Annotated in this window: 57 protein-coding genes, 1 tRNA gene, 9 pseudogenes and 1 riboswitch; of the genes and pseudogenes, 38 read left to right on the top strand and 29 right to left on the bottom strand. The window is 70.0% G+C overall.

Annotated elements, in window-relative coordinates:
- Positions 1–371: 371 nt before the first annotated feature.
- The 9 genes and pseudogenes from ABZ078_RS26760 to ABZ078_RS26720 form a co-directional block, all read left to right on the top strand.
- Positions 372–587, top strand: a pseudogene (locus ABZ078_RS26760) (hypothetical protein); the annotation flags it as partial.
- A gap of 1 nt (position 588) precedes the next feature.
- Positions 589–732, top strand: a pseudogene (locus ABZ078_RS26755) (site-specific integrase); the annotation flags it as partial.
- A 17-nt stretch (positions 733–749) separates the two neighbouring features.
- A pseudogene (locus tag ABZ078_RS26750) lies at positions 750–1,093 on the top strand (helix-turn-helix transcriptional regulator).
- Complete coding sequence (locus ABZ078_RS26745) at positions 1,090–2,904, top strand: site-specific integrase (protein WP_356579201.1); 1,815 nt, start codon at positions 1,090–1,092, stop codon at positions 2,902–2,904. The pseudogene ABZ078_RS26750 and the gene ABZ078_RS26745 overlap by 4 nt, the downstream one beginning before the upstream one ends.
- A gap of 261 nt (positions 2,905–3,165) precedes the next feature.
- A complete protein-coding gene (locus ABZ078_RS26740) occupies positions 3,166–3,498 on the top strand; it encodes a hypothetical protein (protein WP_356579199.1) in 333 nt (110 codons plus the stop codon).
- Between the two features lie 86 nt (positions 3,499–3,584).
- Complete coding sequence (locus ABZ078_RS26735) at positions 3,585–4,493, top strand: hypothetical protein (RefSeq protein ID WP_356579197.1); 909 nt, start codon at positions 3,585–3,587, stop codon at positions 4,491–4,493.
- Between the two features lie 134 nt (positions 4,494–4,627).
- Positions 4,628–5,062, top strand: a complete 435-nt coding sequence (locus ABZ078_RS26730; protein WP_356579195.1) for an integrase — start codon at positions 4,628–4,630, stop codon at positions 5,060–5,062.
- Between the two features lie 141 nt (positions 5,063–5,203).
- Positions 5,204–5,485, top strand: coding sequence for a PadR family transcriptional regulator (locus ABZ078_RS26725; RefSeq protein ID WP_356579194.1), 282 nt, complete (start codon positions 5,204–5,206; stop codon positions 5,483–5,485).
- 47 nt (positions 5,486–5,532) lie between these two features.
- Positions 5,533–5,736: pseudogene (locus tag ABZ078_RS26720) on the top strand (hypothetical protein); the annotation flags it as partial.
- Between the two features lie 701 nt (positions 5,737–6,437).
- Here the strand turns inward: ABZ078_RS26720 and ABZ078_RS26715 are convergent.
- On the bottom strand, positions 6,438–6,734 hold the full coding sequence (locus tag ABZ078_RS26715) for a hypothetical protein (protein WP_356579192.1): 297 nt from the start codon (positions 6,732–6,734) through the stop codon (positions 6,438–6,440).
- Between the two features lie 385 nt (positions 6,735–7,119).
- On the opposite strand from ABZ078_RS26715, the gene ABZ078_RS26710 reads away from it, so the two are divergent.
- Both ABZ078_RS26710 and ABZ078_RS26705 read left to right on the top strand, forming a co-directional pair.
- Positions 7,120–7,815 carry a response regulator transcription factor gene (locus ABZ078_RS26710; protein WP_356579190.1) on the top strand — a complete coding sequence of 232 codons (696 nt, stop codon included), beginning with the start codon at positions 7,120–7,122 and terminating at the stop codon, positions 7,813–7,815.
- Positions 7,808–8,899, top strand: a complete 1,092-nt coding sequence (locus ABZ078_RS26705; RefSeq protein WP_356579188.1) for a HAMP domain-containing sensor histidine kinase — start codon at positions 7,808–7,810, stop codon at positions 8,897–8,899. The genes ABZ078_RS26710 and ABZ078_RS26705 overlap by 8 nt, the downstream gene beginning before the upstream one ends.
- 15 nt (positions 8,900–8,914) lie before the next feature.
- On the opposite strand, the gene ABZ078_RS26700 is transcribed toward ABZ078_RS26705, so the two are convergent.
- Both ABZ078_RS26700 and ABZ078_RS26695 read right to left on the bottom strand, forming a co-directional pair.
- Positions 8,915–9,187, bottom strand: coding sequence for a hypothetical protein (locus ABZ078_RS26700; RefSeq protein ID WP_356579187.1), 273 nt, complete (start codon positions 9,185–9,187; stop codon positions 8,915–8,917).
- A gap of 346 nt (positions 9,188–9,533) precedes the next feature.
- Positions 9,534–9,842 carry a hypothetical protein gene (locus ABZ078_RS26695; protein ID WP_356579185.1) on the bottom strand — a complete coding sequence of 103 codons (309 nt, stop codon included), beginning with the start codon at positions 9,840–9,842 and terminating at the stop codon, positions 9,534–9,536.
- A 117-nt stretch (positions 9,843–9,959) separates the two neighbouring features.
- Between ABZ078_RS26695 and ABZ078_RS26690 the strand changes: the two genes are divergently transcribed.
- From ABZ078_RS26690 to murF, 5 genes are all read left to right on the top strand, one after another.
- Positions 9,960–10,247, top strand: coding sequence for a hypothetical protein (locus tag ABZ078_RS26690; protein ID WP_356579183.1), 288 nt, complete (start codon positions 9,960–9,962; stop codon positions 10,245–10,247).
- An 8-nt stretch (positions 10,248–10,255) separates the two neighbouring features.
- Positions 10,256–11,242, top strand: a complete 987-nt coding sequence (locus tag ABZ078_RS26685; RefSeq protein ID WP_356579182.1) for a D-isomer specific 2-hydroxyacid dehydrogenase family protein — start codon at positions 10,256–10,258, stop codon at positions 11,240–11,242.
- Positions 11,235–12,302 (top strand): D-alanine--(R)-lactate ligase, encoded by a 1,068-nt coding sequence (vanA, locus tag ABZ078_RS26680; protein ID WP_356579180.1) that lies wholly within the window; start codon positions 11,235–11,237, stop codon positions 12,300–12,302. Before ABZ078_RS26685 ends, vanA begins: the two co-directional genes overlap by 8 nt.
- Positions 12,295–12,918 carry a D-Ala-D-Ala dipeptidase VanX gene (vanX, locus tag ABZ078_RS26675; RefSeq protein ID WP_356579179.1) on the top strand — a complete coding sequence of 208 codons (624 nt, stop codon included), beginning with the start codon at positions 12,295–12,297 and terminating at the stop codon, positions 12,916–12,918. The genes vanA and vanX overlap by 8 nt, the downstream gene beginning before the upstream one ends.
- A gap of 153 nt (positions 12,919–13,071) precedes the next feature.
- Complete coding sequence (gene murF, locus ABZ078_RS26670; protein WP_356579177.1) at positions 13,072–14,433, top strand: UDP-N-acetylmuramoyl-tripeptide--D-alanyl-D-alanine ligase; 1,362 nt, start codon at positions 13,072–13,074, stop codon at positions 14,431–14,433.
- 15 nt (positions 14,434–14,448) lie between these two features.
- Here murF and ABZ078_RS26665 read toward each other — a convergent pair whose 3' ends face one another.
- Positions 14,449–15,579: a peptidoglycan bridge formation glycyltransferase FemA/FemB family protein gene (locus ABZ078_RS26665; RefSeq protein ID WP_356579175.1), complete on the bottom strand. Its 1,131-nt coding sequence runs from the start codon at positions 15,577–15,579 to the stop codon at positions 14,449–14,451.
- Positions 15,580–15,673: 94 nt separating this feature from the next.
- Positions 15,674–16,342: an arylamine N-acetyltransferase gene (locus tag ABZ078_RS26660; protein ID WP_356579173.1), complete on the bottom strand. Its 669-nt coding sequence runs from the start codon at positions 16,340–16,342 to the stop codon at positions 15,674–15,676.
- Positions 16,343–16,863: 521 nt separating this feature from the next.
- Here ABZ078_RS26660 and ABZ078_RS26655 point away from each other — a divergent pair.
- The 9 genes and pseudogenes from ABZ078_RS26655 to ABZ078_RS26615 all read left to right on the top strand — a co-directional run bounded on the left by ABZ078_RS26655 (position 16,864) and on the right by ABZ078_RS26615 (position 22,656).
- A pseudogene (locus tag ABZ078_RS26655) lies at positions 16,864–17,288 on the top strand (hypothetical protein).
- Positions 17,285–18,130, top strand: coding sequence for a relaxase/mobilization nuclease (locus tag ABZ078_RS26650; protein ID WP_356579171.1), 846 nt, complete (start codon positions 17,285–17,287; stop codon positions 18,128–18,130). Before ABZ078_RS26655 ends, ABZ078_RS26650 begins: the two are co-directional and overlap by 4 nt.
- Positions 18,131–18,143: 13 nt before the next feature.
- Positions 18,144–18,839 (top strand): hypothetical protein, encoded by a 696-nt coding sequence (locus ABZ078_RS26645; RefSeq protein ID WP_356579169.1) that lies wholly within the window; start codon positions 18,144–18,146, stop codon positions 18,837–18,839.
- Between the two features lie 23 nt (positions 18,840–18,862).
- Positions 18,863–19,621 (top strand): hypothetical protein, encoded by a 759-nt coding sequence (locus ABZ078_RS26640; protein ID WP_356579167.1) that lies wholly within the window; start codon positions 18,863–18,865, stop codon positions 19,619–19,621.
- Complete coding sequence (locus ABZ078_RS26635; protein WP_356579165.1) at positions 19,618–19,998, top strand: hypothetical protein; 381 nt, start codon at positions 19,618–19,620, stop codon at positions 19,996–19,998. Before ABZ078_RS26640 ends, ABZ078_RS26635 begins: the two co-directional genes overlap by 4 nt.
- Before the next feature lie 279 nt (positions 19,999–20,277).
- Positions 20,278–20,661, top strand: coding sequence for a hypothetical protein (locus ABZ078_RS26630; RefSeq protein WP_356579163.1), 384 nt, complete (start codon positions 20,278–20,280; stop codon positions 20,659–20,661).
- The gene (locus ABZ078_RS26625; protein ID WP_356579161.1) at positions 20,658–21,461 is read left to right on the top strand and encodes a DUF317 domain-containing protein; all 804 of its coding nucleotides are present in this window, start codon (positions 20,658–20,660) and stop codon (positions 21,459–21,461) included. Before ABZ078_RS26630 ends, ABZ078_RS26625 begins: the two co-directional genes overlap by 4 nt.
- Positions 21,462–21,487: 26 nt before the next feature.
- A complete protein-coding gene (locus tag ABZ078_RS26620; protein WP_356579159.1) occupies positions 21,488–21,844 on the top strand; it encodes a hypothetical protein in 357 nt (118 codons plus the stop codon).
- Entirely contained in the window at positions 21,835–22,656 is an 822-nt protein-coding gene (locus ABZ078_RS26615) for a DUF317 domain-containing protein (RefSeq protein ID WP_356579157.1), read from the top strand. Before ABZ078_RS26620 ends, ABZ078_RS26615 begins: the two co-directional genes overlap by 10 nt.
- Positions 22,657–22,678: 22 nt before the next feature.
- Here the strand turns inward: ABZ078_RS26615 and ABZ078_RS26610 are convergent, their stop codons facing one another.
- Together ABZ078_RS26610 and ABZ078_RS26605 are read right to left on the bottom strand one after the other, a co-directional pair.
- Positions 22,679–22,894: a hypothetical protein gene (locus ABZ078_RS26610; RefSeq protein WP_356579155.1), complete on the bottom strand. Its 216-nt coding sequence runs from the start codon at positions 22,892–22,894 to the stop codon at positions 22,679–22,681.
- The gene (locus ABZ078_RS26605; RefSeq protein ID WP_356579153.1) at positions 22,891–23,097 is read right to left on the bottom strand and encodes a hypothetical protein; all 207 of its coding nucleotides are present in this window, start codon (positions 23,095–23,097) and stop codon (positions 22,891–22,893) included. The genes ABZ078_RS26610 and ABZ078_RS26605 overlap by 4 nt, the downstream gene beginning before the upstream one ends.
- Positions 23,098–23,322: 225 nt before the next feature.
- Between ABZ078_RS26605 and ABZ078_RS26600 the strand changes: the two genes are divergently transcribed.
- The 10 genes and pseudogenes from ABZ078_RS26600 to ABZ078_RS26555 all read left to right on the top strand — a co-directional run.
- Positions 23,323–24,081, top strand: a complete 759-nt coding sequence (locus ABZ078_RS26600; RefSeq protein ID WP_356579152.1) for a DUF317 domain-containing protein — start codon at positions 23,323–23,325, stop codon at positions 24,079–24,081.
- Positions 24,082–24,119: 38 nt separating this feature from the next.
- Entirely contained in the window at positions 24,120–25,913 is a 1,794-nt protein-coding gene (locus ABZ078_RS26595; RefSeq protein WP_356579150.1) for a TraM recognition domain-containing protein, read from the top strand.
- 59 nt (positions 25,914–25,972) lie between these two features.
- Entirely contained in the window at positions 25,973–26,398 is a 426-nt protein-coding gene (locus ABZ078_RS26590; protein WP_356579148.1) for a hypothetical protein, read from the top strand.
- A gap of 270 nt (positions 26,399–26,668) precedes the next feature.
- Complete coding sequence (locus ABZ078_RS26585) at positions 26,669–27,439, top strand: hypothetical protein (RefSeq protein WP_356579146.1); 771 nt, start codon at positions 26,669–26,671, stop codon at positions 27,437–27,439.
- Positions 27,436–27,912 carry a hypothetical protein gene (locus ABZ078_RS26580; RefSeq protein ID WP_356579144.1) on the top strand — a complete coding sequence of 159 codons (477 nt, stop codon included), beginning with the start codon at positions 27,436–27,438 and terminating at the stop codon, positions 27,910–27,912. The genes ABZ078_RS26585 and ABZ078_RS26580 overlap by 4 nt, the downstream gene beginning before the upstream one ends.
- Positions 27,913–28,414: 502 nt before the next feature.
- Entirely contained in the window at positions 28,415–28,729 is a 315-nt protein-coding gene (locus tag ABZ078_RS26575; protein WP_356579142.1) for a hypothetical protein, read from the top strand.
- 126 nt (positions 28,730–28,855) lie between these two features.
- Positions 28,856–29,248, top strand: coding sequence for a hypothetical protein (locus ABZ078_RS26570; protein WP_356579140.1), 393 nt, complete (start codon positions 28,856–28,858; stop codon positions 29,246–29,248).
- Between the two features lie 116 nt (positions 29,249–29,364).
- Positions 29,365–29,676 (top strand): annotated as a pseudogene (locus tag ABZ078_RS26565) (hypothetical protein); the annotation flags it as partial.
- Positions 29,650–29,895, top strand: a pseudogene (locus ABZ078_RS26560) (site-specific integrase); the annotation flags it as partial. The pseudogenes ABZ078_RS26565 and ABZ078_RS26560, both read left to right, overlap by 27 nt.
- 213 nt (positions 29,896–30,108) lie before the next feature.
- Positions 30,109–30,685: pseudogene (locus tag ABZ078_RS26555) on the top strand (site-specific integrase); the annotation flags it as partial.
- Between the two features lie 56 nt (positions 30,686–30,741).
- Here ABZ078_RS26555 and ABZ078_RS26550 read toward each other — a convergent pair.
- The 13 genes and pseudogenes from ABZ078_RS26550 to ABZ078_RS26490 all read right to left on the bottom strand — a co-directional run bounded on the left by ABZ078_RS26550 (position 30,742) and on the right by ABZ078_RS26490 (position 42,531).
- Positions 30,742–30,815: transfer RNA gene (locus tag ABZ078_RS26550), tRNA-Pro, on the bottom strand.
- A 97-nt stretch (positions 30,816–30,912) separates the two neighbouring features.
- Complete coding sequence (locus ABZ078_RS26545; protein ID WP_356579138.1) at positions 30,913–31,272, bottom strand: MmcQ/YjbR family DNA-binding protein; 360 nt, start codon at positions 31,270–31,272, stop codon at positions 30,913–30,915.
- A 30-nt stretch (positions 31,273–31,302) separates the two neighbouring features.
- Positions 31,303–31,836 carry a GNAT family N-acetyltransferase gene (locus tag ABZ078_RS26540; RefSeq protein WP_356579137.1) on the bottom strand — a complete coding sequence of 178 codons (534 nt, stop codon included), beginning with the start codon at positions 31,834–31,836 and terminating at the stop codon, positions 31,303–31,305.
- Positions 31,833–32,420 (bottom strand): XRE family transcriptional regulator, encoded by a 588-nt coding sequence (locus tag ABZ078_RS26535; protein WP_356579135.1) that lies wholly within the window; start codon positions 32,418–32,420, stop codon positions 31,833–31,835. Before ABZ078_RS26535 ends, ABZ078_RS26540 begins: the two co-directional genes overlap by 4 nt.
- A gap of 46 nt (positions 32,421–32,466) precedes the next feature.
- On the bottom strand, positions 32,467–33,366 hold the full coding sequence (locus tag ABZ078_RS26530) for a LysR family transcriptional regulator (protein ID WP_356579133.1): 900 nt from the start codon (positions 33,364–33,366) through the stop codon (positions 32,467–32,469).
- A gap of 41 nt (positions 33,367–33,407) precedes the next feature.
- A complete protein-coding gene (locus ABZ078_RS26525) occupies positions 33,408–34,601 on the bottom strand; it encodes a glycine C-acetyltransferase (RefSeq protein ID WP_356579131.1) in 1,194 nt (397 codons plus the stop codon).
- 53 nt (positions 34,602–34,654) lie between these two features.
- Positions 34,655–35,683 carry an L-threonine 3-dehydrogenase gene (gene tdh, locus ABZ078_RS26520; RefSeq protein WP_356579129.1) on the bottom strand — a complete coding sequence of 343 codons (1,029 nt, stop codon included), beginning with the start codon at positions 35,681–35,683 and terminating at the stop codon, positions 34,655–34,657.
- Between the two features lie 288 nt (positions 35,684–35,971).
- On the bottom strand, positions 35,972–36,547 hold the full coding sequence (locus ABZ078_RS26515) for a GAF domain-containing protein (protein WP_356579127.1): 576 nt from the start codon (positions 36,545–36,547) through the stop codon (positions 35,972–35,974).
- A gap of 61 nt (positions 36,548–36,608) precedes the next feature.
- A complete protein-coding gene (locus ABZ078_RS26510) occupies positions 36,609–37,208 on the bottom strand; it encodes an ATP/GTP-binding protein (RefSeq protein WP_356579125.1) in 600 nt (199 codons plus the stop codon).
- On the bottom strand, positions 37,186–37,557 hold the full coding sequence (locus ABZ078_RS26505; protein ID WP_356579247.1) for a DUF742 domain-containing protein: 372 nt from the start codon (positions 37,555–37,557) through the stop codon (positions 37,186–37,188). Before ABZ078_RS26505 ends, ABZ078_RS26510 begins: the two co-directional genes overlap by 23 nt.
- 2 nt (positions 37,558–37,559) lie before the next feature.
- Positions 37,560–37,994, bottom strand: coding sequence for a roadblock/LC7 domain-containing protein (locus ABZ078_RS26500; RefSeq protein ID WP_356579124.1), 435 nt, complete (start codon positions 37,992–37,994; stop codon positions 37,560–37,562).
- 902 nt (positions 37,995–38,896) lie between these two features.
- Positions 38,897–40,684, bottom strand: a pseudogene (locus ABZ078_RS26495) (ATP-binding protein); the annotation flags it as partial.
- A gap of 671 nt (positions 40,685–41,355) precedes the next feature.
- Positions 41,356–42,531: an MBL fold metallo-hydrolase gene (locus ABZ078_RS26490; protein WP_356579123.1), complete on the bottom strand. Its 1,176-nt coding sequence runs from the start codon at positions 42,529–42,531 to the stop codon at positions 41,356–41,358.
- Positions 42,532–42,838: 307 nt separating this feature from the next.
- Here ABZ078_RS26490 and ABZ078_RS26485 point away from each other — a divergent pair, with 307 nt between their 5' ends.
- On the top strand, positions 42,839–44,017 hold the full coding sequence (locus ABZ078_RS26485; RefSeq protein WP_356579121.1) for a Glu/Leu/Phe/Val dehydrogenase dimerization domain-containing protein: 1,179 nt from the start codon (positions 42,839–42,841) through the stop codon (positions 44,015–44,017).
- Positions 44,018–44,120: 103 nt separating this feature from the next.
- On the top strand, positions 44,121–44,741 hold the full coding sequence (locus ABZ078_RS26480) for a TetR family transcriptional regulator C-terminal domain-containing protein (RefSeq protein ID WP_356579119.1): 621 nt from the start codon (positions 44,121–44,123) through the stop codon (positions 44,739–44,741).
- Between the two features lie 370 nt (positions 44,742–45,111).
- On the opposite strand, the gene ABZ078_RS26475 is transcribed toward ABZ078_RS26480, so the two are convergent.
- The 4 genes from ABZ078_RS26475 to ABZ078_RS26460 form a co-directional block, all read right to left on the bottom strand.
- Positions 45,112–45,897: an SGNH/GDSL hydrolase family protein gene (locus tag ABZ078_RS26475; protein ID WP_356579245.1), complete on the bottom strand. Its 786-nt coding sequence runs from the start codon at positions 45,895–45,897 to the stop codon at positions 45,112–45,114.
- Between the two features lie 145 nt (positions 45,898–46,042).
- Positions 46,043–46,756, bottom strand: coding sequence for a DUF6250 domain-containing protein (locus ABZ078_RS26470; RefSeq protein ID WP_356579117.1), 714 nt, complete (start codon positions 46,754–46,756; stop codon positions 46,043–46,045).
- A 206-nt stretch (positions 46,757–46,962) separates the two neighbouring features.
- On the bottom strand, positions 46,963–47,904 hold the full coding sequence (locus ABZ078_RS26465) for a LysM peptidoglycan-binding domain-containing M23 family metallopeptidase (protein WP_356579115.1): 942 nt from the start codon (positions 47,902–47,904) through the stop codon (positions 46,963–46,965).
- A 4-nt stretch (positions 47,905–47,908) separates the two neighbouring features.
- A riboswitch (cyclic di-AMP (ydaO/yuaA leader) is annotated at positions 47,909–48,103 on the bottom strand.
- A gap of 270 nt (positions 48,104–48,373) precedes the next feature.
- The gene (locus ABZ078_RS26460) at positions 48,374–50,443 is read right to left on the bottom strand and encodes an alpha-galactosidase (RefSeq protein WP_356579113.1); all 2,070 of its coding nucleotides are present in this window, start codon (positions 50,441–50,443) and stop codon (positions 48,374–48,376) included.
- A 181-nt stretch (positions 50,444–50,624) separates the two neighbouring features.
- Between ABZ078_RS26460 and ABZ078_RS26455 the strand changes: the two genes are divergently transcribed.
- Positions 50,625–51,422: a tyrosine-protein phosphatase gene (locus ABZ078_RS26455; RefSeq protein ID WP_356579243.1), complete on the top strand. Its 798-nt coding sequence runs from the start codon at positions 50,625–50,627 to the stop codon at positions 51,420–51,422.
- 31 nt (positions 51,423–51,453) lie between these two features.
- Here ABZ078_RS26455 and ABZ078_RS26450 read toward each other — a convergent pair whose 3' ends face one another.
- The 5 genes from ABZ078_RS26450 to ABZ078_RS26430 form a co-directional block, all read right to left on the bottom strand.
- Positions 51,454–51,573, bottom strand: coding sequence for a DUF6126 family protein (locus ABZ078_RS26450; protein ID WP_356579111.1), 120 nt, complete (start codon positions 51,571–51,573; stop codon positions 51,454–51,456).
- Positions 51,570–52,205 (bottom strand): XRE family transcriptional regulator, encoded by a 636-nt coding sequence (locus tag ABZ078_RS26445; protein WP_356579109.1) that lies wholly within the window; start codon positions 52,203–52,205, stop codon positions 51,570–51,572. The genes ABZ078_RS26450 and ABZ078_RS26445 overlap by 4 nt, the downstream gene beginning before the upstream one ends.
- Positions 52,206–52,294: 89 nt before the next feature.
- Positions 52,295–53,680 (bottom strand): aspartate aminotransferase family protein, encoded by a 1,386-nt coding sequence (locus tag ABZ078_RS26440; protein WP_356579107.1) that lies wholly within the window; start codon positions 53,678–53,680, stop codon positions 52,295–52,297.
- Positions 53,677–55,635, bottom strand: coding sequence for a 1-deoxy-D-xylulose-5-phosphate synthase (gene dxs / locus ABZ078_RS26435; RefSeq protein WP_356579105.1), 1,959 nt, complete (start codon positions 55,633–55,635; stop codon positions 53,677–53,679). Before dxs ends, ABZ078_RS26440 begins: the two co-directional genes overlap by 4 nt.
- A gap of 31 nt (positions 55,636–55,666) precedes the next feature.
- Positions 55,667–56,333 (bottom strand): flavodoxin-dependent (E)-4-hydroxy-3-methylbut-2-enyl-diphosphate synthase (locus ABZ078_RS26430; RefSeq protein WP_356579103.1); only part of this gene is annotated, 667 nt, incomplete at its 5' end.

The raw sequence follows: 56,333 nt of genomic DNA, 5'->3' as shown, positions 1-56,333 counted from the left end.
AATCCGCCGACGACCAAGAAGTGCGTTGCCGAGGTGCCGGATTCCGATACCTCGCGCCGACTTTTTGGTCAACCGCCGATCTGCGCCTACTGTTTTTGAACCGCCCGGCGCACACCGCCGCTGGCTACTCCCCGCCTCGCCTCACGGAGGTACCCCCTGCCCCGGCACACCTAGCTCACGGCCCGGCCACGCGGAGCGAGCGGCAACTCGCCCGCACAGGCCCGCCCCTGATCGCCCACCCCGGCCGCCGCGCCCTTCCCCCACGCCTCGCGCACGCGGCACGCCGGACACCGCACCCCGAAGGGCACCCTCGTGACGTCTCGCTACCCACCCCTGCCCGAAAACGCTGACCGGCGAGCGGTCCGCTCCGGTTGAAGTGGCTCGCCGCCGGCGTCGGCGTCGTCTTCCTCTCCCCGATCCTGCTCGGCGGCGCCGGCATGATGCTGGCCTCCTCAGCCGACGCCGTGCAGAGCAGCGGTTCCTTCAGCAACTGCCTGACCGACCTCGACACCGACAAGGTCGCCGAACAGGTCACCAAGATCCTCGACGGCGCCTCCGGCAGAGGCGTCCACATCGAGGGCCTGGACCGAGGACGGCGTCGACCGTCGTTTCATCCAGCAGCAGGTCGGCCACGACTGCGACAGCTCCACCGCGATCTACACGCACGTCAGCGACGACTTCATGAACACTGCTCTGAGCAAGGCACTGGCCCCGGCGTTCGCTGGCGTCTGACGAGGAAGGACCCGATGATGGCCGCCAAGCTCGACTACCACTGGCACCTGCGCAAGATCATGGCGGACCGCGGGATGTTCTCCACCACCGATCTCATGGCGCCGTTGAAGGAACGCGGCATCACGCTGTCCAGCAGCCAGGTCTACCGCCTCGTCGTGGACGACCCGAGCGACTCAGTCTCAAGATCCTCATGGCCCTGCTCGACATCCTCGACTGCCCCATGGACGACCTCATCGAACCGATCGCCACGGCCGCGGCGGCGAAGAAGCCCAAGAAGGCCGCCGCAGGTGGGACCTCCGTCACCGAAGGTGTCGGCGAGCTGCGGCCAAGGCGAGCGCGGATCAGTGGAGTTGACCGGTGATTGAGAACTCTGAGGAGGTCCTCGCCGATCCGGTCGGGATGATCGTGCGGCTGGTCGGTAACGTCGAGAAGCACCTGGACGCCGACCGCGTCCGTGGCATCGTCTGCAACCTCGTACGCTCACGGGCCGGCCGCCGCAATCTCGCCCAGGCGCTCCACGACAACCCCTCGCTGCTGCGGACCGGCAAGCCACCCGCGCCGTTCCGCGTCGCCAAGCTGCTGATGGCCCTCCGTGAAGCAGGTGCTCGGGACACCGCCCTGCCCCATTGCGGTGAATGCGGTCGCCCCCGCCCCTACGTCGGCAGCCGCTCGGGCGGACGCTGGGGATGCTCACCCTGCTTCGACAAGCCCGCCGTCTGCGCGGGCTGCCGTCAGCAGCGGCGAGTCGTCAGGCGTGACCGCCATGGCCAGCCCCGATGCGCCAAATGCCCCGACATCGACGGCGATCCCGTCAAGGAACTCACCCAGCTGATCACCGGCCTCGACCCGGCGCTCGATGCTGACACCGTCCGGACCGCTCTCGAACGAGCCACGAAGCGGCCTGCCGGGCAGTACCGACTGGCCTGGGCCGTGATCGAGCGTCCCGAGCTGCTGACCAGCGCCGGGCACGAGGCTCCCACTCCGGCGGTGCTGCGGTTCATCAGCGAACTCGTCGCCGGCGGCGCCACCACCGTCGTCAAGCCGGCCTGTCCGCGCTGCCACGGGGTGAAGGCGCTGTCGAAGCTCCTGGAGGGCCAGCGGATCTGCCGGGCCTGTTTCGCCAAGCATGCGGCTGTCCCCTGCGCACGTTGCGGCGCCGTTCGTGAACCCGCTACACGGGATGCCGCCGGTCAGCCGCTGTGTCCCACCTGTCTGATCCGTGACCCGGTCAATCTAGAAGTCTGCGTCGGCTGCGGCCGCCGTCGGCCGGTCGCGGTCCGGCTCGCCGACGGTGTCCGCTGCCCCAGCTGCAGGCCGAAGGAGGTCCAGGAGTGCGGGCATTGCGGCCGCACCGCCCCTTGCGAGATGTCCCGGGCCACCGGACAGCCCTGGTGCGAACGCTGCCAGCAGCGATGGGTGACCTGCAACGGCTGCGGCAACGTCGCCCAAGCCCGCGGCGGCAGCTTCGAGGAGCCGTTGTGCGCGAAGTGCACCAATCCCGACCCCGGCTTCTGGGGACGCTGCCCGGTCTGCGAGACCACCTGGCAGCTCAGCCCCCGGGCCTGCCAGCGATGCGTCCTCGACCAGAGGATCCGCGGTCTACTCGGCAACAACACCGGCACCATCGGCCCTGAACTTGTGCCGTTCCACGAGGCATTGACGAGTGCCGAGCGCCCCGATGTCGCTCTGGCCTGGATCTCCCGGCCGAAGGTCCAGGACATGCTGGAACGCATCGGCCGCGACGAACGCCGCGTCACCCACGACATCCTCGACGACCTTCCTGCGGGCAAGGTGCTCGCGCACCTTCGCAGCGTCCTCGTTGCCACGGGAGCCCTGACGCCTCGCGACGAACGGCTCGTCGCCCTGGAGAAATGGATCACCGAAACGGTCCAGGCCCGCACGGACATCACCGCACGCCGGATCCTGCACGGCTACGCGGTCTGGCACCACCTGCGCCGACTCCGCCGGCGCATCGGCGACCAGCACACCACCCAGCTCCAGGACCTCAACGTTCGCTGCCACGTCACCGCCGCCGACAACTTTCTCACCTGGCTCGCCGCCCAGGGACTCGCCCTGGACGCCTGCACGCAAGCCGACCTGGAACGCTGGATGACCGATCCCGCCTTCACTTACCGCGACGAGACCGGCCACTTCGTCCGCTGGTCCGTATAGCACCGCCATGCGCATGGCCTCACCTTCGGCACTGTCCGCTGGACAGGCCCGCAGGGCACCATCGACAGCGAGAAACGCTGGGCCGACGCACGACGCCTCCTCAACGACGACACCCTGCCCACCGCGGACCGCGTCGCCGGGCTGCTGCTGATCCTCTACGCACAGAAGATCTCCACCATCAGCCAGCTCACCGTCGACGACGTCAATATCACCGGCGAGACCGTCGCGATCGCCTTCGGGACCTCGCCGGTCGTCCTCCCCATGCCGCTGGCCACCCTGGTCCGCGAACTCGTCGCGAACCGACGAGGCAAGGCCAAGATCGGCACCCGGGATGATGCTCCCTGGCTCTTCCCCGGAGGCCAGCCAGGTCGCCCGCTCAGCGACAGCCAGATCGGCCTGCGGCTCCACAAGATCGGCATTCAACCCCAACAGGACCGTTCCACTGCCCTGTTCACCCTCGCCGCAGAACTCCCCGCCGCGATCCTCGCCCGGATGCTCGGCGTCCACATCCAGGTCGCCGTCCAGTGGCAGAAGGCATCCGGCGGGGACTGGGCCGCCTATGCCGCCGACGTCAGCCAGCGAGGAAGATCATGACTGAGGTATTCCGATGCAGCCCGCTGACTGCTCGGGGGGGCGGGCGCACCCTTCTCATGGTTCACCTCACACCATCAGGGAGCAGTGTGAAGAAGCAACACTCCGAACAGTTCGCCTTCTGGGTCTGTCGGCGCCTCTTCGGTCAACTCACCCCCTACGACCGGTGCTTCATCTGCGGCGACATGCACATACCGCCCACACCCCAACACCCCCACAACGGCCGCTACGACTTCACCGGACCACGGGCCGCCGTCGAAGTCGTATCCATCGTCGACTCCGGCACGCTGCGGAACTTCTCCTCCTGGAACAAGCATCACGAGGGCAACTACATGGGCGACCTCGAGGGGCCGCCCTCCGACTTCGGTCTCACCCTCCCGTGGGTCATCGGCATTCCGGCAACAACGCTAGTCCGCGACTATGACCAGGTCCTTGAGGCCGTCCGCTCCATGGAGTACGCCAGCATCTACTCAACAACGCCTTACGACAGTAGAAACAAGAGCCACCGATCCCACCAACCAGGCCGCCTCCACTGCATCTTCTGCCAGGTAGCCTTCACCGCATCCTTCAGCGCCCACGTGGACCCCGAAGGGCTCATTGCTTCCCGGCCCGGCCTGGCCATCATCACCGTGTCCGAAAGCATCAGGCACGCACTCCCCGACATCTGGGAGTCCATCCGGAACCTTCTCAACCCCACCATCCAGCTGCGCAGCGATGTCATGGCCAAGCTGGACCTGGCCGAGCAGCACGGAAAACAGCGCCGCGTCGCTTGCTTTGTCCTTGACGATTTCATCTCCATGGGGCTGTGGAACGACGAGCTCAAAGACACCCAGCTCATGTCTTTCGACTGGGAAGCGATCCATCCCGTCACTGACGTCGTCGTAGCTTCCCCCTGGCAGAAACGCGCCCTGGTCTTTCACCACGACCAACCCGCACGCTCTGTATACGTGCGTGGCGCCGACAAGCCTCCGCACCCCCGCACTGTGGGCTGCCCCTAGTGCTTCGGCAGCACCTGCGGGGACGCTCCATCGCTCCAGTTCGGCACGTGGTCACCTATCGCGCCGAGACCAGCTGCGAGTGCCACCTGGACCCGGCATTCAGACAGTTCCAATACCCGACTCCACCGTTAGCCGTGTTCGACGAAGACGTCATCCGCCATTACCTCGCCCATCTCAACGAACGCCGCCAGCTCCGCCCCGACCACGAATACCGCGACGTCACCAGCGACGAGTGGGACGAGTTCGAGGAGCACGTCGACAAGCGCAAGGTCGAACTCGGCGCATGCGGGCGTCCCTACGGCACCCCCTGCCAGCATGAACACGCGTGCATCCGACGTCCCATGCTCCAGGTCAGCCCCAAGATGATCAGCCGGCTTGACGACCTGGAAGCCGACCTCATCACCCGCAGAGCCCGCGCTCAAGCCGAGGGCTGGGCCGGTGAGCTCGAAGGGCTCGACCTCACCCTCCAGCTCCTCCGCGCCAAGCGCGACGACACCCACCGCCGAACCCAACGCCCCACCGTCGACCTCGGCATTCCCACACCTCGCAGAACAAAGAAGGATCAGTGAAACCCGACTAGCGCCGGTCCGACCGCCGCGCCCTCGACTGCCATCTCGACCGCGGTACCGTCTGTCGTACTCGACATATGCTCCACGCGGTGCTTCACTCGTGATATGGCATCAATTCGACTTACACGCCCGACACTTGAGGTGATCAAGGTGTTGCTGGCGTCCACCCCCGACTCCCCCGCCTGGGGTCTGAAGATCTGCGAGGAGGCCGATCTCGGGTCCGGGACGGTGTACCCCATCCTCGAGCGCCTGGTCGACGCGGGCTGGGTCACCCGGTACGAGGAGACCGGGGAGCACCCAGGCAGGCCCAAGCGGTACTACTACGAGCTCACGGCAGTCGGCCAGCAGGCGGCGCGCGAGGCGAGGGAACGGAAGCCCCGGTTCTTCGGGCTGCGCGCCAGGGCCGAAGGGGGCGCGGCATGAGCACGGAGGGGCAGCGCGAAGAGGACGACCGCCCCGGGTGGCCGACCATTCTCGCCGTTCTGATCCCGATCCTGGCCGGAACGGCGACCGCGATCTTCTTGCTGGTGGGCTACGGGGTGAAGCTGCTCGACCCGGAGTCGGCGTTCGCCCAAGACCTGCTCAGCGGCGGCTGGCTCTTCGGCACGATCACGGCACTCGCCATCCTGCTCGCCGCCGCCAGCCTCTTGATCACCGCTCTACGCAATCGCCCGCCGGGCGCGGAGGAAGAGACCCCGGCCTCCTCCCACACTCGTACGCCCCCCACGCCGGGCAGAGCCGCCCGCCGGACCGTGGACCTCGCCTCCTTCGTAGCCGGCCGACACAGGGCACACCTCCGGCAGGAGTGGGCAGCGGTCCTAGCCGGCGATCCGGGAAACGGCATCGTCCTCTCCCCCAGCCGCAGGGCGCGTTACGCCCTCGGCTTCCTCTGGGCGGCATTGCGCATGCGCCTACGGGACTTGGTCGCCCCCCTATGGCTGCCGGTCGACTGGCTGCTCTCGAAGGAATCACGAACGAACGGACTGATCACCGCGGCCGTCGGCACCCAGGTCGTCTACATCCAGCACGCGGACGGCCTGCACACCCTGCTCACCGATGGCTGGGGCTGGTGCGCCGGATGCGGCATCGCCCTGCGCCTTCTCGTCGGGTGGCTGCGCCGGATCAGGGGCATCGAACTCGCCTCGGCGCGCGAGAACGCCGAGGGCGGCTAGGCCAGCGCATCTTCGCCCATCGAACGAGTTCAGCGACCTCCTCACGGGTCAGCTCGTGGTCGTCCTAGTTCGGGAAGATGCCCTCGCATCCGGAGGCATGGCTGATCACCCGCTGATTGTTGGTGCAGCTGGCCATCCAGGACCCTGTCCTGGCCACAACCGGCCGTCCGGCGCCCCATGCCAGCAACCGATCAGCTGTCCCCTCAGGAAAGGAACATCCTCCTGCGTCTCATAGCCCGCCCCACCCATTCGAGTGAAGTGCAGATAAGCACCGACTGCTGGAAGGCGGCGCGCGATGCCGACACGGAGTCGAAGGGTTCGAGCGGCGCCTTCGTGCTCTGCAGGAGGCCGGAGAGGTCGTCGACCCGCGGATCTCGCAGATCGAACGGCTCAAGGCCCAGGTCGCCGAGCTCAAGGAACGCCTGGCTCAGCGGGACGAGACCGTTGCCGAGCTCACCACGTTCAAGGAACTCGCCGTCTCGCGCCTGGCCGCACAGCACGACGAGATCGTACGTCTACGGGAACAGGCCGCAGCCCTCGGCAGCGTCCGCCGCCCGCCCGCCGCCCGCCCCGGAACGGCCCCGTACGGATCGTGCAGCTGAGCCTGACGCTACCGACGGGTCCGGACACGGCGAGGGAGGCCGTCGGTATGACCTGCCGTGTTCCCTCGCCGTCCGCACCAATGACCCCCTCGGGGGTGACGCTGATCGAGGGCTCGTCGATGGGCAGATCGTGGTGTTCATACAGGTCACGGCCCCCGAATGCCTTCCCGGGATGCTCGTTGAAGGCGGTCACGATGCACTGATAGACGGTGGCGCGGTGTCGTCGGCGCGTATGCGGTTTTTGATACGCGGACGATATATGCCCGCTCGTAACATCGAGAGTATGCGTGTGTTGATCGTCGAGGACGAACCCTATATGGCGGAAGCCATCCGCGATGGCCTGCGCCTGGAAGCAATCGCGGCCGACCTCGCGGGCGACGGCGACATCGCCTTGGAAATGCTGAGCATCAACAGCTACGACATTGCCGTCCTCGACCGCGACATCCCCGGCCCTTCCGGTGACGAGATCGCCAAACGCATCGTCGCCTCGGGCAGCGGCATGCCGATCCTCATGCTGACCGCGGCCGACCGCCTCGACGACAAGGCATCCGGCTTCGAACTCGGCGCCGACGACTATCTCACGAAACCGTTCGAACTGCAGGAACTCGTCCTCAGGCTCCGGGCGCTCGACCGCAGGCGTGCCCACAGCCGGCCTCCGGTCCGTGAGATCGCGGGGCTGCGGCTGGATCCGTTCCGACGCGAGGTCTACCGGGACGGCCGCTACGTCGCGCTGACGCGCAAGCAGTTCGCCGTACTCGAGGTCCTCATCGCCGCCGAGGGTGGTGTCGTCAGCGCCGAGGAACTTCTGGAGCGCGCGTGGGATGAGAACGCCGATCCGTTCACCAATGCTGTGCGCATCACCGTCTCAGCACTGCGCAAGCGTCTCGGTGAGCCGTGGATCATCGCCACGGTCTCCGGCGTCGGCTACCGAATCGATGCACAGCCGCAGGCCGGAGAGAGGGGAGAGAACCGTGGATAGAGCGCCTGGATTGAGTGTCCGCCTCAAGCTCACCCTCAGCTACGCCGGATTCCTCATGCTCGCCGGTGCCTTGGCGCTCGCCGCCGCAGGAGTGTTCCTCCTGCGACAGGGGTGGTTGCAAACCAACGAAGAGGGGGCATGGAAAAGAAACCCGGTCACCGACTTCGTGCAGGGTTTCGCGCCAACGGCAGCCGCAGTAATGGTGTTCCTCCTCGTGTTCGGCCTCCTGGGAGGATGGATCCTCGCCGGTCGTATGCTCGCCCCCCTGGCTCGCATCACCAACGCCACCCGCACGGCCGCTACGGGATCGCTCTCGCACCGTATCCAGATGCCGGGCCGCCAGGACGAGTTCCGCGAACTTGCCGACGCCTTCGACGCGATGCTCGCACGGCTTGAAGCACACGTCGCCGAGCAGCAGAGATTCGCGGCAAACGCCTCGCACGAACTACGCACCCCGCTGGCAATCTCGAAGTCACTTCTCGACGTGGCCCGCACCGATCCATCACACGACACCGGCGAAGTCCTAAACCGCCTCCAAGCTGTCAATACCCGAGCGATCGACCTCACTGAAGCATTGCTCTTGCTCAGCCGAGCCGACCAGCGATCCTTCACCCGAGAACAGGTCGACCTGTCCCTCATGGCGGAAGAAGCCACCGAAACACTGCTCCCCCTCGCAGAAAAGAACGGCGTCACCATCGAGACCCGCGGCGACATCACCCCCGCGAGCGGATCGCCAGCGCTCCTGCTGCAACTGACCATGAACCTCGTGCACAACGCGATCGTCCACAATCTGTCCGAACAGGGCAGGGTGTGGGTCACTACCAGCGCCCACCCCGGCACCGTGATGCTCACGGTCGAAAACACCGGCGAGAATCTGCCTCCACACCTGGTCTCGACGCTCACTGAACCATTCCAGAGGGGCACTGAGCGCATCCACGCCAACCAGACGGGCGTCGGCCTCGGCTTGGCAATCGTCACAACCATCACTCGCGCACACGACGGCACCCTCACCCTCACCCCGCGCGACACCGGCGGCCTGCGCATCACGGTGGAACTGCCCGCGCGCACGTCCCCGCGGTCGTGATAGGCGCCCCGCCGACTACGCGGGTGGTGCGGCCATGTCGACGTACGGCCAGGACCTGCCGGATGTCCCAGCGTGCTGCGCGGCATCGTGGGCATTGTTGTGCGCCACGTCCTCGGCGCGCTGGATGCCGCGTTCGGTGTGCTCGAGCACCACGTGGGCCTCAAGGGCGGCGGACACCGAGTCCACCCAGGCATCGGCCGCCCGTTCCAGCGACCACAGGCCGCCGGCCAGGGCCACGTCGTTGTAGAAGCGGGCCCGGCCCAGCAGACCCTGGTCGTAGCCGGGCAACGAGCGCGATCCCGAGAGGCGTGCTCCGGCCAGCCGCTCGGACCAGTTGCGCAGGCTGTCCGTGGCGTGGCTGACGTATACCGCAATGTTCCAGCCGAGTTCCGGATGCCGCTCGTCGCCCCGGCGTCCCTCGACCAGTGCCGCCTACCGCGCGGGCAGTCCCTCGACCTGGTCCATGGCGTCGTCCGGCGTCAGCGACCAGTCGAAACCGCAGCCGCTGGTCGGCGTCCCGGCGGCCTCACGCGGTCCGAGCGGCGGTCTCCGAAGAAACCGCCCTCCCCACCCGGCGTGAGCGCGCAGGCGCGCGCCTCCGGCTGAAGGACGCACTCAGCGACGCGTGGCAGGGTCACGAGATCGGCGTCGGCGGGGGTGAAGCCAGCGGCGCGAACTTGTCGGGTTCGTGCCGATACACCGCGCGCCTATTTTCCGGCACCGGGTCGACCCCGGTGAGCGGGGCGCGGCGCTCCACCTGTTCCCAGAGGTCCAGCACGGCGACGTTGAGCGCCAGCTCGGTGCGTACGGCGAGGTTGCGTGCCGTCTGGCTCGCATCGCCGAGACCGAGGACCACGTTCTGGCCCAGGACCCAAGCGGAGGAGATCGGGGCGAGGTTGGCGGTTCCGTCGTCGTGCTCGGTGGTCAACAGGACCACGGGCATGCCGAAATACAGAATGCTCGGGCGGATCGCACGGGGGGTTTCGTCCGTCATAGGCCAGGACACTGCGGTCAAGGCCCTTCGGCCGGCGTCGAAGCGTCGCCCGCCGACTATGGCCGGGTGACCAGCACCGACACCTTCGCGGAAGAGCCCGACCTAGCGTCCTTGGGTGCGCTGCTGACGGATCGCACCAGCGCCGCCATGTGCCTAACCCTGCTCGACGGCCGCGCCTGGACGGCCGCCGACCTGGACCGGCTCGCCGGGGGTGGCGCCGTTCACCGCGAACAGCCACCGCGACCGGCTGGTGGCCTGCTGGGCGAACACCGCGCGGGTCGGCAAAGCGGGCCGACAACGTATCGGCGGCGTATCGAAAACTGCATACGCGCCGGCAACACCCTGTTTCCTTGAATGGAGGCATGACCTACAGCGAACCAGTGGGAATCACCGCTTTCGGATGCGGGCGGGACGAAGCCGCACGGTTCCGGGAGCTGGCGCCCCGATTCGGAGTGACGCCGACGATCACAGAATCCGCGGTGTCGGAGGAGACCGCCCATCTGGCATCCGGAAACCGGTGCATCAGCGTCGGGCACAAGACCCGGATCACCCCGGCGACACTTCGTGCGCTGAGCCGAGTCGGCGTCTCCTACATCTCCACAAGAAGCATCGGGTACGACCACATCGACGTGGATCATGCGGGCCGCGTCGGCATTTCCGTCGGGAACGTCTGCTATTCCCCCGACAGCGTCGCCGACTACACGGTGATGATGCTGCTGATGGCGGTGCGCCACGCCAAGTCAACCGTCCGCCGCGCGGATGTGCACGACTACCGGCTGCACGACGTACGGGGGAAAGAGCTGCGCGACCTGACCGTCGGCGTGGTCGGAACGGGGCGCATCGGCACGGCCGTCACGGAAAGGCTCCGCGCCTTCGGATGCCGGATATTGGCGTACGGAAATCGTGCCGGTGAATCCGGTGGCCCCGGCGACGAGGTGTCGCTCGATGAATTGCTGAGGTCGAGCGACGTCGTCACGCTCCATGCGCCGCTCAACGCCGAGACGCACCACCTTCTCGACCGTGAGCGCATCCAGCGGATGAAACCCGGCGCGTTCGTGGTCAACACCGGGCGCGGTGCCCTCATCGACACCACTGCGCTGGTCACGGCGCTGGAGGACGGGCGCCTGGCCGGTGTCGCCCTCGACGTCGTCGAGGGCGAGGAAGGCGTGTTCTACGCCGACCGGCGGAACGCGCCCATCGACAGCAAGCCACTGCTGCGGCTGCAGGAAATGCCGAACGCGTTCATCAGTCCGCACACCGCGTATTACACGGACCGTGTCCTGAGCGACATGGTCGAGAACTCGATCACCAACTGCCTGGAATTCGAAAGCAGGAATCAGCATGCCTAAGGCCAAGCTTCAGGTCGGAATCCTCTTCGGAGGCTGCTCGGAGGAACACCCCATCTCCATCAAGTCCGCACAGGAGATCGCTCGGAACCTCGACCCGGACAAGTACGAGCCGTACTTCATCGGGATCACGCGCAACGGCGCCTGGAAACTCTGCGAGGGCCCCGCCGCAGACTGGGAGAGCGGCGCATACCGGCCCGTCGTGCTGTCCCCGGACCGCGGCGTGCGCGGACTTCTCGTCCTCGATCAGGGGAAGTACGAGACGATCGGCCTGGATGTCGTGGTGCCCGTCCTGCACGGCAAGCTCGGGGAGGACGGCGCGATCCAGGGCCTGCTCGAGCTGTCCGGAATCCCGTACGTGGGGTGTGACGTCCAGAGTTCCGCGCTGGGCATGGACAAGTCCCTCGCCTATGTCGTCGCCGCCGGCGCCGGAATCGCCACGCCGAATTTCTGGACGGTCGCGGCGGGCGAGGACATCAACGCCGACCGGCTCACCTATCCCGTCTTCGTGAAGCCGGCCCGCTCGGGATCGTCCTTCGGGGTCAGCAAGGTGGCGAATGCGGAAGAACTGCCGGCCGCGCTGGACGTCGCCCGGCGGTACGACACGAAAGTCCTGGTCGAGGAGGCGGTTGTCGGCAGCGAGGTCGGCTGCGCCATCCTGGGCGGCGGAACGGACCTGACCGCGGGAGAAGTCGACCGCATCGCCCTGTCCCACGGATTCTTCCGGATCCACCAGGAGGACGAACCCGAGACCGGCTCCGACAATTCGACGCCGATCGTCCCCGCCGACATTCCGGCTGAATCCCGGGCACGCGTCCAGGAAGTGGCGAAGGCCGTCTACCGCGCCCTGGGCTGCAGCGGACTCGCCCGAGTGGACCTGTTCCTCAAGGACGACGGACAGGTCGTCCTCAACGAGGTCAACACATTCCCCGGCATGACCTCGTACAGCCGCTATCCGAGGATGATGGCCGCCGCCGGCGTTCCGCTGTCCGAAGTGATCGACCGCCTGGTGACCGGGACGCTCGCCCGGCCCCTGGCTCCGCCGGAGCAGGCCGATGCGTAACGACTTCGTCTTCATAGACGAGTACATGCCCGGGGTCCGCTGGGACGCCAAGTACGCCACCTGGGACAACTTCACCGGAAAGCCGGTCGCCGGATACCTGGCCAATCGCATCGTCGGCACCAGGGCCCTGTGTGCGGCATTGCAGAGCGCGCAAGAAGAGGCGGCCTCGCACGGATTCGGCCTCCTTCTCTGGGACGGCTACCGCCCGCAACGCGCCGTGGACTCTTTTCTGCGCTGGGCGGAGCAGCCGGAGGACGGCCGCACCAAGCACCGCCACTACCCCAATATCGACCGGCCCGAGATGTTCGAGAACGGATATGTGGCCGTCAAGTCGGGCCACAGCCGCGGCAGTACGGTCGACCTGACGCTGTACCACCTGGAAAGCGGCGACCTCGCCGCCATGGGCGGCGACCACGACCTGATGGACTCGATCTCGCACCACGGAGCGGAAGGAATCTCGCGCGCCGCGGCGGACAACCGCAGGCGTCTTCGCTCCATCATGGAGACCAGCGGATTCAGCTCCTACGCCCGCGAATGGTGGCATTACACGCTCAAGGACGAGCCCTACCCGGACACCTATTTCGACTTTCCCATCACACAGGTGAGTCTGGGATGAATACGCCGAGGCTCCGGCGGTCCGGCCGGAGCCTCGGCCCATCCCCGGACGCCGAACGGCGAGGGCGAGCACCCCACCAGAGCCCACCACGTATCGCCGGCGTATCGAAAACCGCATACGCGCCGGCAACACCCCGCCGCCTTCACTAAAGCCATGACTCAGAGCCAGCCATCCCTCGCCCCGCTCCCCCTCTCCCTCGCCGAGATCGCCACGCTCGTCGGCGGCCGGGTCACGGGTGACGCGACCGTCACAGTGAGTGCGCCGGCCGTACTCGACAGCCGGCACGGCGAACCGGGCGGCCTCTTCGTCGCCATGGCCGGTGAGCGCGTCGACGGCCATGACTACGCCGACCGCACCCGTGCGACCGCCGTGCTCGGCTCGCGGCCGACACCGCTCCCCACCGTCGTCGTCGACGACGTACCGGCCGCACTGCAGACACTCGCCGCCCACGCCGTGGCCCGGCTGCGCGAGCGGCTGACCGTCGTCGCGGTGACGGGCTCGCAGGGCAAGACCAGCACCAAGGACCTGCTGTCCGTGGTCCTTTCGGGCGCCGGGCCGACCGTCGCCACACACGGTTCGTACAACAACGAACTCGGCGTGCCCCTGACCATGCTGCGCGCCGACGCGCACACCCGCTTCCTCGCCCTCGAAATGGGCGCCCGCCACCTCGGCGACATAGCCCGCCTCACCGGCCTGGTCGCACCCGACATCGCGGTCGTACTCAACGTCGGCCAGGCCCACATCGGGGAGTTCGGCTCGCGCGCGGCCATCGCACGGACCAAGGGCGAACTCGTGCGCGGCCTCGCACCCGACGGCACCGCCGTCCTCAACGCCGACGACCCCCGCGTCGTCGCGATGCGCGCGCTGACCGACGGGCCGGTCCTGACCTTCGGCCGCGCCGAACACGCCGACATGCGTGTCCAGGACCTGGTCCTCGACCGCCTGGGCCGGGCGACCTTCACGCTGCGCACCTCCGGCGCCTCGGCCCGTGTCGCGCTGCCGCTCGTGGGCGCCCACCAGGCACTCAACGCGGCGGCCGCCGCCGCGGCGGGACTCGCGGCCGGCATCCCCCTGGTCACCTCGGCAGTGGCCCTCAGCACCGCCTCACTGTCCAGGTGGCGCCTGGAGCTCCGCACCCTGGCCAGCGGCGCGACCCTGCTCAACGACTCCTACAACGCCAACCCCGACTCCACCCGAGCCGCCCTGGACACGCTCGCAGCCATCGCAGGCCGCCGCCGTATCGCCGTACTCGGCGCGATGCTCGAACTCGGCGCCGACAGCGAGGCCGAACACCGAGCAGTGGGCGAATACGCGGCCGCGCGCGCCGACCTGGTGGCCGTCGTCGGCGGAACCGCCCGTCCCATCGCCGACGCCGCGGGAAAGCGGGCGATCGCACTCACCGACAACCAAGCGGCCGTCGACTGGCTGCGCGAGCACCTCACCGACGGCGACATCGTCCTCGTCAAAGCATCGCGCGGCGCCCGCCTCGACGAGGTGGCCGCCGCACTCGGGTAACCGCGCAGCGCGGGCTCAGCGCCCACGCCGCCGCATGTACAGGTCGAACGCGCGGTAAACCAGCGGTCGCAGCGGCAGATCCCACTCCCCGACGTACCGCACCGCCCGCCCCCCGGTGCCGACCTTGAACCGGATCAGGCCCACATGCGGATCAGCGGCATCGAGCGTCGGCGTGACGCCCCGCAGGTCGTACACGTCGCAGCCCGCCGCCAAGGCGTCACGGATCATCGCCCACTGGCACGCGTTGGAACCCCTCACCTCACGCTTGGCCGTCGACGAGGCGCCGTACACATACCAGGCGTGCGCGCCGACCCGCACCAGGATCGTGGCGGCCACCAACTCGCCCTCGTGGCGCGCAAGATAGAGCGCGATCCGCCCGGGATCCTCGGCACTCAACTCCGCGAACATTGTCTCGAAGTACGCCGGCGGCCGCGGCCTGAATCCGTCGCGCGCGGCGGTGTGCACGTAGAGCTCGTGGAACGCCGCGAGGTCCGACGCGCCACCGACCGTGACCTCGACCCCCGCCTTCGCGGCCTTCTTGATGTTGCGGCGCCACTGCTGGTTCATGCCCTTCAGGACGTCGTCCTCGGACCGTCCCGCCAGCGGCAACTCGTACGTGAACTGCGGCTGCCCGGCACCGAACCCGTCCTCCGGGCTCTGCGGCAGCCAGCCGGCCGCCCGGAGCCGTCGGCTCACCTCGGCACCGACCGGATCGGCATACCCGTCGGGAAGTCCGGTGAGCCGCCGCACCCCCGGATCGGCCACGCCCTCCTTGACCTGCGCCGCATCCCAGGTGTGCGTCCGCACCGGCGGGCACAGCCGGATCGCGAACGCGCCGCGGGCCTTGAGATATGCCGCCAGCGGGTCGAGCCACGCACCGATGTCCCCGGACCAGTCGATGTCAGGACCCCACGGCAGATACGCAAGCGTGAACCGCGACAGCCCCGGCACCGGCCGGTGAAGGACAAGCCCCGCCCCCACAAGCCGCCCCCCGTCGAACCATCCGAGCGACTCACTGCGCCACTCCGTCTTCACCCGCCCCCACGCCGGGGTCTGCACAAAGTTCACCGACCGCCGCGCCCGCACGCAGGCCAGGTGCTCGGCGTCGCTGATCGGCGCGACGGTCAGCGTCACAGGGAGGGACATGGGTGCTGGTTCGCGGTATGACATGACGCCAGTCAAGTCGGCCCTGCGTTGCCGGCGCGTATCCGCTTTTCGATACGCCGACGATATGCGCCTCTCAGGCGCTCCGCGCCTGCCACAGATCGTGCTGCTCACCGGCCCGGCGCGACAGCCGCGCGCCCCCGTCAGGAGTGAGGTCGTCCAGCGGTACGGGGAATCGGTTCGCGAGGACGTCGGCGAACCTCCCGATGTCGCGGATCGGCTCGGGCGCCGCGCTACCGGCGCCGAGTTCGCGCAGGGTGCGCAACGCGAGCATAAAGTTACGCCCGTCGACGCGCCGGGCAGCGATCAGCTTGGCCACGTACGTCGAATCGGGCACGGTGGACAGCTCGTGCGAGCGCGCGGTGAAGTCGGCGATGTCGCGCGGCCGCAGCCGGAAGTCGTAGAAGGCGATCGAACCGCCGGGCGCGTCGTGGAAGCGCCAGGTGCCGGGACCGAGGCGTTCGAGGCGGTAGGTCAGGCCGTCCTGGACGTGGCCACCCGCGCGCAGCTGCAGCGGTTCGAGGAAGCCGTCTCCGATACCCGCGTCGGCGAGGAAGCGGGCACCGCCGACGTCGACGAGCAGCGCGGTGTGGTTGCCCCACATCGCCTCGCCCGCGCCACGCGCAGCACGCCGGCCTTCACCGTCGTCACCGCGAACCCAGCGAGCCCCAGCAGTAGGGCCAGGACGCACGTCCAGCACCTCCTGACCGCACTCACGGTCCAGATCGAGGGGCTGAGCCTTCAAGAACCCGCCGCCACTCCTATCGGCCTCGCCCACCGACGGCGTTCCAGCAGTACCTCGACGCACGCGGCCTGCCCCGGCCCCTGTGGTGGCGCAAAGGAAAATGATCCCAGATCTCAAGATCCCCGGCAGAGTCGCCTCACGGAAGCCCCCTGCGCCTGACCCCACACCGTCACCTATCGTTCCAGCTGACGTAGCCCCCCCCGCCGACGTGATCTCAGTCACGCAGCCGTGCAGGACAAAGGGACAACATGCCTCGCTGCAACGCGACACAACGGGAACTCTCGACCCTCACGTAAGGCGACATGACCTGCGTGGGACACGGCATCTGCCGACACAAGCGATGCAGAGGGCAGCGACGTGCTCGAACTCCTCGACGCAGCGACCGAGGCGGACCGCGGGACGGAGAACCCGTTCCGCTGACGGAGGCGGAACATAGCCGGGAAACGCCGGTTAGCCAAACCGGCGTTCCTCCGGACCATTGTTCCTCCCACCCCGCCCACCGATTGCGTGGAAGGAACAGCATGTCCCAGCCCTCGCCCACGTCGGCCTTCGCGCCCACGCCCGACCCGCTCACCCCCGGGCGGGACATCACCCACGCCCACTTCCAGGCCGGTGACACCGTCGTCGTCCTGAAGGGGGTGGCCGGCGGTGAACTGTGGGGAGACGCGATGCGTGTCGTCGCCCCGTCCTGGCACACCCCGACCGACGAGGACGGATGGCGGCTGCGGGATGCGACCGGCGGAGCCCAGTCCTACGTCACCGCCCACCCCCGCTACCTCGTGCACCTCTCACGCCGCTGCCCGGACTGCCTGATCTACCTGCGAGCCATGGAGGATGCTCTCCTGCCGCGGTACGCCGACCGCAACGAGCTGATCGACTGGGCTGGTACACCACCACCGCCCTGGGCCAGCTCGTGCACATCGCCGACGTCCGGGGCGGCCGGTGATCCCCCGCCTCCTTGAGCGGACCCACACCCCGCACGACCCGCTCACCGAGGCGCTGGGGCGGCCCCTCTCGCCGAACGAGGGCCTGACGGAGTACACGGTCGTCGCCCACTGGCCGGGCCTGGATTACTTCACCCTCGACGACGAGCAGAGGACCTGGACGTCCATCCAGTGGGCCGAGCACCTCGAAGATGCTCGCCTGGAGCATCCGTTCGCCGTCAGCCCGGACGATCGCCGGCGGCCGATCCTCCATCTCGACGTCCGGCTTCACCCCGACGACCGGGAACTGACCGGCCCCGAGTGGGCTGAAATCGCCCACCGGCTCGCGCGGGCCGCCGGTGTCGAGATTCCCAGCAAGGAGCACGGCTGCCGTTGGATCGCCGTTCAGGCCCAGCCCGGACGCCTCGACCTGATCGCCAACCTGATCCACCTCGACGGCGCGTGGACGGCCCCGCCCGCAGACGCCCTGCGGCGCCTTGTGGACGAGGCACGCCGCATCGAGCGGGACCTCCACCTGATCCCCGTACGCACCGGACCCGCTGCGCGGCCCGCCATCCGTACGGCGCCCACGGCATCGGCCCAGCTTGCGAGAGTCCTCACGCAGCTCGCCGACGAGCAGGCCGGCCCGCTGGCCACGGTCCGCGGACTCATAGAGCACGCCGCGCACCGGATCGCCCGCCAACCGGGAGCCGCCGGCACCGGCACGGCGCACGGCCTGGAGCTGATCGCCCGCCGCCTCCACGCCATCCAGCAGGACCTGGACAGCACCGCCGCTCACCTGGTCCAGCCCCGGGGCGCCGCAGTACCGCCCGCCTCCCGGCATACCGCCCACCGATCGCCGTAGGAGAAACGTCTCTTTGCCCCGTACCGACCGCTTCCTGGACATCCGCCGCGACCCGGACTCCGACGAACTCCTCGCCCGCGGCGGCGACTCCGAAGCCCACAGCGTCCTGCAGCGCGCGGGTTTCATCGCCGTCGTCCGCGTCCACGAGACCTACCACCGCGCCCCCACCGGCCTCACCCAGGACAACGAGAACCGCCTCGCCGCCGACGCCGTCGCACGTCTTCGGGCCATCGGATACCACGTCGACTGCGACAAGGACTTCGACACCGACGCCCGTCCGGCCAGTTACCTGCCGCTGGGCTCCTCCGTCGCCCACCTCGCCGAGCGGATCCGCGAGGCCGCCACCACCGACGAGGCGGCCGACGCGCTGACCGAGCTGACCGCCGCCCACGACGGCATCCTCACCGCGCTGGAAGAAGTCCTCACCGCCACCGCCGACTTCCACGACGGACTCGGCCAGGCGCCCGACCCCTACACCGCCCGGCGGCTGCGCGACCTCGCCGACGAGCACCTCCGCGTCATCCGCACCGACCTCGCCCACACCCGCAACAGGCTCGCCGACCGGCACGCCCCGCACCCCGGCCGCAGCACCTGCACCGGGGAGGTGCCCGCCACCGAACGCGAGCGCTCCGCCGCGTGCGCCTGCCCGCCCCCACCAAGCACGCTCCCGGCCCCGCCGCCCCCGGTCGCCGCCGGACTGCGCCGCTGACCCCCACCTCACCCAAGGACACCATGCACGACCACGACACCTCCGAGCGCCTCGCCTCGTACGCCGACGTCCTCGCCGGCGAACTCCCCGACACCTGGACCAGCACTCACCTCCCGCCGGACGCCAAGGACGACCTCGCCGAACTCGCCGACCGCATCCGGGACCTGGACCTGGTCGCCGCCTCCCTCGCCGAGCACCCGCTCCAGCAGGCCGCCGTCCTCAGCCGCCCCGACGGCGCCCAGCTCGTCCTTGTGGACCGGCACGACGAACGCGACGGATTCCTCATCGCCGCCGTCGCCCCCCGCGCCCTGCCCGACGAGGCGTACCGCGCCGTCCCCGAGCCCAACGGCATCGCCCTGGCGGACGACCCGTTCCTCGGCGCCGAGGAAGTCGCCGGCGACCTGCTCGCCCGCTACGACAGCGCGCTCGCCCAGGTCCGGCACAATGCCCTGGGCGGCATCCAGCCCTCCCAGCCGGACCGGATCGTCCTGACCTGGCAGCAGGACGGCAGCGTCGCCACCGCACCCGTCGACGACCGTGCCGGCGCGATCCTCGTGGCCAACGGCTTCGTCCAGGACCCGCAGAGCGGCGTCTACCGCCTCATCGGCGACGACACCCAGGCTCAGGCGCGCGCCCTGCGCGAGATCGGCCCGCAGCTCGACGCGCTCGGCATCGGCACCGCCCTCCAGCACCCCGCAGGCCGCACCACGCCCGCCTCCGCCCCGGCCCCCATGCCGCCATCCCCGGCCGGCACCCGTACGCCAGCCACCAGGGCTCGATGAAGCAGCCGGAGCCCGACTTCTGGGCACGGGGCCGCCCGGACGCCGACATCCCCACCGGCGCCCCCGCCAAGCTCCACGGCCTGCCGGAACAGCTCGGCCTCGAACGCCACGAACACCCCACCGCCGCGCCGCTGTACATCTGGCACACCGTGCCCGAACACCTCGGTGCCGACGAGCAGAAGCGCCTGGCCACCCGCGCCATCCCCGACCTGCTCCTGGCCGGATACGAGGTCAACTGCACGCCCGACGTCTTCGACGAAGCCGCCTACCGGCAGGCCGTGCACGACATCCGCGCCCGCGCAGCCCGTCCCGCCGCGCCGCATCCGGCACCGACCGGCTCCCCCTCACGTCCCGCGCCTGCCCGCCGCACCCCGTAAGTCTGCCCGGGCGGCCCCGGCACCCCGCTGGGGCCGCCCACCGCAACGCTCGATCCCCGGAGAAACCCGTAGCACCACGCACACCCCCACCCATCGGCCACCGGCTCAAGCCCCGACTCGCGACCGCCCTGTTCCGCCGCTACCTGCGCGCCTGCATCCCGACCGGCCCCGACCGCGCGCCTCCCCGCTGGCCGGAGCCCGCCCGGAGGCTGTCCTCGCCGAGACGCAGTGCGTCGGGCACCGCCACCACCACTGACCGTCCCCCTGCCCTGGAGGAGCATGTCCCACCCCGCCCCTTACCCGGTGAGACTGGCCGACGAGATCACCCGCCAGCTCGGACAGCTCGCCGACCACCTCTCTCAGCTCCCCGCTCCCCAGGCCGCGCAGGTCATCGCCCGCGTCCTCGACCCGGACGCCGGAGTCATCGGTGGCGTCACCCACCTTGTCGCCACAGGCAGCGTGTTCGCCAAGGACCAGGCCGAACGAGGCGCCCTCCCGGCGGAGGTGTGGCTCGCCCTGGGCCGCGCCTCGAACCAACTGCACGACATCGCCCTCGACCTGGACGAACAGAAGGACACCCTGCAAGACGTCGGCACCCAGCCCGCCACCACCGTGGCGAGGCCCCCGGCGCCCGCACCGCTCGTCGTCCGGCGGCACCGGTGAAGAGGAAGCAATGGCAGGGCTGGGGATCAGGCGAGCAGGCCGAGCAGCACTATCTCGTCCAGCCCCGTGCCCTCGCCGGCGGCGGCGACATCCGGCACGTCTCAGAGTTCCTGCGCGTCTCGGGATGGCGGGACAAGTCCAAGACGGGCGGCCCGCTGCTCCTGGAGAGCGCCGACCGCACCGTCCGTGTCGCCTACGACCCCTACGTCCTGCCCGGCGGGTGGACCATCCACGGCAGAGCAGACGGCCTCAACGGCGAGTGGGCGGCGCACCTGGGCCGGCAGACCCCGGTGGAGATCGTCGCCGGTATGACCGACGCCCTCACCCAACCCCGCTCCGCCCACGCCCCCAACGTCTGGGCACCGTTGGAGGAGCAGAACTGGCACGCGCGTTTCGAGGGCGAGCACTACACCGCGACCAGCCCCGACCGCACCACGTGGATGCAGTACCACCACAGCCCCGACGGCACGGCGATGTGGTGGACCGGAGCGAGGGACAAGCAGGGAAACGGCTGGACGGCCAACTTCACGCCGAACACCCCGATGCACCTGGTGCAAGCCTTCTCGACCGAACTCGCCCACCCGGATCCCGTGATGCGCCCGCGTGGGCGCGTCCCGCACAGCGCACAGATCCGCACCTGGTCGGTCTCCGTCACGCCCTCCCAGCTCAGGGCGTGGCAACGGGCCCGGATCACGGCCGCCCGCGCCGCCACCTGGGCCCGCAACAGCGCCCGACGTCCACGGCCACACACCACCGCCCGTCCCCATACCCCCGCCGGCGCCGCCCGGACCCGCCGCTGACCCGCCGCCCCGACCCGAGGAGCCCGATGCCCGCACTCACCCCAGACACCATTCACACCGCGACCGAGACCTTGTCGGACCTGACCGACTACCTGCGCGAAAACCCCGACCCCGTGGAGGCCCTCGCCCTCGTCGAGCCCCTTCTCGACGAGTACACGGGCCTGCCCGTTCAGCTCGCCGACACCCTGCGCGCCCTCGCCCGTGCCCTGCAGGAGGCCCCGAACGTCCCGCGCACCGCGCAGGTCGACCTCCTGATCACCGAGTTGCGCACCGCGGCGTGGGAACAGGCCGACCAGCACGCCCTCCACTACGTCCTGGACGATCTCCGCGACCTGTACGGCAGTGCCGACGCGAACGGGCAGGGGGACGGCCGGTGCCGCTGAGCGAACGGCAGCTCGCCGCGTTCGCTGACAAGCATGCCTGGCAGATCCCCTTCGACACCATCCCCCGCCACCTCGCCGGCCCCGGAGACGCCCGCCACGTCACCCACGGCCTGGCCGCCGCCGGATGGAGCGCGCTCTCCGACCCCCTGAGTGCCGAGATCGTCCTGCGCAGCCCCGACCGTCGCCACCGCCTCCAGTTCGACCCGCAGTCCCACACCTCCGCGTGGTGGCGGCTGCGGGCCGAGCCCACCGACACCGAGCCCGGCTGGTACGCCGAGTTCGGCGAACTGGTGCCCGCCGAGGCCCTCGCCGGCTTCACGGGCGCCCTCATCGTCCGCCCGCCCCAGCAGGCGGACCCGTGGCAACCGGTGACCTCGGCGGGGTGGCACCGCGACTCAGACGGCACAGCCCGCTCGCCAGACTCCATGTGCCATATCGAACTGCGTCCGTTGAGCGAATTCAGCGACCGGCCGTCCTGGCACGTCGAGACCCGTGAACCGGGCCACGGACAGTTCCCCGGCCCGCGCATCTGGCACGCCTACTTCGACGAGCGCACCCCCGCCCACCTCGTCGAATCGTTCCTCGCCGCACTGGCCGACCGCAGCCCGCTCCAGCGCGGCATGTACGACCGCACCGGCCACCACAGCGCCGAGCAAACGCCCAGCCGACTACGCCCACAGCAGGTGGTCGACGCCCACACCGCGCGCCTCAAGTCCCTGCACGCCCGGGCACGCTCCGCCCGCCGACAGCAGACAAAATCCGCCACGCCCCCGGCGAAGACCGGCCCAGCCCAGCCGGCCACTCGCCGCTGAACCGACAGGACCCCTCCTCATCTCAACCGACCACCACGCACACCGCGACTTCCTCCGTCACCTCGACGACTACCTCAGCGACAGCAAGAAGATCCTCGATGCCTGGGATGCCTACTCCGACGAGCACACAGACCTCGACGGCTGGCCCTACGACGACCACGCCTACGGCAAGCGCGCGAGCCAACGCGACGCCGACACTGCTGTGGCGTTCGAGTCGCTCCGCTACGGCGCCCGTCACCTGCTGGCCACCGCCGAGATACAGCTGACCCAGCTGCCGGAGAACACAGTGCAGAGCCGCTGGTCTACCAGTTGGGTGTTCTGCACGCCGCCCTCGACCGGCTCGACGAACTGCACCAGCAGTGGCTGACCACCTGAGACGCCCTTCCCGCCACCGCCAGGCCCGGCACCGCCGACTTCGACGACGCCCTCGCCGAGTATCACGCCGAATCGTGGAGCTACCTCGACGACTGGGCCACCCACGGCAAGGCACTCCGGGAAATCAACTCCGCCGCCCGCAAGGCCCGTTCACCTCTGGCCCCCATACCGATCCCCGCACTCGTCCGGCGGCGTGCGGGACGGAAGTGATCATGCCCTCGAACCCCGAGACCGTCGAGGTCGACTTCATCGCCACCGTCACCGACACCCTCACCGACCGGAGGTGACGGCATGGCGAACGACATCGAAGTGACGCTGGTCGCACCCCGTTACCTCGCCGGTCCCGGCGACCCAGCCTGGATCACCGTCCCACTCCACAACGCCTGCGGCTGGATTATTGCCGAGGAACCGCTGATGCCACGGGTCATTCTGACCAGCCCCGACCGGCAGGCAGAACTGCGCCTCGACCCCGCTCCGGATGACCCGTGGTGGCGCCTGTATCACGCTGCTGCCGCTGACCACCCGGCCTGGTATGCGAGTTTCGGGGCGCGCACCCCGGTGGAACTTGTCGCTGCCGTCCTCAATGCGCTCACCGCCCCCGCTGCATCGCAAGGGGTCGCCTCAGACCCCTTGGAGCCTGCGCGGCAGGCCGGATGGGCCTGGTCGCCCAACGCCTGTATCTCGCCCGACGGCATCGCCGAGATCGAGTGCTTCACCGATCACGGCGCCAATAGCTGGTTCATCACAGCCGCTCTCAGCGGTGACCCAGAGAACCAGCTCTGGCAGGCACATTTCGACGGCAACACCCCTGACTATCTGGTCACCGCCTTCACCCGGGCCCTCGCCGACCCATCCCCGTTGATCCGCGATCCGATGCGCCTGCCGCCCCGCGCCCGCCAGCGCACACACCTTCGAACCGAGCAACTGCCCGCTGAATCGGTCGCCTTCGCGTTGGAGCACCGCACGACCGCCCTTTCCCAGCGTCGCGCCCCGTCGCCAGCGCCGCCGCCGGCCCCGCCACAGGCGCCTCAGCCGCGCCGGGCCCGCTGACCGATCCCCCCCGACTCTCCCTTTTTGGAACTGCCCTCTTGCCCCAACCCTCCTCCAACTCCACCGACGGCTACGATATTGCGTTCAAGATCCTTCTAGGGGTCCTCGCCGTCGCCGTCCCCCTGTCCAACCTCGCCTGGCTCGGCGGACAGCTCACCTCCTGGGCCACCGATTCCGGGCCCAGCGCCCCCTACCAGCCCGTTCAAGCCCTCCTGAACCCCGACCAGCTGTGGCCCGGCCTGGGAGAAACGTCCCTCCTGGTCGGCACGCGCCTCCTGCCCGGCGCCGCGCTGCTCGCTGTCGGTATCACCGCCACCGTGCTCTACCGGCGGCAGAAAGGCGGCAGCAGCGGACGCAAGAAGCGCATCGACGGCATGGCCAAAAAGACGGACATCGAGCCCCTGTTGTCCAAGGCCATCACCGCCAAGGCCCGCTCATTGCGCCCGAGTCTGAAGGGCGCCAAGCACATCGACGCCAAGGACACCGGCATCCTCCTGGGAAACCTGCAGGGCGCCCGGCACGAGGTGCGCATGGGGTACGAGGACGTCGCCGTCGCGATCATGGCGCCACGTTCCGGCAAGACCACGAGCTTGGCGATCCCCTCCATCCTCAACGCTCCCGGCCCCGTCCTCCTTACATCGAACAAGGCGGCAGGCGACGCCTATACCGCGACGCTCGACGCGCGGGCGGCCGTTGGCCGGACCTGGTCAATGGACCCGCAGCAGATCGCCCACGCCGAGCGCACCATGTGGTGGAACCCCCTCGCGGACGCCAAGACCCTCGACGGTGCCGGACGGCTCGCCGGGCACTTCCTGGCCGCCTCGGTCGACGCCTCGCAGCAGGGCGACTTCTGGTCGAAGGCCGGATCCAACATCCTGAGCCAGTTGTTCCTGGCCGCCGCCCTGGACGAGCGGCCCATCACCGATGTGATGCAGTGGCTCGCCTTCCCCGCAGACCGCACCCCGCTGGACATCCTGCGCGACCACGGCTTCAGCGCGGTCGCCGCCCAGCTCAAGGGGACCGTCGAAGGACCGCCGGAAACACGGGACGGCATCTACGAGACCGCACGGCAGTACGCCGCCGCCCTCCTCAACAGCGAGATCGCCGCCTGGGTGACCCCGCAGCAGAATGTGGAGGAGTTCAAGCCGAGCGAATTCGTCACCTCGACGGACACCTTGTACTTGCTGTCGAAGGACGGCGGCGGCGGCGCCTCCGCGCTGATCGCTGCGTGCGCGGACTCGGTGATGCGGGCCGCGACCGCCCAGGCCGAGCGCGCCGGTGGACGGCTGGACCCGCCGATGCTGGCGATCCTCGACGAGGCCGCCAACGTGTGCAAGATCAGCGACTTGCCGGACCTGTATTCCCACCTCGGGTCACGCGGCATCATCCCGATCACGATCCTGCAGTCCTACCGCCAGGGCCAGAAGGTCTGGGGAGACGCCGGCATGGACGCCATGTGGTCCGCCTCGACCGTGAAGGTCATCGGCAGCGGCATCGACGACCCCGACTTCGCCGACAAGCTCAGCCGCTTGATCGGCGACCACGACGTCGAGACCACCTCGACCTCGCACTCGGAGTCGGGGAAGTCGACCTCCGTGTCGATGCGGCAGGAGCGGATCCTGCCCGCCGACGCCATCCGGGCCCTGCCCAAGGGCACCGCGCTCTGCTTCGCCACCGGCATGCGCGCCGCCATGCTCGGCCTGCGCCCCTGGTACGCGGAGCCCGGCGCCGACGAGCTGTCCGCCGCCTCCGCCCGCGCCTCGAAGGCCATCACCGCCCGCGCCATCGCCAAGCACGCACCCCAGCAGAGCGACTACGGCACAGCCGCCTAGCCAGGCTGCCCCGCACCCCTCTATCGCGCTCACCACCCCGCTGACTTCCGCGGAGCACCATGGCCCTCATCGACCATTGCGATGTCTTCATCGGCTCGACCGGCGACGGATGGACCTTCGTCGTCCTCAACCGCCCTATCCCCCATGCCGCCCGCATCCTGACCGAGGCGGGGTTCACCGCCCGCGAGCACCAGGGCCGCACCCTCTACCTCCTGCCGCCCAAGACCGCCCAGGACGCGCACGAACGCGCCGGCGTCGCGACCTACGGGCTGCTCGCCCACACCCTGGACCTCGCCGACCTCGCCTGGACCACGCGCCATCACGGCACAAGCGCGGCTCCCCAGCCCGACGTGAGCATCCGCTTCACCGACCCACGCGGTCACCGCGACCGCGGCCACGGACCAGGCCGCCGCCATCCTCGCCCAGCACGGCTTCACGCCCACGGGAGCGAAGCGGCAGTACGCGCTGCCACCTGGACTCGGTGAAGGCGACGCACTCAGCGCCGTTGTCGGCACCGAGGCTCACCTCTACGCCCACGGCATCAGCGTGCGCATCGACCTCGGCATCGCCACCCTGCAGGACATCCCACCAGCACCGTCACGCCCCGGCGCCGCGCCCTCTGCGCCGGCCACCACCCCGGTCAAGCGGCGCAGCCGCTGACCACTGTCCCTCTCACCCGGAGCAGCACCATCCGCCAGATCGACCTGAAGACCGAAAACGCCCACCTACGGCAACTCGGCAGCGACTTCAAGGACTTGCACAGCAAGATCCGCTCCCTCACCCTGACCCCCGGCACCGACGCCCGGCAGCAGCTCACGTCGAAGATCGTGGCCACGAACGGGCTGGTCCACCGGGCCATGGAACGCCTCGCCGCCCTCGACGGCAGCCAGTACACCGCCGTACCCGGCAGCCGCCCGTCCCTGGAGGCGCTCGCCTCCGTCGTCCTTGCCGCCAGCCTCGCCGCATCCGACCTGGCCTCGGCGCTTGAGGCCAACCCCCTGGAAGGCGCGGCGTTCCCCGGCCCGCCGGCCGATGAAGCAGCCGTACGCAAGGCACGGCACGCCGAGGCGGCCCCCACCATGGCGGAGCACCTCACGGACGCCGCCCACCAGCTCGACCTGGCCCACACCGGCTGCTACTACCTGGCCACCGGCATCAACCGGGACTTGAAGCGGCACGCCGAACAGAACCAGGCGACACCGGCACTGAAGATCACCGACAGCCAGCACGCCGTCCTCACCCGACTGTCCACAGGCGGCGGCACCCGTTTCGTGATCAGCCGATACGGCCTGCTCAAGGCCATGGACAAGGACCTGGCCACCGTGAACGTCGCCACCCTCAACGCCCTGATCAAGCGAGGATTCGTCGCGGTGGACACCACGACGTCCCTGCACCAGGGCCAGCGCCTCCTTGTCACCGCCGAAGGCCACCGTGCCCGCGCCCAGCACAAGCCCACCACGGCCCCCGCCCGAGCAGCGGCCGTGGCACCTCCTGCAACAAAGCAGGCCACGGGACGCGCGCGATGACCGGCACGCCCCCACCCAGCCCGCCGTCTCGTTCCCCGGGGTACAGCGACACCCGGCCCTCCGCTCCTGGCGAACTGCCGTTCTCCACGTCCCAACTGTCCGCCCTCGCGCGTCCGCTGACCTGGCAGCAACGCGCCGCCCTCCGCGTCCTCGCCCGTACGCCGAGCCGGATCAGGCAGCGCGACAACGGCTCGCTCTACGTGGACACCCACTCCTCGACTCACATCGCGATCACCACCTGGCGGGCCCTGGAACGCAAGGGCCTGGCCCACCGCGACCATGCCGCCCACCCCGCGTCCCTCATCGGGCAGCGCCTGGCACTGACCCGCAAGGGCCTGGCCGTCCTGAACCACCTCGCCCGCGCCACCTTCCCGTCCTCGGCGACCCAGCTCTGGCCGCCCGCTCCGCCACCGCAGTACACCTCGCTCCCCAGCGCCCAAGGCGCCCGCCCACCCCACGCCCCTCGCCGCTGACTGCCCCGCACATCAGGGCCGCCTCTCGGCATCCACCCGCCCCGGTCGCGTGGCCAGCGTCATGCGGGCCGAACGGCCAACATCGCCATCGATCGCGCGCTCGTCGGCCCCGGAATCACCACCACACACAGCCGCTCATACAGCAGGCAACACCGCGTGTCCTAGCCCGGCGACGAGTGCACCCGCTCCAAGGATGGCTTGACTGCGAACCGCGGCGCTGGTGCCACCGCGCGCATGACCGGCCGTCCCTAAGACGCGGCTCACCCCCCGCCGGCGTCCAGGCCCTGGCCGCCGCGTTCAGCGTGCCCCCGCCCCGGGCGACGCCCACCGCCCAGGCCCTCCCCGCCGCGCAGGCCGAAGCCGCCACCGCGCCGTACACGCTGACCCACGCTCGCACACCCCGCCGACGCACACCCCGTGCCGACGCCACCGCCTGCCGCCCAGCGGCCCGCGCGGCTGCCCTGACCCGCAGCCCATTCACCCCTCAAAGACCTTTCCCCTGATGACGACACCGCCCGACCCCGACCACGCCCCCCTGTCCGACGTGGACGTACCCGTGCCACCGACACCCGTGGAGCGGCTACTGGCGCTCGCCGACCTGTACACCCAGCACAACGACCGGATCGACCTGACGCTCTCCGGCTGCGCCCCTCACGACCCGGACGCCTCCGTGGCCTTGGCCCGCCGTCTGGAACGGGAGGCACTCGCCTGCATCAAGACGGTCCGCCAGCAGCGCCTGCCTCCCATCGAGCCAGTCTCCAGCGCCGTCGTACGGCTCAAGCAGATCGCCTACCTGACCAGCGGGGCCACCCGCTAGCTCACCACCGCCCAGCACGCTCTGCCCGCAGACGATGCAGAACACCCACACCCCGATCCCCGCCGGAGGTTCGGACAGTATCTGCGGCTCGCCCTTGAACTGACCGCCCTCGCTCCTCCAGCGGTCGTGGAGTGCGCCACGCACATCGCCCGCAGGCTGCCCGACAGGGCGCGCAGCAACACCACCGTCCCCGGAATGAACGCGGCCCAGCGCGATGCCTTGCTCGACGTCGCCTGCGGCAACGTCGTCGTCACCCAGCAGTACGAGCAGCCCGGCTACGGCCACACCGTGACGGTGGACGTCGAGGTGCTGCGCCACCTGGAAGCCCAGGGCCTGGTGACCCGTAAGTCGGCGTCCACGCCCCCGTTCTTCCCCGGCGGACCGCCGCGCGACCGGGTGCATCTGACCGCCCTCGGCATCTGCGCCCTCAGCACCGTCATCGACTCATCCCTGCACATCCACCTTCCCGCGGTCCGCCCCGTGCCCACCACCGCCAGCACCGCCCGGGCACGGCGCTGAAGCGCCACCCGCTCCCCGACGCCGCCAGCCGCGCACCGTTCACGCAAGGAAACGCAATTCCCGCCTCACCCACGCTCACCTGTATTTCGCTAGGCGCAGGCATTCAGTCCAGCGCCATGCTCGCGCTCTCCGCAAAGGGAATCCTCCCCAAGGTCGACTATGCCATTTTCGCCGACACCGGGTGGGAGCCCAGCTCCGTCTATCCCCATCTCGACCGCCTGGAACGCGAGATAGCCAAACCGGCAGGCATACCCGTCCTCCGTGTCTCCTCTGGCAACATCCGCAAAGACGCTCTGGACCCGGAGCACCGCTTCGCCTCCATGCCCCTCTACATCCTCAACCAGGATGGCAGGCCCGGGATGACTCGGCGCCAATGCACCGGGGAATACAAAATAAAACCGATCAAGAAGGAAGTCCGGGAACTCCTCTCGCGTCTTGAACGCGAGACGAAGAGGAATTACATCGGCGACTACTGCGTGTTCTTCGATTTCCTGTGGGGCTGCGGCAAGAACTGGAACGAAGCAACTGCAGATGACCTGCGGGACTTCGAGGACTGGCGGACTCGTTCTCCGCGCAACCCCCGCAAGGTCGGCGGCGCCCGGTGGAACCGCGGTCTGGCCGCCCTGAGCCGACTCTACGGGTGGGCCGTCGACCGTGGGTACGTCTTGGCGAACCCGGTCGAGATGCGGTCGGTGACCGGCCGAAACGGCGAGGCCATGTCGGTGCCGGCTGCCCGTGCGAAGCACGCGAGGACCAGTAGCGTCCGCTGGTTGACGCCCCGGGCCTTCCGGCTGTGGATGGACGTCGGACTGCGCGGTCACACCGCCGAGGGCAGACCGGGTGCCGGGTGGGTAGGGCGCGAGGTCTCCGGATGCCGCGTCGGTGACATCGACACCAGCCAGTGGATCTGGACCGTGCGGCGTCAGACCACACCCGCACCCGGCGGACTGACCGACAAGGGCACCAAGGGCAAGCGCGCCCGCAAGGTTCCCATCGTCGAGGAAATCCGCCCCCTCGTCGCCCAGCGCATCCTGTCCGCCGGCCCCGAACCCGACGCCCGCCTCTTCACCGGCCCGCGCGGCGGACGCATCTCCACCGCCGTCCTGCGCGACGCCACACACTGGGACGGTGTGGTCACCCAAGCTCGGCTACGCGCACCTGCGCCGCCACGACCTCCGGCACACCGGACTGACCTGGTTCGCCGACGCCGGAGTCCAAGTACACGTTCTCCGCCGGATCGCCGGCCACGGGTCCCTGACCACCGCCCAGCGCTACCTGCACCCGGACGTACACAAGATCACGGCCGCCGGCGCAGCACTCTCCGCACACCTCAGCGTGCTCCGCGCACCTCGCTCGCCGCCGAGCCCGATCGTCGTGACCCACTGCCCCGCTGACCCCGGTCAAGCACGCCGGTCCCCAGCTGGCCCCCAAGAATGATCAAGGACCGGTTTCGGACACCTCCGAAACCGGTCCTGACCTGCGACTGTCTCCAGTCGGGACGACAGGATTTGAACCTGCGACCCCTTGACCCCCAGTCAAGTGCGCTACCAAGCTGCGCCACGTCCCGATGCCGTCTGACCTGGGGTTTCCCCTGGCCGAACGCGCATGGAAACAATACCGCACTCGGGTCGGTGGTCGCGCACTCCTTTATGCGGGGCCGGTCGTCACTCCCCGGCCGGCAGGCCCACCTCCGGGTAGGCGTCCAGCCGCCGCGACGGTGCCGCCTGGCGCCAGGAGTCGGCGAGGATGTCGCGCAGTTCGTCCTCGTCCTCCAGCGCGGCGAGCCGGGCGCGCACCCAGGCGAACTGCGCCTCGTGGTCGGCGATCCAGAACTTCTCCGGCTCGGCCAGGACCAGTTCGTCGCGCTCCTCCTTGGGGCAGCGCACCGCGAGGGAGGTCTCGTCCTCGGGCAGCGTGGCGAACATCTTGCCCGCGACCCGGAACGTGGGCATGCTCCAGGCGATCTTCTCCGTCGTGTCCGGCAGGGACAGGGCGATACGGCGTACGTCTTCGGCGTCCGGCATGGAAGGCACCGTAGCGGCTGCCACTGACAGTCACCTGGTGAGAGCGGTTGCGCCCACGTGCTTGTAGTAGATCGTCGTCGGCCGAAGAACGCCGGCCGGGCTCGCCGCGTAATCGGGGATCACCCCGGCCCGGGTCCAGCCGGCGGAGCCGTACAGGCGCTCGGCGCGGCTGTCGGTCTCGGTGTCCAGGTGGAGCAGGGTGACTCCCGCACCGATGGCCGCCTCTTCCGCGGTCGCGAGGAGTCTGCGCCCGAGGCCCCGCCCGCGCGCGTCCCGGTGCACCATCAGCTTGACCAGCTCTGCCCGGTGGCTGCTGTTGGGCTTGTCGGCGAAGGCCAGGCTGACCGTGCCGACGGTCCGCTCGCCCTCGCGTGCCGCCCACACGGCCAACCGCCCGGTGACGACGGCGGCCGCGCGCTCCCGCCACCAGGCCGTCGCCGCCGTACGGTCCAGTGGTGCGAGGAATCCGACGGAGGCGCCGTCCGCCACGGTGGCCACCAGCAGGTCGGCCAACTCCTCCACTTGGTCGAGCAGTTGGGCCGCGTTCAGTCGGGTCACCCTCACGGCAGCACCACCGCCAGCAGGTACCGTACCGCCCGGGGCCCGGCACACCGGAACCGCGTCGGCCCCCACACCCGCATCCGCAGACAGTCCCCGGCACCGAGACGGTGCTCCATCTCCTGAACCGTCACGTCGAGCTCCCCTTCCAGCACCCAGATGTGCTGCTCCAGCCCCGGCACGGGCGGACGGTCGTACGCGATGTCGGCGCCCGCGGTGAGCCGTCCCTCGACGATCTCGCCGCGCAGCCCGGTGTGCGGCGGCGACACGGACCGCCGTACGAACCCGGAGGCACGGTCCTCCCACACCGGCTGCTCGGTCGCCCGTACCAGTAGCGCGGGCTCGGACTCGACCTCGCTGAGCAGCTGGGACATGGTCCGGCCGTAGACATGGCACAGGCGGTTCAGCAGGGAGGCGGTGGGACTGATCTCCGCCCGCTCGGCCCGGGACAGGGTCGAGCGGCTCACGCCGCTGCGTTCCGCCAACTCGCCGAGGGACCAACCGCGTTCGGCGCGCAGCTCGGCGAGCCGGGCGCCGAGGCGGGCGTCCATCGCGTCCGAGGCTTCGCTACCCTCTGCCAGCCGTCTCATATCCGGGAGGCTATCCCATATGTGAAACGCCCGTGTTACGGGAGGCTCACTCCCCCGCCGCCTCCAGCGCCTCCAGCACCGGCCGGATCAGCGGGTGCTCCTCGGCACCCCGCCGCACGGCCGCGAAGACCCGCCGCGTGGGGGCGACCCCGTCCACGGGGCGCACGACGACCCCCGTGAGGTCCATGCCGCGCAGCGCCGAACGCGGCACGAGCGCTACGCCCGCATCGGCCGAGGCAAGGGCGACGACCGCGCGGAAGTCGTCGGAGGAATGTTCGAGACGGGGCTGGAAACCGGCGTTCTCGCAGGCCAGGACGACCACGTCATGGCACGGATTGCCGGGGTACGGGCCGATCCACGCGTCCTTGGCCAGCTCCGCGAGCGGTACCTCGGCCGCGTCGGCCAGGCGGTGGCGCACCGGGACGACCGCGTCGAAGGGCTCGGCGTACAGCGGTACGTGGGCCAGGCGGGGGTCGTCGGCGGGCGGCGCCCCCCGGTACTCGACGGCGACCGCGACGTCGACCTGCCGGTCCAGCACCATCGGCAGGCTGGCGTCGCCCTCGGCGTCCTGGACGCGGATGCGGATGCCGGGGGACGTCTCGGCGAGCCGGGCCACCGCCGGCGCGACGACCAGGGCGATGCCGGTCGCGAAGGAGGCGACCGTGACCGTGCCGGCCGCACCCGAGCTGTAGGCCGCGAGCTCGGCCTCGGCCCGCTCCAACTGGGCGAGGACGGCGTTGGTGTGGCTGAGCAGGATCTCTCCGGCCGGAGTCAGCCGCACGCCCTTCGCGCCGCGCTCCACCAGGCGGTGACCGGTCTCCTGTTCCAGGGCCGCCAGCTGCTGGGAGACCGCCGAGGGGGTGAGATAGAGCGCGGCGGCAGCCGCCGTCACCGTACGGTGGTCGGCCACCGCACGGAGGATGTGGAGCCGCCGCGCTTCGATCATGGGATCGATTATCGCAATATGTCCGGGGTGGCCGCCGGACCTCAGGCTTCCAGTTCCGCCCGGGCCGCGACGAAGGCGTCGACGGCACGGTTGACGTCGTCCGTCGAGTGCGCCGCGGACAGCTGCACGCGGATGCGGGCCTGCCCCTGCGGAACCACGGGGTACGAGAAGCCGATCACGTACACGCCCCGCTCCAGCAGCAGCTCCGCCAGTCGGCCCGCCTTCGCGGCGTCACCGATCATCACGGGCGCGATGGCGTGGTCGCCGGGGAGGATCTCGAAGCCCTCCTCCGTCATCCGGCGGCGGAACAGCGCGGTGTTCTCGGCCAGCCGCACGCGCAGGTCGTCCGCCGACTCCAGCAGGTCGAGGACCTTGAGGGAGGCCGCCGCGATCACCGGGGCCAGGGTGTTCGAGAACAGGTACGGCCGGGAGCGCTGGCGCAGCAGTGCGACGATCTCGGCGCGGGCCGCCACATAGCCGCCGGACGCGCCGCCGAGCGCCTTGCCGAGGGTGCCGGTGATGATGTCGACGCGGTCCATGACGCCGTGCAACTCGGGCGTACCGCGGCCGCCGGGGCCGACGAAGCCGACGGCGTGCGAGTCGTCGACCATGACCATGGCGTCGTAGCGGTCGGCGAGGTCGCAGATCTCACGCAGGGGTGCCACGTAGCCGTCCATGGAGAAGACGCCGTCGGTTACGATCAGCCGGCGCCGCGCGGACTGCGCCTCCTTCAACTGGCGTTCCAGGTCGGCCAGATCACGGTTGGCGTACCGGAAGCGGCGTGCCTTGGACAGGCGGACGCCGTCGATGATCGACGCGTGGTTCAGGGCGTCGGAGATGACCGCGTCCTCCGGGCCGAGCAGCGTCTCGAAGACGCCGCCGTTGGCGTCGAAGCAGGAGGAGTACAGGATCGTGTCCTCCTGGCCGAGGAACGCGGAGAGCCGGGCCTCCAGTTCCTTGTGCACCTCCTGGGTGCCGCAGATGAAGCGCACCGAGGCCATGCCGTAGCCCCAGCGGTCGAGGGCCTCGTGGGCGGCGGCGATCACTTCGGGGTGGTCGGCGAGGCCGAGGTAGTTGTTGGCGCAGAAGTTGAGGACCTCACCGGGACGGCCGCCCTCGGTGACGTTGACGGTCGCGGACTGCGGGGTGTCGATCACTCGCTCGGGCTTGTGCAGACCGGCGGCGCAGATCTCGTCGAGGGTGGCGCGCAGGTCGTCGCGCACGGAGTCGAACATCTCAAAGCTCCCAGAAAGACAGATGGCTGACGCGGTTGGCTTGCGCGAGGGACCTACGCGGTCCAGTCGAGGATGACCTTGCCGCCGCGGCCGCTCGCCGCGTCGGCGAACGCCGCCTCGAACTCGCGGTGGCCGTACCGGCCGGTGATCACGGGCGCGAGGTCGAGGCCGCCTTCCAGCAGCACGGACATCGCGTACCAGGTCTCGAACATCTCGCGGCCGTAGATGCCCTTGATGGTGATCATCGAGGTGACGATCCGGGCCCAGTCGACCGGGAACTCCTGCGCCGGCAGGCCGAGCATGGCGATACGGCCGCCGTGCGTCATGTTGGCGATCATGTCGCGCATGGCCTCGGGGCGGCCGGACATCTCCAGGCCGATGTCGAAGCCCTCGCGCAGGCCGAGTTCACGCTGTCCCTCGGCGATGCTCGCCTCGGACACGTTCAGCGCGAGGCTCACGCCGATCTTGCGGGCCAGCTCCAGCCGTTCCTCGCTCACGTCGGTGATCACGACGTTGCGCGCGCCCGCGTGCCGGGCCACGGCCGCCGCCATCAGACCGATCGGACCGGCGCCGGTGATCAGGACGTCCTCCCCGACCAGCGGGAAGGACAGCGCGGTGTGCACGGCGTTGCCGAACGGGTCGAAGATCGCGGCGACATCGAGGTCGACGGGCACACGGTGCACCCACACATTGGCGGCGGGCAGGGCGACGTACTCGGCGAAGGCGCCGTCCCGTCCGACGCCGAGGCCGACCGTGGCACGGCACAGGTGGCGCCGGCCCGCCAGGCAGTTGCGGCACTTGCCGCACACGAGGTGGCCCTCGCCGCTGACCCGGTCACCCGGCTTGATGTCGGTGACGTCACGGCCGGTCTCGACGACCTCACCGACGAACTCGTGCCCGATCACGAGCGGGGTGCGGATCGCCTGCCGCGCCCAGCCGTCCCAGGACCGGATGTGCAGATCGGTGCCGCAGATGCCGGTGCGCAGCACCTTGATCAGTACGTCGCCGGGCCCGACGGCCGGTTCCGGGACGTCCGCGAGCCACAGCCCGGGCTCCGCCTTCTCCTTGACCAGCGCCTTCAACGCTACGGCTCCTGTGGGTGAGTCCCGGCCGCGGGCATGCCGAACGAGCCCGTGGCCGGGGAGAGGGGTGGAATCGCGTAGCAATCTGCCGTACGGCGACGCCCTGGTCCATCGAGGTTTTCTTAAGCGGCGCCACAGCTTTCCTTCACGCCCTCCCCGCGCGTCCCTCTCACACCTGCTTTCGTCCTCGTACGGCGGTGCGCGGTACGGGCGAGGGAGCCTCGCAGCCGAAGCCGAGGACGCCGAGGCACAGCTCGGTCGGGGTGTCCGTGGCCCTGGGAGATCCGCTCACAACGGCAGCCCGTCCGCCGCCCGCCGCTCCAGTCGCATCGTCAGTTCCGCCGCGGACGCCTTGATGGTGTCCAGGCCAACTCTCCCCCATGGCCGCGGCTCGACGTCGACGACGCACACCGTGCCCAGCGCCATTCCCTTGGAGTCGATCAGTGGGGCGCCCAGATAGGAGCGGATGCCGTACTCGTCGACGATCGGGTTCCCCGCGAACCGCGGATAGTCGCACACGTCCTCCAGGACCAACGCCTTGTGTCGGACGACCACATGGGGACAGAACCCATGGTCGCGCTCCAGATGACGGCCCAGCGCCGGCTTGGCGTCGTCGGCCCGTTCCAGGGAGACGGCACGCCGCACATGCAGGCCGGCGAAGAACTGCCGGTTCTCCCCGACGAAGTTCACCATGGCGTAGGGCGCCGCGGTGAGTTCGGCGAGGCGGTCCGCGAAGGCGTCGAGGGCGGGGTCCGGCTGTTCCGCCACGCCGAGTTGGAGCAGCCGACGGGCACGGGCGGGGGCCTCCTTGTCCTCGGGGGTGAGCAGCAGACGAGCGACCGGGCGGGGTGGGCCGTAGCTCATGGGCGGATTCCGTCGCTGTGGGCGTGGTTCATATGCGGCTCCGTCCTGGTGTGTGCGGGTGTCACATGTGGGCGCCGTGGCTCGGCGCGGGTGCCGGCGTGTGGGCGATGAGATGCCGTACGAGGGTGAGCAGGGTCTGGACACCGGAGCTGGAGATCCGGGCGTCGCAGCGGACGACGGGGATCTCCGGGTCGAGGTCGATGGCGGCGCGGACCTCCTCGGGGTCGTACCGGTAGCCGCCGTCGAACTCGTTGATGGCCACGATGAAACCGAGGCCCCGCTGCTCGAAGAAGTCGACGGCGGCGAAGCAGTCCTCCAGGCGCCGGGTGTCGGCGAGGATGACCGCGCCGAGCGCGCCCTCGGAGAGTTCGTCCCACATGAACCAGAACCGTTCTTGTCCGGGCGTGCCGAACAGATAGAGGACGTGTTCCGGATCGAGCGTGATGCGGCCGAAGTCCATGGCCACCGTCGTCTCGATCTTGTTCTCGATGCCCTCGAGGTTGTCGGTCGCGGCGCTGACCGTGGTGAGCAGCTCCTCGGTGCTGAGCGGCGCGATCTCGCTCACCGCGCCGACGAAGGTGGTCTTGCCTACCCCGAACCCTCCCGCCACCAAGATCTTCAGCGCGGTGGGGAACGGGTCAGAGCTGTCGTCGTAGTCCATCGAGCACTGCCTCCAGAAGAGCCCGGTCAGTCGGGTTGTGGTGGAACTCGGGGGGCTTGGTGGTGAGCGCCCCGCCGTCGACGAGGTCCGACAGCAGCACCTTGGTGACCGCCGCCGGCAGCTTCAGGTGGGCGGCGACCTCGGCGACCGAGATGGGGGCGCGGCACAGGTCGAGCGCCTGCTCGTGCTCGGGGCCGAGGTAGCCGAGGGGGGTCGCCCCGGTGGCCATCACCTGCGACATGAGGTCGAGCGCGACGGTGGGCCGGGTACGGCCGTTGCTGACCGTGAAAGGGCGCACCAGCCGTCCGGCCGCGTCGTCGAGCCAGGGCCCGTCGCCGGCCGCCGTCACGTTCAAGGCCTCATCGCCGACGGTTCGACGGAGTGCTGCCGAGGTGCGGTGACCAGGTACGGACGGACGCTCTTGACCAGCATCGCCATCTCGTAGCCGAGCACCGCCGCGTCCGCCTCGCGGCCGGCCAGGACGGCGAGACAGGTGCCGGACCCCGCCGTGGTCACAAAGAGCAGGGTCGAGTCGAGCTCGACGACGACCTGACGCACCTCCCCGCCGTCGCCGAAGCGCACTCCCGCGCTGCGGCCGAGGGAGTACAGGCCGGAGGCCAGGGCTGCCATGTGGTCGGCGCTGTCCGGGTCGAGGCCGTGAACCGACTTCACGAGCCCGTCGCAGGAGAGGAGCACCGCGCTGGTGGTGTGCGGTACGCGCTGCACTAGGCCGCTCATCAGCCAGTCGAGATCGGAGACCTGAGCGGTCGGCGCTTCGCTCGCCATGATGGATCGACTCCTTGAGGTACGAAGGTCTGCGGGAGCGCTGGGGGTGGGGGTGGACTCCCAGGCGAACTTCGGGCTGGTCGCGGGGGTGGTCATCCGGCTGGTGCGCTCCCGTCGGGCCGGGTGGTGTGGTCGGTGCCGGGCGCTGACCCGGGGTGCGGCTCTGTGGTGTGGGGCCGGTCCGTGGGCGATACGTCCATGTGCGGCCAGGTGGTCGTGGGGGTCACGTCTGTGTGGAGGGCGTCCAGGGAGGTCGGGCGCAGGTGGGTGGGTTGCGGGCGACCTGTCTCAAGGCGCGTCGGCTCCAGACGGACCGGCGCCGGGCGCACGGCCTCCAGGCGGATGGGCTCGGAGGGTTCGGGGGGTGTGGGGGTGGGGGTGGGGGTGGGGGGGGTCGGCTCCGGGGCGGGCGAGGTGGTGTCTGAGGTGGTGTGCCGTGGGGGCGTTGGGGCGGCGGTGGTCGGGTGCATGGGGCTGGTCGGGGTGGCGGAGGCAGTGTGTGGCGAGTCCATGTGGTTCGTGTCCGTGTGGCCCAGGCCCACAAGGCCGGACGTCGTGTGGCCCGACACTGTGTAGCCAGATGTTGTGTGGCCCGAAACTGTGGTGCCTGACGCGGTGTGCGTCGTGTGGCCTGACGGCGTGTGCGAGGCGCCCATGTGGGCCGCGTCCATGTGTTCGCCACCCATGTGTCCGGCATCCATGCGTCCCGGATCGACCCACCCGAGATCCTTGCGACCCAACTCCGTGGATCCGTCAGACATGTGCCCGCCACCCATGTACCCGCCGTCCACGTACCCGGCGCCCATGCGCTCGGCACCCATGTGCTCGGCACCCATGGGCGTCGCCTCCATACGCGGGGCCTCCACATGCCCGGAATCCATGTGCCCGACATCCATGTGCGCCGCTTCCATGTGCTGCTGCGTCTCGGCGAGCCCGATCCCCCGCTGAAAGGCCGCCATCAGCCCCGGGTCGTGCCCGGCGAGGTCGTCGGACTCCTGGCGCGGTGCGGGGCCGTCACGCAGCTGAGGGGCGATGTGTTCCTGGGCGCGGCGGCGTGGCAGTTGAGGCTTGTCCATGGTGCCGCGGACGGTGCCGGCGCGCGGGGTCGGCGGTGTGACGGTGTTCTCGGCGAGCAGCCGGCGTTCGTCGGGCCGGATGCCAGGCACGGCCTCCGCCGGGTTGGCCCGCTCCTCGCGGGCGCCGCGCACGGGCAGCGGTGCCGGTCCGCTGCCGTTCGCCTTTGGGGCCGCACCTCCACCGGCCTGCGACTGCGGCGGACGCGGCGTCCCCGGCGATGCCTCACCCGCACCCCGCTGCCCGCCCACCGATGCACCTGACGCCGGCTGCCGATGCTGCTGGGGCGGCACCGCGGCCTGCTGCTGACGAGTCTGCGACGGCGCGTGCGGCGGTACGGCCGCGCCTCCCGCGGCACCTTGCGAGTCCTGCGGCTCCTGCGCCCGCGCCGTCCCTCCACGGGCCGCCGGTTCGGTGCCCAACAGCCCCTGCGGTATGACGAGTACGGCCTGGACGCCGCCGTAGATGTTGGTCTGGAGGCGCACATGGATGCCGTGCCGCTTGGCCAGCTGCGAGACGACGAACAGCCCGATGCGCCCGTCCGCCAGCAGGCTGCCGACGTTGACCTGGTCGGGGTCGGAGAGCAGGGCGTTCATACGGTTCTGCTCGCCGACGGGCATGCCGAGCCCACGGTCCTCGACCTCGACGGCGAGCCCCGAAGTCACGAGGTTGGCCCGGAGCAGCACTTGGGTGTGCGGGGCGGAGAACACCGTGGCGTTCTCGACGAGTTCGGCCAGCAGGTGGATGACGTCGGCGACGGCGTGTCCGCGCAGGGTGCCGTCGATGGGCGGCACGAGCTTGACCCGGGAGTACTGCTCGACCTCGGCGATGGCCGAGCGCAGTACCTCGGTCATGGAGACCGGGTTGCTCCACTGCCGACGGGAGACGGCGCCGCCGAGCACGGCGAGGTTCTCGGCGTGGCGGCGGATTCGGGTGGCGAGGTGGTCCACGTGGAAGAGACCCTTGAGCAGGTCGGGGTCCTCGATCTCGTTCTCCAACTCGTCGAGGATGGAGATCTCGCGGTGCACGAGCGACTGAAGGCGCCGGGCGAGGTTGACGAAGACTTCCAGTTTCTGTTCGCTGCCCGCCTGGCTGGAGAGCTGGGAGGCCTGGACGACGGCGGTGACGGCCCCGTCGTGGGCGCGGGCCAGATCGGCGGCGAGCAGTTCGAAGTCGTCGGCGCCGTCGGGCGGACCGCTGCGCGACTTGCGCTTCGGTGGGCCGTCGCCGCGCCGTAGGGCCTCGACGAGGGCCCGCAGCTCGGCCTCGCCGCGGGCGCTGCTGCGGCGCAGCGCGCCGATGCGGTCGTGCACGGATTTCGCGGCGCGATTGGCGGCCACCGCGGCGATCAGGATGCCGGCGAGAGTCACCGAGACCGCGCCCGCGAGCACGGCCCACAGGGTGAGGCTCGGCCGTACTCCGGTGGTGCGCACGATGAACAGGACTGCCGCGCAGGCGCTGAGCGCCACCGCGATGGGCGGCAGCACGGCCAGGCGCATCAGTTGGGGCCGTATATGGGTCTCGGGCAGCGCGGGTGCGGTGCGGGCGGCCGGGCGCCCGTGCCGCCCGCCCTCACGGCGGTCTGCGCGTGCGGCCGGGGCGCGGAGTTGAGACATCGGGGTCCTCGTACTGGTCCGTCGGTCGGGGCCTGCGGGTGTGCGCGTTCTGCACGGCCCGGGGCATGCGCCATCGCGATGTCGGTCGACAGAGCCGACGAGATTCGGCTCTGTGTCGCCCGACGGACACTCACAGTAGTCGCCTCCGCATCATGTGCGGTGGGCAGTTGACAAAGTCCGGCAGGCAGCGTCCCGCTCTGGTATGAGGTCTCGTACGACAGACCGATAACCCGTCCCGCCACACACCCATATAGACCACTCGAACGATCAGACATGGTCAGAAGTGGTCACAAAGCAAAGTCGGCGACGGGTCACCTCCGTCCACCTCACCCCGCGCCGACTTGCCGTTTCCCCACCCGCGAACGCTTCGGCCGTGACGTTTCAGCGCCCGCACGCCGAGCGCGCCGACCCCCGGCACGTCACCGGCCGTATCGGCGCACGCGAACTCTTGAACGCCCCCAAGCACCCCGACACGCCCCGCGTGAACCACACGAAGGAGCGCGCAAATCCGGTGCATGCGCATCCGCACGCACCACGAAACAATCACATGGCCCCTGGCGTATCAGCGAGGGCCCTTCCCGGACAGCCAGACGAAGATCGCCGTGGCAAGGCCAGCGCACGCCCCTGGCTGTACCGAGCCCGCGCACGCCCCTGGCTGTGCCGAGCCCGCCTTAGACCACCGCTGTGCCGTCGGGCCCCGAGGCGACCGGCGGCCACGCCGGCCACCCCTCGGCGGGGGCCTCGGTCACCTCACGCCACCACGGCACGACGGGCGGTACGGCGGCCGGCTCGAAGGGCTCACCGCAGCGGGGAGCCGCCATCGTGACCCCGGCCTTGTGCGTGGCCCGCATCATCCACTCTCCCGGCTCCGCCCACGGATGCGGCGCCAGATTGAAGGTCCCCCAGTGGATCGGCAGCATGACGCCCCCGGTCGGATCGCCGCCCTGCAGGTCGAGGTGGGCCCGGACGCCCTCCTCCGGCGTCATGTGGATGTCCGGCCAGAAGTCCGAGTAGGCGCCGACCTGGATCATCGTGGCGTCGAACGGGCCGTACTCGGCGCCGATGTCCTTGAAGCCCTCGAAGTAGCCGGTGTCGCCGCTGTGGTACACCCGGTGCTCGTCGGAGGCGACGGCCCAGGACGCCCAGAGGGTGTGCTGCGTGTTGCGCAGTCCGCGGCCGCAGAAGTGGCGGGCCGGGGTGGCGGTCAGGGTGAGTCCGCCGACCTTCGTCGTCTCGTGCCAGTCCAGCTCGCGCAGCCGGTCGGCGGACACGCCCCAGTGTTCGAGGTGCGCGCCGACGCCGAGCGGTACGGCGAACAGCGTGTCCGTGCCGGCCAGCGCCTTGATCGTGGGCATGTCCAGGTGGTCGTAGTGGTCGTGCGAGATGACGACGACGTCGACCGGGCCGAGCGCGGCGAGCGGCAACGGCACGGGGTGCAGCCGCTTGGGCCCGGCGAAGGGGAACGGCGAGCAGCGCTCGCCCCACACGGGATCGAAGAGCACCCGGTGGCCGTCGATCTCCGCGAGGACGCTGGAGTGTCCCATCCAGGTCAGGCGCAGTCCGCCGGCGGGCGGCTTCGCGAGGTCGGCGTAGGTGGTGGGGTGCACCGGCACCGTGCCCTTGGGGGCACGGCGGGGCCGGGTGTCCTTGTCGAAGAAGACCTTGGCGAACTGAACCATCGATCCGGACGGCCGGGTCCGGGCGGCGCCCCCGGGGTTCTGGAAGACCCCGTTCCTGAAGTGCGGCGATCTCCGGATGCGCGCCATGCGCTCACCGTTCGGATCCACGCCGAAGGCTTCGGGCCGCAGGGCGCGGAGCCCGGAGCTCGGAAGACGGAAACCGGCCACGGTACCTCCAGGTGGAGTCGGTAAGGCTTCCATTATGGTCAGCCCCTCCGACAGCCCGGATGGCCCGAGCGACGGCTCCGGGCGATGTACCCCGGGCGACGGCCCCGGGCGACGGCCCCGAACGCCCCGCCCCGCGCGACCGCGCCCCGGAAGCCCCCCGCACTACATTGACATGTACCCGCCCCCGCTCCAATACTGACCCGTCGTTCAGTACCAGCGCGCGACTCACGGCTCCCTCCGCCCCCTCCCCTCCCCTCCCCTCCCCTCCCCTTCCCTCCCCTTCCCTCCCCCCGGAGACCGAGACCCCATGACCCCTCCCTTGTTGTCGCTCACCTGGACCGACCACGTCACCGGCCGCCAGGGCTTCCTGGTCGTCGACCGGCTGGTGCGCGGTGTGTCCAGCGGCGGACTGCGGATGCGGCCGGGCTGCACGCTGGACGAGGTCGCCGGGCTCGCCCGCGGCATGAGCGTGAAGGAAGCACTGCACTACGACCCCGAGACCCGTTACGTCCCCCTGGGCGGCGCCAAGGGTGGCATCGACTGCGACCCCCGGGATCCGGAGGCGTACGGCCTCCTGGTGCGCTACCTGAGGTCCATGCGGCCGTACATCGAGAGCTGCTGGACCACGGGCGAGGACCTAGGTCTCACCCAGGACCTGGTCGACCGGGCGGTCGGCGAGGCCGGGCTCGTCTCCTCCGTCCAGGCCGTGTATCCGCTGCTCGACGACGAGGAAGGCGCCCGTCGGCGGATCGCGGACGCGTTCGCGGTCGAGGTGGACGGCATCGGGCTCGACGAGTTGGTCGGCGGCTGCGGCGTCGCCGAGTCGGTGCTCACCGCCCTGGATCGGGCGGGTGTGCCGTACTGGAGGACCCGCGTCTCCCTACAGGGATTCGGCACCATGGGCGGTGCCACGGCACGCTTCCTCACGCGCGCGGGACTCACCGTCGTGGCGATCGCCGACATCAAGGGGACGATTGCCAACCCGGCGGGCCTGGACGTCGAGGCCCTGCTCACGGCGCGGGACGCGTACGGCACCGTGGACCGCGACGCGCTGCGCCCTGGCGACCGCGAACTGCCGGGCGACGCCTGGTTGTCGGCCGAGGCGGAGGTACTGGTACCGGCGGCCGTCTCGTACGCGGTCGACATCGCGAACCAGGGCCGGATCACCGCCCGTTGGATAGCCGAAGCGGCCAACATGCCCGTACGACCCGAGGCGGAGGAACTGCTGGCCGCGCGGGGCATCACCGTCCTGCCGGACGTCGTGGTCAACTCGGCGACCAATGCCTGGTGGTGGTGGACGCTGTTCGGCGACCTCGACGCCGAGGCGGACGAGGCGTTCGCCCACATTCGACGCTCGATGCGTGTCCTGACCGACCGCATACTGGGCCGTGCCGAGGCCGACGGGACAACCCCCCGGTCCGCCGCGCACGCCATCGCGGCGGACCGGCTGTCGGTGACCGCCGAGCGGTTCGGCTGGCACCGGTGACCGTGGGCGGCGTGTTCTCACAGGGGCGAGTCCTCGCAGGGGCGTGTCCTCGCAGGGACGCGGGGCCCTCTGACGGCCGACACCCAGGCCTTATGGTGACGGCGTGGCAAGAGTGCGGTTGAGCGTGGCCGAGCGGCGTGAGGAGTTGCTGCGGGCCGCCGTCGAGCAGATAGAGGCGCGGGGCGTGGTGGCGGTGAGAATCGCCGACGTGGCCGCGGCGCTCGGGGTGAGCAACGCTCTGGTGCTCTATCACTTCGCCACGAAGGAGAAACTGGTCGCCGCCGCGTTCACCCACGCCGCCGAGGGTGACCTGGCCCGTCTGCGCAGGATCCTCGGCCGCCGTACGACGGCGCTGCGACGGTTGCGGGCTGCCGTGCGCTGGTACGCGCCGACCGGCCAGGCCAAGGGCTGGCGGCTGTGGATCGAGGGCTGGGCCGCGGCGTTGCGCGAGCCCGCCCTTCAGGAGGTCACACGGGACCTCGACCGGCAGTGGAAGGCGGCCATCACCAAGGTCATCGCGGAGGGCGTGGCCGCGGAGGAGTTCCACTGCCCCGACCCCACCGGCACGGCCCTGCGCCTGACGGCGCTCCTCGACGGGCTCGCCGTACAGCTGACGTCATATCCGGGCGCGGTGTCACGCACGCGTGCCCGGGAGTGGGTGGACGAGGCGCTCGCCCGGGAACTCGGGCTGGAGCGGGATGCCTTGACAGCGTCGACGCGGTGAGACCGCGGCCTACGTGTGACCGACCCATGGGTGGGACCGACACATACGTGTGGTCGCCCCATAGGCGAGCTGGACACATACGTGCGAGCGGGCCCGTACGTGTGGTCGCCCCATAGGCGAGCCGGACACATACGTACGAGCGGGCCCATACGTGTGATCGGCCCATGGGTGAGCCGGACACATACGCGAGACGGACATATACGTGCCCCGGCCCATAGGTGAGACCGACACATACGGCCGCCCTGCCATAGGGCTTGCCCGCCCTGCCATAAGACTTGCTCCCGGCGTCACCTGTCGGACGACATCCGCGCGGGCCGTACCGATCACGCGTCGGCACGGCCCGCACCCACCGTTCGCTCGCGAACCGCTCTCAAGCCACCCAGTCGATCCGCATCTTGATGTCGTCCGGGGACAGCGCGCCCTTGGCCGTCACATGGTCCCCCGACGACTCACCGCGCAGGCGCCGCCCGATCCAGGGCACCAGGTACTCGCGCGCCCAGTGGACGTCGTCCCGCCGGATCTCGAGGGTGCCGCGGGGCGGAAGCGGAGGCCAGGGCTGGTCCGGGTCGGCCGGCACCTCCAGGCCGAGGACCTGGCCCGCGCGGAGCGCCACGCGCGTGTGCCCCTCGGGGGACAGGTGGAGCCGGTCGTCGTCCCAGGCCCTGCGGTCCTGAACGGTCTTCAGGGACCACAGGTCGAGCACGGGACAGCCGTACCGGTCGGCGATGGCCCGCACATGGCCGTTGTACGTGGCGATCTTGCCGCGCAGATGCTTCAACAGGGGCACGCCACGGGTGTCGAAACCGGTCGTCACCATGACGGTGCCGATCGCGGAGGTGAGCCGGGCGACCGCACGCTCGAAGCGCTCGGCCACCTCGTCGGGGTCGGTTCCGGGCCGGATGATGTCGTTGCCGCCCGCGCAGAACGAGATCAGGTCCGGGGCCAGTTCGATGGCCCGTGGGAGCTGGTCCGCCACGATCTGGTCGAGCAGTTTGCCGCGCACGGCGAGGTTGGTGTAGTCGAAGTCGCCCTCGGGCCGCCGGTCCGCGAGCAGGACCGCGAACCGGTCGGCCCAGCCGACGAACGCCCCGTCGGGGCCGGGGTCGCCGACGCCCTCGGTGAAGCTGTCCCCCACCGCGACGTACGACCCGATCACTGATCTGCTGTCATTCTTCGAATCGTCTGCCACGTCGGCACATGATTCACCTTCCAATGTGACCTACGCGACCGTAGGAAGGGATTGACGAGCGGTGAGATAAGCCACTCCCAAAGTGTTGACCAAGCCCGGAATAACCCTCTGATCAGGCGCGTTGAGGGCGCAGCCGCCACACTCGGAAGTCACTGACGCGGAAGTGGCTCCACACGGTCCGGAAGGCGAAGTGCCCGCTGGTGTAGGGCTGCTGGTCGATGTGGTCGAAGACGAGCCGCCCGTTGTTCCACCACTGGACGGTCGAACCGTCGGCCACGATACGGACCCGGTTCGGCTGGTTCGGCACCAGCAGCGGTTCGGTGTAGTCGAGGACCAGCGGACGCACCCCGGCCTCGCCGACGTAGCGGCGCAGTCGTGTCGTGGTGTTGTAGTTGGCGCCGTAACCGGAGTAGTAGGTCTTGAGGTAGTCGTACTCCGCCAGCGCGCCGCCCCGCTCGGTGGCGAAGAGGTCGTCCGGGGAGCGGACGTCGAGGGCGTTCCAGAAGTTGTTGAGGTCGGAGACGCGGTCGTTGGGCCCGCCTTCCGAGACGGCGGTGGCCGTGTACTGGAGGACGTACGGCCCTTCGAGGCGCTTCTTGAACCACACCGTCGCACCACTGGGCACGTCGATCTCCAGGACGCCGCGCGACGCGGTGACGGTGCCGCCGTCCTGCAACTCGGTCGCCCACCGGCCCAGGCCGTGGCAGAAGTTGTCGTGGGCGATGAGCCGGCCACGGGGAGCGGCACTCGCCGTGCCCGCGGGAGCCAGTGCGCCCAGGGCCGCGCCGGCGGCCAGGATTCCGAATGCTCTGCGCGTGGTCGTCACGGATCGGGGCTCCTTCGCTGGGGCGATGACTTGGAGGTGTGACAGCGGCAGCACGGCAGAAAGCGCTTGCCCCGTCTGACGGAGATCACTCTCCCGTCATCGCCCCCTCCCTGTCGACACCCCGGACACACCGAAGGCCGGACCCGGGGATCGGGGTCCGGCCTTCGACTCGCGTGTCAGGCAGGCGGCTTCGCCGAAGGCGACCGTCAGCCGATGGCAACGCCCTTCGAGCGGAGGTAGGCGACCGGGTCCAGGTCCGAGCCGTAGTCCGGCGTGGTGCGGATCTCGAAGTGCAGGTGCGGACCGGTCGAGTTGCCGGTCGAGCCGGACAGCCCGACCTCCTGGCCCGCGGTGACGGACTGGCCGCTCGACACCGAGAGGGACGACAGGTGGGCGTACTGCGCGTAGTGTCCGTCGGCGAGCTGGATGACGACCTGGTTGCCGTACGCACCGGCCCAGCCGGCGGAGACGACCGTGCCCGCGCCCACGGCCTTCAGCGAGGTACCGGTCGGGACGACGAAGTCCACGCCGGTGTGGTAGCCGCTGGACCACATGCTGCCCGCCACCTTGTAGGCGGTGCCGACGGCGGCACCGGCCACGGGGGCCGTGAAGCCGTTGGTGGTGCCGGTGGTCCCGGCGCTCTCGGCGGCCGTGGTCGCCTTCGACGCGGCGGACTTCGACGACTTCGACGCGGACGAGTCCGAGGACGATGACGATGACGATGACGAGGAAGGGGAGGACGACTTGGGGGTGCTCGTCGCGGCCTTCTTGCCGCCGATGGTGAGCTTCAGACCGGGGTGGATCAGCGACGGGTCGTCGCCGACGGTCTCCCGGTTGTCGGCGTAGAGCTTCTTCCAGCCGCCGCTCACGTTCTGCTCGTCGGCGATCTTCGAAAGGTAGTCGCCGGCCTTCACGGAATACGTCCGCACATCCGCCTTCTGCGTCGTCTCCTTCTTCTCGGCGGCCTTCTGACCGGCAACCGGAAGAACCTGAACGGCCTTTTCCGAAACGGACTGCGAGGGAGCGGCGTGGGCCCCGGTGGCACCGATGAACGGGAGGGCGAGAGCGGCGCCGCCGGTTCCGGCGACTGCGATGGAGCGGGTGAAGCGGGGGGGCTTCGGGCGGCGGTGCTTACCCTTCGCGGGCATGGCGAATTCCTCTCCGGCGCCTGCGAGGTGAGCTGTCGGGTGCGGGCTGGAGATGCCCGGCCGCGTCGGGGACGCGACTTGACCCCAAGCCTGTTCCGGAGACCGGAACAGGCGGTTGTACCTGTGGGTCCCCCGCTCCTGCCGTACGGGTGAGTTTGCGCGGGATCCGGGCGGCGGCAGGATTAGGCGTCCGTCCGGATTGGTGGCGAACGTAAGCGAGGAAGACGCATGGGAACAAGCGAGAGGTTCCGTCCGAATGCGTTCCTGTTGATCCCTTGCGGGAATTACCGGTCACCCTCCGTGCATTATTGGGGCGCCGCCAAACACAAAGCCCCATGAGAAGCACGTGAATTACGTGGACATGACGGGCGACACACGGTCACGAATATGACGCTCCTCACGTGACACTGCTCCACCTTCCTTCAGGCGAGAGCGAGTTGGAATGAAGGCGCCAATTCGGACAGAACTCCTAGATGCGACGCAGCCGGATAACCGTCGCATCGAGGTCGCCGCACAACCCGGTACGCAGTCCGTGATGCAGCAATACTGCACCTCTGTGAATTTCGCCCGTTTCAAGGCATTCGTACGACGCTGTCGGGTCGAGCGCGCGCAGCCGCAGCGCCGGGGCGGGCTCGCCGTAACGCTGGGCCTGGAGCCAGGCGAGGACGACCGCCTCATCCCCGAGCGCGTACTGCACCGCGCTCAGTCCGCCCGCCGGAGGCCGCAGCCGGTAGAGGTCACCGCGCTGCACCACGGGCCGGATCTCCTTGTACAGCGCCACCCACTCCCGGGCCTCGGCGAGTTCCTCCTCGCTCCACCGCGCGAGGTCGCCCCCGACCCCGAGCACTCCGGCCATGGCGCTCACGAACCGGAAGCGCAGGGAGCTGGCGCGCTGGTTGAGCATGGCGTTCGGGCTGTCGGTGACCCAGGCGGCCATGGCGCGGGCCGGGTGGATCTGACTGAAGCCGTGCTGGATGTCCAGCCGGTCCAGCGGGTCGGTGTTGTCCGAGGTCCACACCTGGTCCGTACGGCTCAGCACGCCGAGGTCGATCCGCCCGCCGCCGCCCGAGCAGGACTCGAAGGCGACGCCCGGATGGGCGGCCCGCAGCCGGTCCAGCAGGCCGTACAGCGCGCGCACATGGTCGACCCACAGCCGCTGCGGGTACGACTCCCCGGGCCAGCCGGCGTCGGTGAAGCAGCGGTTGAAGTCCCACTTCACATAGTCGATCGGGGCGCTGGAGAGGAGCCCGTCGAGCCGCTCCCAGAGGTACTCCTGGACATCCTCGCGCGCGAGGTTCAGCACGAGCTGATTGCGGAATTCCGTCCGCTTTCGACCCGTTTGATGCTGAACCCAGTCGGGATGGGTGCGATACAACTCACTGTCCGGATTGACCATTTCCGGTTCGACCCAGATGCCGAACTGCATACCGAGGGCGTGCACGTACTCCGCGAGCGGCCTGAGCCCGGACGGGAAGCGGTCGGGGTTCGGCGTCCAGTCGCCGAGCCCGGCGCGGTCGCTGGTGCGCGCCCCGAACCAACCGTCGTCGACCACGAACAGTTCGACACCGATGGCCGCCGCCCGCCGCGCGAGCACGCTCTGCTGATCCTCGGAGATGTCGAACTCGGTCGCCTCCCAGGAGTTGAACAGCACCGGCCGGTCCTGGCCTGCGTCCGGGATCACGTACGCGCGCTGGTACGCGTGCCAGGCCCGGCTCGCCCCGCCGAAGCCGCTGTCGCTCCACAACCCGGCGAAGACGGGCGTCGTGAAGGACTCCCCCGGGGCCAGCCGCAGCAGACCGGAGTCGTCGTGTCCGGCCCCGCCGGTGATCTGCACGCGCGCGTCCGGGAGTTGGGCGACGGCGATGCGCCAGGACCCGGACCAGCCGAGAGCGCAGCCGTAGACCTCACCGCGCTCCTCGGTGGCGTCCGTGTCGAGCGCGACCCACGGCAGGTGCTGGTGCCCGGTGTGCCCGCGACGGCTGCCGATGACCTTCTCACCGTAGGTGAGAGGAGACCGCACAAGACGGGACTCGGCGCCCCAGCGGCCGTGCAGCTGGGACAGCCGCCAGTCCTCCCGGTCCGGCAGCGTCCAGGTGGCCGAGTCGGCGCGCAGGAGCTCCAGGGCGCGCCCCTGGTTGTGCAGCGTCACCCAGCGCTCCACGATGTCGTCGCGCATCCGGTAGTGCAGGGTGACGTACAGACCCCCGTCACGAAAGCGCAACCGCAGCTCGTCGCCCTCGGTCTCGTACCGCTCGAAGCCCCACTCGGTGCCGTGCCGCTCGTCGCTGCGCACGGACAGGGCGGGCCGTACGAAGCGGGGGCCGCCCTCGACCGGGTACTCCTCACGCCCGTCGAGCGGGGACTCGAAGGCCCAGTACTGCGGCAACGGGCTCGCGGCGAGGGCCTCGGCGTCGGCGAGTGCGATCCGCGGCCCCCAGTGGAGGTGCAGGAGCTCGTCGCCGTCGGTCAGGTGGACGGCGTAACCGCTGGTCGGCCCGGAGAGGAGCCATGTACGGCCGTTGTCGGAGATCTCCAGCATCAAGCCCTCACAGATACGAACAGGTGCGATCAAGTCCCAACATCATCAAGGTCTCGGCCGCCCCGGGGCAACGCCTGTGGACAACTCATTGCCCCAGGAAGCCATGTCGTATCGTCGGGAGCGCACCCCGTCGGCCACCACGCCGAGCCGCGCCGCCGGGGCCGACTGGGAGGGAGCCCCCGTGACGCAGCAGATCCCGTCCACCGAGCCCGAACTGGCTGGAGTCCGCAATTTCCGCGATGTAGGCGGACTGCCGACAGTGGACGGTCGGCGGGTGCGGCACGGAGTGCTGTTCCGCAGCGGCCACCTGGCGCACGCGACCGAGGACGACGCCGCCTTCCTCGGCTCCCTGGGCCTGCACACGATCTTCGACTTCCGCAACGCGGCCGACCAGAAGCTCGAGGGCCCGGACGTGGAGCTGCCGGGCGTGCGCAATGTGAACCTGCCGCTGAGCGACCCCGCGGACGGCGCGGAGTTCTGGAAGATGGTCCGCGACGGCGACATCGACCAGCTGCGAGAGATCCTGGCGGACGGCAAGGCCGCGAACCGGATGATCGCCTCGTACCGCACGATCATCAAGGAGCGCACCGGCGAGCACTCCCAGGTGCTGCACGCGCTCGCCGAGGACAGCGTCCCCGCCCTGATGCACTGCGCCGCCGGCAAGGACCGCGCCGGCCTGTCCATCGCCGTGACGCTGCTCGCCCTCGGCGTCGAGCGCGAGGCGATCCTCACCGACTACCTGGAGTCCAACGCCAAGCACCGCCGCTACAAGGTGCACCGCAGCAGCAGCGCCGCCTCGGCCTACTCCCCCGAGGTCATGGAGCTGCTCAGCCCTCTGTTCGACGCCCGCGCCGAGTATCTGACGGCGGCCTTCGAGACGATCGAGGAGACGTGGGGCGGCGTCGACGCCTATGTGGAGCAGGGTCTGCGGATCACCCCGGAGACCCGCGAGCGACTGCGCGAGCGGCTGCTCGACTGAGCCCCGGCCGCCACGGCCACGCCTCGCACGCCTACTGCGCGCCCGCCTCGAACAGCAGGTAGATGAAGGCCGCGAAGACATGCCCCACCGCGATGTAGATGATGAGCCGCACCCACAGGGCGCGCGGGAACTTCTCCTCCATGTCGCTCACGGCGTCTCTCCAAGCGTGGGGCCCAGGCACAGCGTGGCCGTGGGGCTCTGCAGCAGGGTGTGGACGAACAGCAGCTCGACCCCGCCCTGGTCCTGGGCGGCGATGCGGTGCGGGGTGAGCGAGTCGAAGTGCGCGCTGTCGCCGGGCGCGAGCCGGTGCGTGGTGTCCCCGAGGCGCAACCGCAGCCGCCCGTTGAGGACATAGAGCCACTCCTCGCCGGGATGCACGCGCACGATGTCGCCCTGCGAGCCGTACGGCACGTGGACGCGCAGCGCCTGCATCCCGCGCCCGGGGGCGCCGGCCTGCCAGTACGTCCAGCCGCCCGCCTCGGTCGGCTCCATGTCCGCGGAGCTCACCACGGCGTCCCGGTCGGCGACCGTCTCGCCGAGCAGCTCGGAGACGGTCGTACCGTAGACGCGTGCGAGCGCGAGCAGCATCGGCAGCGAGGGCTGGCGCTGCCCGGTCTCCAGACGGGAGAGGTGGGCGGGCGACAGCCCGGCGGAGCGGGCCGCGGCCTCCAGGGTGAGGGAGGCGCGGCGGCGCAGCGCACGGAGCTGGGGCGCGACGGCGGGCAGGGCTTGGGCCGCCCCGGTCGTCGGCTCCGGCTCGTGTCCGGTATCGGCAGAGCTCATGCTCTCCATTCAGCCCGAGGCTTGCCTGATCGGCAATTTTCTTGCCTCAAAGGCAAAAGAGGCGGCCTCGGACGAGCTCGTACCATGTTCTAGCGGTTGCCGACCGCCTGCTTGATCAGCGTCTTGCCGAAGTCCCAGATCAGCCCGCCACCACTGTGCGCGTCGTCCATCACGTCGGTGAAGGCGTCCACGAACCGGCCCACCTCCCGCTCGCCGATGATCAGCGGCGGAATCAGCTTGATCACCTCCAGGTGGTCCCCGGAGACCTGGGTGAGGATCCGGTGCCGACGTAGCAGTGGCACGACGACCATCTGCGCGAACAGGCCCTTGCGCGCGGCCTGCAGCATGGTCCAACGGCTGCGCAGCTTCAGCGAGTCGGGGCGGCCGAACTCGATGCCGATCATCAGCCCCCGGCCACGGACGTCGGCGAGCAGCTCGTACTTGTCGATCAGCGCCGCGAGCCGGGACTTCAGCTGCTCGCCTGTCGCCCGGGCATGGGCGACGAGCTGTTCGTTCTCCATGACGGACAGCACGGCGAGCCCGGCCGCCATGGCCTGCGCGTTGGATCCGAAGCTCGCCGAGTGGACCAGCACGCGGTCCATGGACGAGTAGACCTTCTTGAAGATCCAGTCCTTGCCGAGCGTGGCACTCACCGGCACATAGCCCCCGGAGAGCGCCTTGGCCACACACACCAGGTCGGGTTCGACGCCGTCCTCGTGCTGATAGGCGTAGAAGTCGCCGGTCCTGCCGAGCCCGGTCTGCACCTCGTCGGCGACGAGCAGCGCCTTGTGCCGGTGCAGCAACTCCTGGGCGGCCCGCAGATAGCCGGGTGGGGCCTCGTGCACGCCCTTGCCCTGGATCGGCTCGACGATCAGGGCCGCCACGTCGCCCTTCCGCAGCTCCCGTGCCAGGGCGTCGAGATCGCCGAGCGGTACGGCCGTGTCGGGCAGGAGCGGGGCGAATCCGTCCCGGAAGCCGGCCTCGCCGTTGACGGACAGGGAGCCGGTGGTCAGTCCGTGGAAGGCGTGCTCGCAGTACAGGATCCGCGGCCTTCCGGTGACGAACCGCGCGAACTTCAGCGCGGCCTCCACTGCCTCCGTCCCGCTGTTGCCGAAGAACACCCGGTCCAGGTGAGGGCTGTGCGCGAGCAGCTTCTCGGCCAGCAGCCCGGGCAGCGGCTGGCAGTCGAAGCGGGTGAGGTCGGCGAGGGAGGCGTCGAGGACGTCGTGCAGCGCCTTGCGGACGACGGGGTGGTGGCGCCCCAGGCCCATCACCCCGAACCCGGCGAGCATGTCCAGGTAGTCGTCGCCGTCCGCGTCCCAGAAGTAGGCGCCCTCGGCCCGCTCGTAGACCTTGTCGAAGCCGATGGTGCGCAGCATGCGCGGGAGCTGGTGGTTCAGGTACTCGCTGTGCAGCTCGTAGCGCTCGTCTCCGCGCTCGGCGAGGAGTGTGCCGAGGTCGAACTCGGTGGTCATTCAGCCTTCTCCTTGACTGGCACGGCGGTACGACCGTCCTGGCCGCCGTCGGCCCGCTCTGTGCCGGCCGGGCCGTCCTCGGCCTCCTTGAGGGCCAGGCTCGCGCTGATCCGTCCGGCGACCTCGACGGGCGTGAGCCCGATGTCGGCGAGCACCTCGCCCCGCTTGGCGTGCGCGAGGAACTGCTCCGGGATGCCGAACCGCCGTACGGGCACATCGACATCGGCGTCGCCCAGCGCCAGGGCCACCGCGGCACCGACCCCGGCAGAGCGGCTGTTGTCCTCGACGACGGCCACCAGCCGGTGCCGGGCGGCGAGGGGCGGCAGCGCGGGGTCGACGGGTTTGACCCAGCGCGGGTCGACGACGGTGCAGGTGATGCCGCGTGCCTCCAGCAGCTCGGCCGCCTGGAGGCACACCGGGGCCATCACACCGACGGCTACCAGGAGGACGTCCGGCTCCTGGGCCGACCGGTGCAGCACGTCCAGGCCGCCGATCCGGTCGACCGCCGGGATCGACGGGCCGACCGACTCCTTCGGGAACCGCACCAGCGTGGGGGCGTCGTCGACGGCCACCGCCTCCCGCAGCTGCGCCCGCAACTGGTCGGCGTCACGCGGCGCGGCGATCCTGAGGCCGGGCACGACCTGGAGGATCGACATGTCCCACATGCCGTTGTGGGAGGGCCCGTCGGCACCTGTGACGCCGGCCCGGTCAAGCACGAACGTCACTGCGCAGCGGTGCAGCGCGACGTCCATGAGGAGCTGGTCGAAGGCCCGGTTGAGGAACGTGGCGTAGACGGCGACGACCGGATGCAGCCCACCCGTCGCGAGCCCGGCCGCCGACACGGCCGCGTGCTGCTCGGCGATCCCGACGTCCCAGACCCGGTCCGGGAACCGCTGCGCGAACCTGCCCAGCCCGACGGGATGCAGCATGGCCGCCGTGATCGCCACGACGTCCTCCCGTTCCTCCCCGATCCGCACGATCTCGTCCCCGAACACCGAGGTCCACGACGGCCCGTTGGACGGCGCGAGCGGCTCGCAGGTCAGCGGGTCCATCACACCGACGGTGTGGAAGTGGTCCTCCTCGTGCGCCACGGCGGGTTCGTAGCCGCGCCCCTTCTCCGTCAGGCAGTGGACCAGCACGGGCCCGTGGAAGCGCTTGGCCCTGCGCAGCGCGGACTCGACGGCCCCGATGTCGTGTCCGTCGATCGGGCCGACGTACTTCAGGCCCAGGTCCTCGAACATGCCCTGCGGTGCGAAGGCGTCCTTGAAGCCCTTCTTCGCGCCGTGCAGGGACTCGTAGAGCGTGTTGCCCACCAGCGGGGTCCGCAGCAGTACGTCCTTGCCCCAGGCCAGGACCTTCTCGTAGCCGTCGGTCGTGCGCAGGGCGGCCAGGTGGTTGGCGAGGCCCCCGATGGTCGGGGCGTACGAGCGTTCGTTGTCGTTGACGACGATGATCAGCGGCCGGTCCTTGGCGGCCGCGATGTTGTTCAGCGCCTCCCAGGCCATGCCGCCGGTCAGTGCGCCGTCGCCGATCACCGCGACGACATGGCCCTTCTCCCCCTGCACCTGGCGGGCCTTGGCGAGTCCGTCGGCCCAGCCGAGCGCGGTGGAGGCGTGGCTGTTCTCGACGATGTCGTGCTCGGACTCCTCCCGCGAGGGGTAGCCGGACAGGCCGCCCTTGCGGCGCAGCTTGGAGAAGTCCTGACGGCCCGTCAGGAGCTTGTGCACGTAGCTCTGGTGGCCGGTGTCCCAGACGATGCGGTCGACCGGCGACTCGAAGACCCGGTGGAGCGCGATGGAGAGTTCCACCACCCCCAGGTTGGGCCCGAGATGTCCGCCGGTCCTGGCGACCGCGTGCACCAGGAACTCCCTGATCTCGTCGGACAGTTCACCGAGTTCCGCCTCGGACAGCGCCTTCAGGTCGCGCGGTCCCCGGATGCTCTCCAGAATCGTCACGCTCGGGCCCCCTCTCGGTCCGTGCCTTGCTTCAACTCACAGTCACTGCTGGTTTCCCCGTGACGATGGGGGCGCCCGATGCGGCCCCGTCCTGCTCCATCTGCTCGGCGATCTTCATCGCCTCCTCGATCAGGGTCTCGACGATCTTGGACTCGGGCACGGTCTTGATGACCTCGCCCTTGACGAAGATCTGTCCCTTGCCGTTGCCGGAGGCGACACCGAGGTCGGCCTCGCGCGCCTCGCCGGGGCCGTTCACCACGCACCCCATGACCGCGACGCGCAGCGGCACCTCCATGCCCTCCAGGCCGGCCGTCACCTCCTCGGCCAGCTTGTAGACGTCCACCTGCGCTCGCCCGCACGACGGGCAGGAGACGATCTCCAGGCGACGCTGCCGCAGCCCCAGCGACTCCAGGATCTGGATGCCGACCTTGACCTCTTCGGCGGGCGGTGCGCTCAGGGACACCCGGATCGTGTCACCGATCCCGCGCGACAGCAGGGCGCCGAAGGCCACGGCCGACTTGATGGTGCCCTGGAACGCCGGGCCGGCCTCCGTCACCCCGAGGTGCAGCGGGTAGTCACACCTCTCGGCGAGCAGCTGATACGCGTTGACCATCACCACGGGGTCGTTGTGCTTCACCGAGATCTTGATGTCCCGGAAGTCGTGCTCCTCGAACAGCGACGCCTCCCACAGCGCCGAC

This window comes from Streptomyces sp. NPDC006385 (genome assembly GCF_040612485.1).
In the GTDB taxonomy this organism is placed as follows: domain Bacteria; phylum Actinomycetota; class Actinomycetes; order Streptomycetales; family Streptomycetaceae; genus Streptomyces.
The sequence above is the reverse complement of the archived record's forward strand: the minus strand, read 5'-3'. Positions and strand labels throughout refer to the sequence as shown.

Excerpts from the sequence above, each read along its gene's own strand:
- ABZ078_RS26740 (WP_356579199.1), top strand. The coding sequence starts at position 3,166 with ATGCCGCTGGCCACCCTGGTCCGCGAACTCGTCGCGAACCGACGAGGC.
- ABZ078_RS26710 (WP_356579190.1), top strand. The coding sequence starts at position 7,120 with ATGCGTGTGTTGATCGTCGAGGACGAACCCTATATGGCGGAAGCCATC.
- ABZ078_RS26695 (WP_356579185.1), bottom strand. The coding sequence starts at position 9,842 with ATGCCCGTGGTCCTGTTGACCACCGAGCACGACGACGGAACCGCCAAC.
- ABZ078_RS26685 (WP_356579182.1), top strand. The coding sequence starts at position 10,256 with ATGACCTACAGCGAACCAGTGGGAATCACCGCTTTCGGATGCGGGCGG.
- vanA (WP_356579180.1), top strand. The coding sequence starts at position 11,235 with ATGCCTAAGGCCAAGCTTCAGGTCGGAATCCTCTTCGGAGGCTGCTCG.
- vanX (WP_356579179.1), top strand. The coding sequence starts at position 12,295 with ATGCGTAACGACTTCGTCTTCATAGACGAGTACATGCCCGGGGTCCGC.
- murF (WP_356579177.1), top strand. The coding sequence starts at position 13,072 with ATGACTCAGAGCCAGCCATCCCTCGCCCCGCTCCCCCTCTCCCTCGCC.
- ABZ078_RS26665 (WP_356579175.1), bottom strand. The coding sequence starts at position 15,579 with ATGTCCCTCCCTGTGACGCTGACCGTCGCGCCGATCAGCGACGCCGAG.
- ABZ078_RS26640 (WP_356579167.1), top strand. The coding sequence starts at position 18,863 with ATGCACGACCACGACACCTCCGAGCGCCTCGCCTCGTACGCCGACGTC.
- ABZ078_RS26635 (WP_356579165.1), top strand. The coding sequence starts at position 19,618 with ATGAAGCAGCCGGAGCCCGACTTCTGGGCACGGGGCCGCCCGGACGCC.
- ABZ078_RS26630 (WP_356579163.1), top strand. The coding sequence starts at position 20,278 with ATGTCCCACCCCGCCCCTTACCCGGTGAGACTGGCCGACGAGATCACC.
- ABZ078_RS26620 (WP_356579159.1), top strand. The coding sequence starts at position 21,488 with ATGCCCGCACTCACCCCAGACACCATTCACACCGCGACCGAGACCTTG.
- ABZ078_RS26600 (WP_356579152.1), top strand. The coding sequence starts at position 23,323 with ATGGCGAACGACATCGAAGTGACGCTGGTCGCACCCCGTTACCTCGCC.
- ABZ078_RS26590 (WP_356579148.1), top strand. The coding sequence starts at position 25,973 with ATGGCCCTCATCGACCATTGCGATGTCTTCATCGGCTCGACCGGCGAC.
- ABZ078_RS26580 (WP_356579144.1), top strand. The coding sequence starts at position 27,436 with ATGACCGGCACGCCCCCACCCAGCCCGCCGTCTCGTTCCCCGGGGTAC.
- ABZ078_RS26575 (WP_356579142.1), top strand. The coding sequence starts at position 28,415 with ATGACGACACCGCCCGACCCCGACCACGCCCCCCTGTCCGACGTGGAC.
- ABZ078_RS26545 (WP_356579138.1), bottom strand. The coding sequence starts at position 31,272 with ATGCCGGACGCCGAAGACGTACGCCGTATCGCCCTGTCCCTGCCGGAC.
- ABZ078_RS26535 (WP_356579135.1), bottom strand. The coding sequence starts at position 32,420 with ATGAGACGGCTGGCAGAGGGTAGCGAAGCCTCGGACGCGATGGACGCC.
- ABZ078_RS26530 (WP_356579133.1), bottom strand. The coding sequence starts at position 33,366 with ATGATCGAAGCGCGGCGGCTCCACATCCTCCGTGCGGTGGCCGACCAC.
- ABZ078_RS26525 (WP_356579131.1), bottom strand. The coding sequence starts at position 34,601 with ATGTTCGACTCCGTGCGCGACGACCTGCGCGCCACCCTCGACGAGATC.
- ABZ078_RS26515 (WP_356579127.1), bottom strand. The coding sequence starts at position 36,547 with ATGAGCTACGGCCCACCCCGCCCGGTCGCTCGTCTGCTGCTCACCCCC.
- ABZ078_RS26510 (WP_356579125.1), bottom strand. The coding sequence starts at position 37,208 with ATGGACTACGACGACAGCTCTGACCCGTTCCCCACCGCGCTGAAGATC.
- ABZ078_RS26500 (WP_356579124.1), bottom strand. The coding sequence starts at position 37,994 with ATGGCGAGCGAAGCGCCGACCGCTCAGGTCTCCGATCTCGACTGGCTG.
- ABZ078_RS26485 (WP_356579121.1), top strand. The coding sequence starts at position 42,839 with ATGACCCCTCCCTTGTTGTCGCTCACCTGGACCGACCACGTCACCGGC.
- ABZ078_RS26465 (WP_356579115.1), bottom strand. The coding sequence starts at position 47,904 with ATGCCCGCGAAGGGTAAGCACCGCCGCCCGAAGCCCCCCCGCTTCACC.
- ABZ078_RS26460 (WP_356579113.1), bottom strand. The coding sequence starts at position 50,443 with ATGCTGGAGATCTCCGACAACGGCCGTACATGGCTCCTCTCCGGGCCG.
- ABZ078_RS26445 (WP_356579109.1), bottom strand. The coding sequence starts at position 52,205 with ATGAGCTCTGCCGATACCGGACACGAGCCGGAGCCGACGACCGGGGCG.
- ABZ078_RS26440 (WP_356579107.1), bottom strand. The coding sequence starts at position 53,680 with ATGACCACCGAGTTCGACCTCGGCACACTCCTCGCCGAGCGCGGAGAC.